Below are 57,671 nucleotides of genomic sequence, written 5' to 3'. Positions count from 1 at the left end.
GTCTGCGTAAATCAGCGAGATCTGCGGGAGATATATTGGGGTTTGTGTGTATAATATAGATTGAGTAAGTTTGGATGTGTATTCTCCCGCAGATCACGCAGATGACGCAGAGGAATGCAGCTTGCTGCATTAGTTAAATCCAAAACTATTTATCCAAATCCCCTGCTTCAAGATGAAGAGAACCTAAATAACGATCAAAGTCGTTCATTATTTCACGGTCTTGAATAACACGGAACTTGTCGTATTCGGTGAGAGCCTTTTCTACAGCTTCTTCGTGAGTCACGCGTCCTGCATCAGGCAGCATAGGACGGTTGTTCAAATCCATGTAGCGTTGTAAGAGACTTGACCAATCAGTCATTGACATAAGAATATGATCTTCTGCTCTTTGCTCAGCAATATCAATGAAAGCATTGCTCAGACGGTTCAATGAATTGACCTCTTTTTCACTCAGATAATTCTTTGCTACAGTAACATCAGACTTAACAACTCGACCATCAGGAGCATTTTTCCAAGAAGTCAATCCCATGTAAGGACGTTCAGCATCTGCACGATCGTAGATGATCTCTGCAGCAGTTTGCTGTGTGACCGCATAGTGCATCATGTTCTGTACGGTTTTGAAGAACAAGCGAGTCTCTTCAGAGTCCTTATCATAGTCAGAACTGCACTCGCTATATATATCAGTGATTTTTTGGTAATAACGACGCTCGCTGATTCGAATCTCACGTATGCGAGCAATCAAATCATCAAAATAGTCTGTACCGAATGCATTCTTACCCTTCAGACGTTCATCATCAAGCACAAATCCCTTGGTAAGATATTCTTTAAGTATCTGTGTTGCCCATATCCTGAACTGTGTCGCCTCATAACTATTAACGCGATATCCAACTGCGATAACGACATCAAGGTTGTACATCATCACTTCGCCAGACCATTTGTCCGAAGGTGACAAAACTTTTTTGTAACCATCGGACAAATGGATTTCTCCACTTTCCTCTATCTGTGAAAGATGATAGCTAATATTCTGTTGAGTCACTCCAAACAGTTCAGCCATTCTTTGCTGAGAAAGCCAGAATGTGTTTGTATCAAAGATAACTTGTACTTGCACGTTTCCATGTCCACCTCTATACATGAGTATGGATGCTTCCATGCTTCGTGCCGCAACATCGGGTGTAATAGTAGCACTAAAATACTGTTGTGCCACCTTTACCATTTCCTTCTTTTTGTCGGCATTCATTGCAACAGCCATACAAGCAGCACGTGAAAGTCGAATACTGGTTACTTTCCTCACAGCACCACTGCCAAGCTCTGCCATCTCTGTAATCTCCACGAAATGATCGCCAAGGTGGTAGCCTTTTTGTGAAGTCCATGCTTGCGCTTTAGCTATGACGCGTTCAAAGTTCCAATACTTTCCATAGCCCATCACACGCGCCAGCTTGCGTGAGTTCCACCATTCCTTGCCATCAGCATCCACTTCACGAAGCTGGTCAAATGGAGACTGAAGTTCTAGCGTATTTTCAGAATCTTGTATAATATCAGTCATAAACACTCATGATAAAATATTTCTGTTTCTGTGCAGAAATTATTGTGAATTAGTTATGAGTTACTTTCAACCTCGTTTTTCTTCTCTAGTCTCAGTAACTCGCTGATATTGACTTCGAGAAGCTCGGCTATCTTGACGAAAGTATCCATCGGTGGTTGACTGACATTGGTGCACCATTTGCTCACGGTAGTTGGTGAACAACCAAGTTGCTCGGCTAGCCACTTGTTGGTCCTCTTCTTATCTACAAGAACGACTTTGATTCGATTTTCCATTCTTATTTTGCTGAAGTTAATATGATGTGCCCGCAATATGTCAAGAGCATACATTATTAATAACATATGAGCAAAGATAGTCAATTTTTTCTATGATAACGAAGATTCGAGGGACTTTTCTTTAAGAATCCTGCATTTTAATAACTTATTATTCATTTTTATAATCTCTGATAGCCATTTTTATGCAGTAAAAGAGGATTCTTGGGTCGTTATCCCTTCTTTTTGTCAATTGTACCTATCAAGGGTTATCTCCGTTTTTGCGACATGTATGTAACATCCGATGCTAACGCATTGATAGTCAGTATATGTTATTTTCGAGAAAGAAAGGAACACGCATTTTTTGCGTGTTCCTTTTTCTGATAAGCTACTTCCTTACCATTCCCATGATGTGATTATATCCGTGGGGATACAATTATAATAAGTACTCTTAGCAAAATATAATCAATAGATAAAATTAAGATTACGCCTAAGTGTTATTAAACATTTAGACGTTATTTTTTAAGCTTATAGCAACTACTTATGAGTGATTTTTTAGATACAGAGAACAAATTAATCTTAGTTTCGTCTGCGGGAATCAGCGTAATCAGCGGGAGAATCGGCCGTTTAAAAGTGTGAGGAGAGCAACAAGTAATAACGCAAAACATAGGACAACATAACTTTGGCTAACATGCCAAACATGATTTCATTGCAAGCATGGAAATATTGCAGTACCTTTGCATAAAATTCAGCGGCGCTCGGCAAAACATTCAAGCAAGCTTGATGATTTTGCTCTCGTTTGCAGAATTTTTGCCCCTGTAATTTGAAAATCAGGTGACTGGGCTTAATGAAAGGAGGAACATTATAGGTGCACATATATGATGCTTTCAGCAAGTCTCAAACAGTAAAAAAACAATTTAAAACGAAAGGAAAAAGAAACATGCTGAATTACAAAATTTACATGAACAAAAACAAAAAGAATCTGAAAACCTATAACAAGTTCTATGCTCGTGCCGTCTATCTCGGAACAGCTCAACTTGCTGACATGGCAGAAAAGATTCAGTCAAACTGCTCGGTTAAAAAGAGTGATGTGCTTGCAGTACTAACAGAACTTGCTGAGGTAATGACATCAGAACTTCAGGAATCAAAGGTCGTAAAGATCGCAGGACTAGGCTCATTCAAGCTCACACTAAAGTGTGTTGGCGCAGATAGCGTTAAGGAGTTCTCACCAGCCAAGAACATTAAAAAGGTAAACATCCGCTTCTGTCCAGAAGCACATGTAGACGCAGGTTCAAAGACACGCACAAAGGCATTGGTAACTGGTACGAAGATGAAGGAGTACGCAGAGTACAACAAAATCAAAACTGCATCAGCTGCAGGTGATCCAAACGGCGGAGTAGTAAAGCCTTAAACATCGTTCCCCTCTGATGCGCACAGGGGGGACTTTGTTTTAACAACACACACAAAAAAAACAACGAATTAAAAGCAGAACAAAATGGATAAGAACAAAGTAAACATTTCATGGATAATCAAGATAGTAATCGCTATCGCTTCAAGTCTTCTAGGGTTGCTCGGGACGCAACAGAGTGAAACACAGGAATAGCCGAATGAGCTATCACGATTTCAACGACTTAATTAAAATCATAACCAACTTAATATGGTTAATTGCAGCGCTCACAGCGCTACTTAGCTGCACGGTATGGATTGCAGGATAACAGGAGAGGGATGCGCTAAAGTGCATCCCTCTTTCTTGTTTATATGGGTCTCGCAGATAATGTGTTGTTTATTTTCTTGGTGATAGATTGAGTACTCTTGCGTGTTTATTCTCTCGCAGATCACGCAGATTACGCAGACGAATGCAGCAAGCTGCATTATTTCGCAGAGAAAGACAGTTTGGTTATTATAGCTTTGTGGTTTGTCTGCGATCATCTGCGTGATCTGCGAGAGACACATAAGTTTCTTCTTTGCCGATTGATTGAGTACGCTTACGTGAATATTCTCTCGCAGATAGCGCAGATCACGCAGAGAAATGCAGCAAGGCTGCATTATTTCGCAGAGAAAGACAGATTGTGTGGTTAATGTGGTTTTGTGGTTTGTCTGCGTAAATCTGCGAAATCAGCGGGAGACACTGGGGTTTCATCTGTGCGGATTGATTGAGTACTCTTGCGTGTTATTCTCTCGCAGATAACGCAGATGACGCAGATGAATGCAGCACGCTGCATTATATCGCAGAGATTTTTTGTTTATGGTTATTGTAGTTTTTGGGGTTTCGTCTGCGTAAATCAGCGAGATCTGCGGGAGACAAAGAAGTTCTTTGCTATAAAATAAGCTCAATCTATTAGAAAAAATTGAGCTTTTTTTTCTTATCATTTGTCTAAGATATTCCACAAAAGTTCTGCTTGTTTCTTTAACTTCTTAGGATTACTATTCTTGAGTTATTCCACCATTCACAGCAAAGCATTATAATGATAAATCGACAATCACGAATGTCGAAATGTTTGAAATCCTGTATGAATAGCTGCAGTCAATCTTTTAATAAATTTCCCCGAAAGTAAAAGAACTTTCGGGGAAATATTATAGTAGCAACTATTTTTCCTTCTTGTTGTAATGATTAGAAAAATAATTATTGCAGGTTCTTACAGTATCGATGCCTGATATATTTTCTCAATAGCGTCTTTCAGCATCTTATTAAAGTCTGCATCAGACTGGCTGATACTTAAATCTTGTAGCAGGGCTCTCGAGAAGCTGGCGATCATTTTGTGATTATGTGTTAGCTTTTCGCAGGCTTCATCTTGTGAATATCCGCCAGACAACGCAACAACACGTACAACATGGGGATCTTTCATCAAGTCAGCATAGAAGTTGTCAATGCTCGGAATGGTTAACTTGAATATTACTTTCTGGTCCTTACCTAACGCTTTCAGCTCCTCTTTTATATATTTTTTAAGGAGTTCTTCACATTTTGTCTTTTCCGGAGCATGAATGTCTACTTCCGGTTCGATGATAGGAACAAGATCGTAGGCAATGATTCTTTTGGCAATTTCAAACTGCTGGTCAACAATTTTTTTAATACCATCTTCATTTGCCTCCTTGATTACAGAACGCATCTTTGTACCAAAGATATGTCTCTCTTGTGCCTGTTCCAGTAGGTCATCCAAATCAGGCATCGGTTTCATTACCTGTACACCGTTTTCCAAATCAGCTAGTCCCTTATCTATTTTCAGGATAGGAACTACCTTCTTTTCTTCCCAAAGGTAATCTGCGGTATATTTATCGTCAATCTTACGGTTCATCGTGTTCTCAAACAAAATGGATGCGATGATTCTATCACCTTTAAAGGCTGGTGCCTTGATGACCCTAGTACGCATCTGATGGACAAGCTGGAACATTTCTTCTTCAGTAGTCCACGCATCTTCATTAACGCCATATCCCTTCAAGGCTTTTGGCGTACTGCCACCACTCTGATCTAGTGCTGCAATGAATCCTTTTGCGGATGTCATTTGTTTTAATTGAATTGCATTCATAATTTTTTATTTTAAACTTGTTATTTTAAAACACAGAGCTTTTGTTATTTATCTATTTGCAGAACTGGCATCTCTGTATCTCTTTATTTCGCCAGTCCCTGTCTAGCAACAGCTTCCTGTTTGCGTTTGATTTCTTCCTGATTGCCCAAGTAGAAATCACGGACAAATTTTAGATTGTCATCAAACTCAAAGACATAAGGAACTGCTGTCGGAATATTCATGTCACTGATCGCTTCATCAGAAATACCTTTTAGATGCTTCACGATGCCACGCAGACTATTACCATGCGCAACGACCAGTATATTGTCAACCTTCATCAAATGAGGAAAAATTTCACACTCCCAGTAAGGCATAACTCTTTGTATTGTATCTTTCAGGGATTCCGTGTCTGGAATATATTCAGGAGGAACAGCGGCATAACGTGGGTCGTGCCGTGGATTATCAAAATCGTCTTCTGATAGAGGCTGAGGAGCGATTTCAAAACTTCTGCGCCATATATGAACCTGTTCGTCTCCATATTTTTCAGCAGTTTCGCTCTTGTTCATACCTTGAAGAAAACCGTAGTGCTTTTCGTTCAGTCTCCATGATTTAAAGACAGGAATCCAATCTTCATCCATTTTATCCAGGACACAGTTGAGTGTTTTTACAGCTCTCTTTAAATAAGAGGTGTAAGCAACATCGAAAGAATAACCTTCCTTTTTTAAAAGAGTTCCTGCATTTTCAGCCTCTTCAATACCTTGAAGAGATAAGTCTACATTTGTCCAACCTGTAAACCTGTTTTCTTTGTTCCACTGGCTTTGACCGTGTCTAATCAATACTATCTTTTTCATACCTTTTACGAATTAAATAGAATTATACTTAAACAGGCCGAAGAAATTTCTTCTGTTGTATTCTTGGTAGTAATAGCCAAAGTATGAAGTTATCTCTGACCTGTCGGTAAAGATAATAATAAATTAGATATGAAACTAATTTTTAAGGTAATTTTTTACTATTTGATGATAATTTAAAAAGTTACGTATAAAGGAAAGGGAATGTAAGCATCTCTGTTTTTATGACAGTACAAAACCTGTTAATATGTTCTCTCGCAGATTATACAGATTGCGTAGCTATTTTCCTCTGCATAATCTGCATTATTCCGTGAGGCAACCTCTTATTAAAAGTAACTAAGAAGCAACATTATAGAGCGGCTTCTACATTCTTCGCTTTTCTTCATTTCCTGCACCAGTTCCCTTATATCTAGTGTGATATTCATTGAAATTATAGGTTATTGTCATTCCTATAGAGTGATCGTGGAGGTTAAACTTATTTTGGGTAATAATTTGTTTTGAATATTGTTTGCGATTTGTTCGTTGGGTATTAAATATATCATTTGCAGAAATATTTATGCTAAGGGCTTTGTTGAAGAATGATTTGTGTATAGAAAAGTTTGTGTCCCAATATGGGCTACCACGAAAGAATCCGTCATCGCCATAGCTGTCAAATTCTGTAGAAAATATTGCGGAAAACGAATCAGATATCTTAAACATGTTTTTTAAGTTCAATATGATGTTTGGTCTGTCAAGATTTATACTAGCACCGTATTTCTTGGTATTGAAAAACTGCTGATTATACATCGCCTCAAATGTAGGTTGGTACCAGGCAAACTTCGGAGACATGATGATAGAGAAATTTACGTTTTGCTTATGTGGATAGTTCATGAAAATGGCATAGTTAATTTCCTTACCATTATATAAATAGCTAGTCCACATTATAGCATCCTTTATGTAGGAGTATCCGGCAGAAATATTCAACCACGAAAGTGTCATTGTCGTTTCAAAATTGTGTATTATACTTTTGTTCAGTGATGGATTTCCACATTCGTATTCGTATTGGTTATCATATTGCTTATCATTTTCTAATTCCCTATATGTAGGAAGCTGTGTCTTTACTTCATAATTGAATTGAATACCACATTGATCCTTATTCCATGAAACAGATATTGACGGAAACCAATTACCATAGCAGCGTGACAAATCATCCTGTTTGATTCCAAAAGAATAATAACGAGATGCTAAATATTCGTATCGCATACCGACATTGAAATTCCAATTATTTAGTTGTTTCTCAAATTCTGCAAATCCTGCAATATTGTTTTCTTTTATATTGTCTTGTGAATTATCTACATATCCTTCTTTAATCTCATATTCACCTAATGATTTAGTATGAGTGAGTTCTGTGCCCCAGCTAATCGTACCGATATTCTTTAACGAATAATTCATAACTAATTTTTCTGCTATCATACGGTTGTTATTATTCGAATGTGTGTTTGTCTTCCTATTTTCAGATTCTTGATTAATTTCTTCGGTGTGAGAATCAGAGCTTGCTTTACAACTATAGTATGAACTATTGAAATCAATGCCAATGTGACCTATCTTACCTACATAATATAGGTTGATTTCATTATTAGGTCCATTTTGTGAATTGGTATTATTAGTCATAACTATACTATTTTCAATTATGTTATTGCGTAGAATATCATAAGTTCCATTTTCCTTGTAATGCCCAAAAGTATTCTTATCTAGTGTATATGACAATCCTATTGAGTTATCCTTGTCTATATCATAGTTTATGCCTAGTTCAGAAGATATGTTTGCCCATCTGTTATTTCCTACAAAGTTTACGTTCTGTTGTAGCTGATAGTTGTCAAATAACATCTTTGTTTTTGAGTCGCAGTCTTGAATAAAATTTCTGTTACTAAAAAATATGTCGGTGAATAATTCCAGACCTTTCTTTTGATAGCTCAACGTTAAGTCGTTATATCCAGAAGTCTTGCTGTTATTCGAAATGTTTGAACTATTACTTATGCTTATTCCATTTATTTGTTTTTTGATGGTTTTAATGCGAATAACTGATTGAACTGTTGCATTGTATTCTGCTCCAGGACTTGTTATGATGTCTACGCTTTTTATTTCATCAGACTTCAGACGTGTTAAGTCTGCAGCACTATTCACTTTTTTATTATTGATATAAATATCAGCTTCACCTTTGGCAAATACACTAGCCTTTCCGCTTTGCTTATCAAAACTAACCCTTGGCAATAGTGCTAGTACTTCTGATGCAGTGCCTACGTCACTGAGTAATGAATTCTCAATGTTTATTGTCATGCCACCTTTCACCATTTTATATTGAGGTCTGTTTGCCTTTATTGTTACTCCCTTGATGATCATTTGAGCAGGGTGCAATTGTATAATTCCAATATCAGTATTAGTATATGTCTTTTTAAAAGTTTTATATCCAATATAAGAAACCTTTGCTATTACTTTTTTTGCATCACATGGAATGGCAAAATATCCGCTTTCATTACTTACGCCGTTGCCTATAATCGTAGAATCTGCCGCTGATAATAATGTAATGTTAGCAAACTCTGCCGGCTCATTTTTCTCGTCAATAATGCGACCTTTATATCTGTTGTTTGTCTTTTGTATACATTCTACTAGTATTGAGTTTGACATTTGGGTCATCTTTATAGGATAAAAACCTATTAATTGCTGAATGGCATCAGTAACAGATTTATTGTGTATGATGGCTGTTACTTTGAAGTCTTCAAGTTCATTATAAATGAAATTAATGGCATATTTATTTTGCATGCTGTTAATATCTTCCAAAGCAACTGATATGGGTGCATTCACATACTTCTTGCTTATTTTCTGTGCGTATATCGGACAAGTCAATACACAGATGATAATGATTAATAGTTTTCTCATGATTTTATTCTACTGTGATTGTATTGTCTGTGCAAGTTATGTTTATTCGACTAAATCCATTTAAAAGCTTGATATTGTGTTGTAAATCTTCTTTTTTATTCCAGTTGAAATATAAGCGTAGATGCTGTGAATTGTCATTATCATAGATAATGTATCTGGCAAGATGATACATCTTCTCATAATATCGCTTGAATATTCTTTCTATATCAGTTTTTATCTTCATATAATAACTATACAGTTCAGAAAGTTAAAAAACTAAGCACAACAATGTTTTTTTTCATTTAGTTCTAAAAAAAAGTTTAGTAAGTCTACGTCTTGCATAAACAGTTCCTTAATATTATGTGCAAAGATAAAGCTTTCTAATTAATATATAATATGATTATATTAATAAAGTTTTTTAATTATTTGCTTTCGTAGGAATACTCTTGTAAGATAGTTGTAATACTGAGAGAGAAAAATAAATTTTAATAACACAATGTCGTGAGAATGAACAGCTTTTATAAAATAACTTTTTGTATATTAAGGAGAAATACTAGTAAACAAAGCCTTTTAGTAATGTTGGATAAATTTAGCAATTACACCTAAATACATATTTGTCCACCTAATAGATTGATTTGTCCACCATGTATTTTTACTCTTTATCTATATTTGCGACATTAATTATCATAAAATCTATTAACATTAATAACTAAAAACAATTAAAATGAGAAAACATTTATTCTCAGTGATGCTTGTTCTGAATTTTATGGGAGGTCTTATAGTAAGTCCTTTACCCATGGTCGCTTCAGTAACACAGACAGAGATCATTCAGGTCAAAAGTCGTGTTGTAGACCAAGATGGACAACCTCTTATTGGTGCAACCGTCAAAGCTAAAGGTTCCAACGTAGGAACTGTGACGGATTTGGATGGTGCTTTCCAATTAAATGTTCCTGCCAATGCTATTTTGTCAGTGAGCTATGTTGGGTATAAAGATCGCGAGATTGCTGTTCGTGGTCGCGCTATCATTGATCAAATTCAACTTTCTTCTAATGACTTGACGCTTAATCAAGTTGTTGTTGTCGGTTACGGAACGCAAAAGAAAGCTGACTTAACAGGTTCTGTTTCTATTGTAAATGCAGAAGAGATGAAAAAGGTTTCTAACTCTAACATTTCTACAATGCTTGAAGGTAAGGTTCCTGGCGTTCAGATTACAACAGATGGTCAGCCTGGTGCTGATCCTACGGTAAGAGTACGTGGTATCGGTTCATTTGGAAGTACAGCACCTTTATATGTTATAGATGGTGTTCCTATGGGAACTTCTATCCGTGACTTCTCTCCTAATGACATTGCTTCAATCCAAGTGCTGAAGGATGCCTCTGCTGGTGCTATTTATGGTTCGCGTGCTGCTAACGGTGTGATTATCATTACTACAAAGAATGGTCAAAAAGACCAACCCTTGAAGGTTGGATACTCTGGTTATTTTGGTGTTGATAAAGTTTCTGGCGGTGTTTATGATGTGATGAATTCAGATCAGTATAGTAATTATCTTGGTAAGGCATGCGCTAACTCTAATACAACTCTACCTGGAGGCTACAGTCTTGATGCAAATACTGGTCAATATCATTTTATGGATAATACCAACACAGATTGGTTCAATGAAGTGTTTAAAACTGGTATCCGACAGAATCATAACGTAAACTTCAGTGGTGGTAGTGCTAGCAGTACTTATAATGTTGCTCTTGACTACTTCGAGCAGAAGGGTACGCTTGAAGGTGCTGGACCAAACTATAAGCGTTACAACGCACGTGCAAACAACACTTTTGAAACTAAGTTTATTAAGTTCCGTACAAGTATGGTTTACTCACATTCAAGCCAAGACAATATGGGACTTTCTAATTCTTCAGAATATGTTCAGGGATTGTATGGTGATGTTACCAACGTATTGCGTGGAACTTTGTTGATGCAACCAACTATTAAGGCTTATGACTCATCTACATGGGTGCTTGACGATAAAGTGGGTTCTGCCAGCAACTATAATTATGATGCATACGGCTATGGTGTATATTATGATAATATTCATGGTGATATATCTGCATCTAACCCTTTGTTAGTAAACAATATGCTTAAGCGTAATACAGTAGTTGATCGCTTTGTTGGTACGGCTTCTGCTGATGTAGACTTATTAAAGATGATAGGCTTGGGCAATAAGAACCAACATCTGAATTATAAGATTAATCTTTCATACAGTAATACCCATGCAAAGGATAATACTTGGATATCTGCATGGATTCAGAGTAACCGTGTTTATCTAGACAAGAGTAATGAGCGCCTTACAAAAGGTGAGCGTACATACAATGATGCGTTGATTGAGAATACTCTTACTTATGATGGTACGTTAGGACTACACAATATCAATCTTGTGTTAGGTCAGACATACGAAGAGGAAAACTCAAATACTCTTACTGGTTGGGGCGTAAACTTCTCTGAACCTTATTTCTTGCAGCTTCAGAATGCATCCAAAACATATTCTTCATCTTATGAATATAAGCATGCTTTAGCTTCTTATATTGCTCGTCTTAATTACAACTATGATGAGAAATACTTGATTTCTGCAATTATCCGTCGTGATGGTAGTTCACGTCTTTCTAAAGATATTCGTTGGGGAACATTCCCATCTGTATCTGTAGGTTGGCGTTTTGATAAGGAGAAATTCTTCCCAATCAGTCGCGATATCGTAAATATGTTTAAGGTTCGCGCCAGCTATGGTGTACTCGGTAATGAGAATATTGGTGAATACCAATACATGGCTACAATGAATCGTAACAACATGACTTACAGTTTCAACAATACCCCTGTTACAGGTTCTGCCATATCTACCTATGTAAATGATAACATTGCATGGGAGAAGAAGAAAACTACCAATATTGGTGTTGACCTTGCCATGTTTAATAATCGTGTTGAGTTTACAGCAGAGTGGTACAAAAACCGTTCAGAGGATTTACTTTATGGAGTTCCTGTTCCTGCACAAGCAGGTGTTTCAAACACAAGTGTTACAATGAATGCCGCTTCTATGGACAACAGTGGCTTTGAGTTCTCTGCCACATATCGTAACCACGATAACCAATTAAAGTATGATATCAGTGCTAACCTTAGTACATTGAAGAATAAGGTTACTTCTTTAGGTTTCGGAACTAATTCATATATTACAGGTTCTTATGCTACTTACGTAGGTCATGAAGTAGGTCAGTTCTATGGTTGGGTTTATGAAGGTATTGCACGTACACAATCAGATTTGGACAATCATGCTACACAGCAAGGTGCCAATGTTGGTGACTGTCTTTACAAGGATGTAAGTGGTCCAAATGGTAAACCTGATGGTAAAATCGATGCTTACGACCAAGTTACCCTTGGTAGTGGTCTGCCAAAGATAAACTACGGTTTGAGTGCACGTCTTGAATATAAGAACTTCGATTTGACAATTTCTACTTATGGAGCATTAAACTATCATGTATCAGATGATATTTATAATAGTCTTAATTCATGTTATGGATGGGGAAATAAAGATGTGTCAATCTTAAATGCGAATCAATATTCTGCTGATGGTAAGACATACATCTCAAGTGTTCCACGTACTTATGTAACAAACAACGCTTCTTTGGCATGGAATGATCTTTTCAGTTCTCGCAAAATTCAGAATGCTGCTTATTGGAAGATTGCCAATATTGAACTTGGTTACAACTTACCAGACAAATGGTTCAAAGGCATAATTTCTGGTGCGCGTGCATATATCTCGGCTCAGAATGTTTACACATTTACCGGCTATCACGGTTACAATGTTGACTATGCTGGCGGTACATTTACTCCGGGATATAACTTCTGTTCTTTCCCAACACCACAAACATATATGTGCGGTGTCCAATTCACATTCTAACCTAATATGTCTTTTCAATATGAAACTATATAAAATTTCACTGGCCCTTTTGCTGGGTCTAAGCACATTCACATCGTGCAATGATAAGCTGGAACTGATGAATCCAAACCAGCAAACAACAGGTACATTTGGCTTTAATGCTGATGACTTGCAGGAAAGCGTTATAGCTGCTTATAACCATATTCGTATGGAAGGTTCTTATGCTCGTGTAGGCTACACAATAGATGTATGCCGCGGTGATGAAGCATGGAATTCATCTCAGGTGTGGTATCTGCCTTTTGATGATCTTAATGAGCCAGTTACCGATGAAATAAGTTCATGGTCTTGGCGTGAATGGTATTACACAATCAATGTATGTAACTTTGTTCTTTCACGTTGCAACGGCGATGATGCCCAACTCTCTGAAGATATGCGTCGCATCAAGGGACAAGTGCTGTTCCTTCGTGGTTTATCATATTATAACCTAGTAGGATATTATCAGAATCCTCCACTGATAACAGACTATAAAGATTATTCTACTCTTGATGGTCTATATGGTGCTAATAGTACTTTTGATGCAGTACTTGATCAGGTAGAAAAAGATTTACAGGAGGCAATGACTTTACTTCCTTCTCGTGATACGGGTGGTGAATGGTCTGGAGGTCGTGCTACATGTGGTGCTGCTGCTGGATATTATGCACGTGCTCTGATGCAGCGTCATAAGTATAGTGATGCGCTTGCAGTACTCAAAGATATCATGGCCAAGAAATACGGAACATACAAGTTAATGGCAAACTATGGTGATAATTTCCGTGAAGGTTCTCAATATGAGAATAATGCTGAGAGTCTGTTTGAGGTGCAATTCCTTGATTATGGTTCGCAGGGCACAGACGATGAGTGGACTCCAGCAAACACAAGTGCTTATGCTACACAGGGTTCTGCTATTGAAAGTAACTATGGTCCTGGTGCTTATGGTGGTTGGGCTGATATATCTGCTTCACCATGGTTGTATCAACTTTTCAAGGGTGAGCGTACAACAGCTGGCAAACTTGATCCACGTTTATATTGGACTATCGGAACTTATGAGTCTGACTGGGAAGGATTTGAATATGGCAACTCATGTTATACGTCTAAACTTACTGCTGCAGACACGGTGGTAACAAACAATAATAATGGTGGTTTACCAATCGCTAAGTTTACGAATCTACGCACTGGTCTATATAATAAGGTGGTAACAGGTTTGCATGATGGTATAAACCTGCGTATGATGCGTTACTCTGATGTGTTACTTCGTGCAGCAGAATGTGAGAATGAAGTCAACGGTCCTACACAGCAGGCTATCGATTGGATTAATCAGGTTCGCGAACGTGCAAATCTTGCAGACTTGAAACTTGCTGATTTTCCAAATGCAAATATGCTTTTTGAGCAGATTGCCAATGTAGAGCGTCCAAAGGAATTTGGTTGTGAGTTTGGTCGTGGATTCGACCTCCTGCGTTGGGGCTTCTTTTACAGTGCCGACCGTTTGCAGCAGTTGAAGGAACACGGAACTTTCCGCCGTTCTATACACCATGTGAAGGATCCTGTTAGCTATTCTAACATAGCAACTGATCCAGAACTAAAGAGCTCTTATGATTCTTATGTTCAGGGACATGAGTTCCTGCCTATTTATCAAGGTTTGCTTAACAATAATCCTAACCTTAAGGGTAATTCTGCTAATGACGGAACTGATAACTCAACCTACTTTAGTCAGAAGGGTTGGACAATACATCCAGTGGTAAGTCTAAGCAAATAGAAATAACACATTACATTTATCTATAAAAGATTATGAAACATCTAAATAAAATAGCATCCATTTTTTGTGGTGCTGCATTTGGACTACTGGCTCTTGCCAGTTGCGAGGGCGGCGACGTGTATAATGTGAATGCTCCAGACTGGATTTCCCATAAAATAGACTCTATAGAGAATTCAAAGAAATCAAACGAAGAGGTTTTGGTTGGCATGCAGGAAGATGTGTACACGATTGGTAATAGTGACTATTCTTCAGGATGGTGGTCTAGTTTCTCGAAGTATTATGTTGTTCCAGACGGACAGAAGTGGAATGCCGTGTTAAACCTTAATCTCAACTCTGGCGATAATACTTATTATAAGAACTTCGCGATTGTCTTTACAAATGATGTCGATCGTGGTGGTACTGGATATCAGGAATATGGTTCATTCCGTTTTGATGCTACTGGCGATTCAGCCAAGTATAATTCACAGTGGGGAAATCATCTATATTTTAAGTATACCAACAGCACGCAGTTGCTCGCTCCAGATGCTAACAACAAAGACGCAAATGTGCAGAAGTTAGGTGGAAAAGTAACGATAACTGTAGATCGCACTAGTAGCAATGCTTTTAAAATAAAGATTACGAATGGTACAGTAACAAAGACCTATGATCAGCCATTTAAGCTGTCTAATCTCAATGCTGATCCTTCTGATACCAATATTCGTTGTTTCCTAGTGCCAGAGGGTTCTTATATTGATTTCCTTCAGACAAACATTGTTCCAATAGGTGGACTTACTTCTGCTCAGGACAAAGCCCCTGTATCTATGGTGCTCCAGAATGTTCCTGATGAGGTTACACGAGGCACTACACTTGACAAGGCAATGTCGAACATCTCTGCTGAGGTTACTTATGAGGAAGGTGTAAAGAAAGTAATTCCTGCTTCTGAACTTTATATTTCTGCTATTCCTGATATGGATGTACCGGGAGAGAAGAATCTTGTAGTGATATACAACAAGACTTTCAAGGGCAGTAATGCTACAAAACCGATTGTTGCGTATGCAAAGTTCAATGTTGTGAACAGCATTTCATCTATAAAGATTACAAAGGCGCCGAGCAGAAGTAATTACTATTTCTTCAATTCTGCAGCAACAAGTGGTATGACTGACCGCACTTTGGCTTTTGACCCTACAGGTATGGAAGTCACAGCAACGTATGCAGACGGAAGTTCTGCTGTAATTGATAATGCAAAACTTAAGTTCTCTTCAGTTCCAGCTTCTGCTGGCACATATAACGTTACTGTTAGTACGGCAAATGGAAAGACGGATAATGTATCGGTAACAGTTTCAGAATCATCATCTACATTTGTAACTCCAAATCCTACTGCTCTCGGAGCAGCAGATAATACAGGTGCATGGTGGTCTGTATTTACAGATAACATTAAAGTTCCTGCCGGTAAAACTTATGCTGTATCATTTACCAATTACAGTAGTATGGCTGGCAACTGGAATAATTTCGTGACGATACTCCGTAATTCTGCAAATTCTGAATATGCGGTAGTACGTTCTGATAATTATGGTTGGGGTAATGGATACGCTGCATCAAGAAACAGTGGTGGACAGGCAAATTGGCCTTCATGGCTAGCTGCTATGAACGGAGCTAATGTCAACCTTTATGTCACTAACTGTAACAATGGAACCGCAGATGTGCAAGCTGTTATGAAAGGTACTGATGGCAAGACTTACATTCAGTACTATCTTGGCGTGAATACCGTTGACGTAAATGATTTGTGCTTTGCATTTACCATAGACAGTTGTCATTTGGTATTCAAGTCAAGTCTTGCAGCAGGCAAGAGATCTTCTTATCGTAAATGATGATATAAAATGAAATATCTGAATATAATATTGTTGTCATTGAGCAGCCTATTTGCTATAGGCTGCTCAGGTGGCGACACTGTTGACGAAGTCAATAAGACAACACCTACAACTCCAGACAGTCCTGATGATCAGTTGGCAAGTTATGTAGCACCAACATATAATGATGATTATACGTCTATTGCAAGTTGGGATAACCGTAGTAAATGGAATCTCGCTAATGTTCACGATCCTACTGTGATGAAAGCTGATGATGGTTATTACTACATGTATCAGACCGATGCATCATATGGTAATGCGCATATCGGACATGGACATTTCTTTTGTCGTCGTTCCAAGAATCTTGTAGACTGGGAGTTTATGGGAGCCACAATGTCAAGCCTTCCTTCATGGGTTAAGACCAAATTGAATGAGATTCGTGCTAATATGGGGCTATCTGCCAGCACAGTTAATTTCAATGATGAAACACAGTTCGGTTTTTGGGCACCTTGTGTACGCCGTGTCAGCGCGAATCTGTATCGTATGTATTATGTTATCACAATTCCTGGTACAATCAATGGGGATAATACTTGGTCGGAACGTTCTTTCATAGGTATGATGGAAACTGCTACACCATCCAATGTAAGCAGTTGGGTAGATAAAGGATATGTGATTACAAACGCATCAGATAAAGGACTTAATTTTAATGTAAAGTCTAATGATTGGGCTAATTGCTATTTCAAGTATAATGCCATAGATCCTTCATATATCATCACACAAAGTGGTGAACATTGGTTGGTTTATGGTTCATGGCATTCTGGCTTCGCAGCAGTTCAACTTAACTCTTCTACTGGTTTACCGCTTAATGCACTGGGTAATCCATGGGGTACTGATATTTCTGCTTATGGAAAATTGATTAATACTCGTCAGATGGGTAACCGTTGGCAAGCTTCCGAGGCTCCAGAGGTTGTATACCATGATGGTTATTATTATATGTTTATGGCTTACGATGAATTGTCTGTGGCATATAATACACGTGTTGTACGTTCCAAGAATATAGATGGTCCTTACGTGGGTATAGATGGTACTGATGTTACCAACAATGGCGGTGACGCATACCCTATAGTTACGCATCCTTATAAATTCTCAAAAGGTTATGGATGGGTAGGTATATCGCATTGTGCTGTATTCGATGACGGGAATGGTAACTGGTTTTTCTTTTCACAAGGCAGATTCCCTGCTAATGTGGGTGGAAACGCATATAGCAATGCTATTATGATGGGACAGGTACGCAGCATACGCTGGTCAGAAGATGGTTGGCCTGTTGTGATGCCTGAACGTTACGGTGCAGTCCCGCAAGCTGCTATAACAGAGAGCGAACTTGTTGGCAATTGGGAACATATTGATCTAAGTTATAATTACGCTAAACAGGATGTTGCAACGGCAATGACTCTTGATGCTAATCATACAGTTACAGCAGGAACATGGACAGGTGCAACATGGAGTTATGATGCCACAAGTAAAGTGCTTACTGTCAATGGAGTTAAACTCTATCTACAGCGTGAAGTAGATTGGGAGGCTTCTCCTCGTAAAGCTACTATCGTCTATGCAGGTTATAATGGTAAAAAGACATATTGGGGTAAGAAAGTAAACTAAGATCAAGTCAGAAATACTTAATTTAGAATACAGAAGAATGAAACTAAAATTATTGATTACATGTACGGTTTTGCTTTCTTGTTTGATGACAGTGAAAGCAACCGACGGTATTACATCACCATTTGTGCACGATCCTGTGCTCGCTTATGATGGTAGCCGCTATTATATATATTGTACAGGTCAGGGAATACAGGTGTATTCTTCTGCTGATTTAAACAAATGGCGTGATGAGCCTTCTGTATTTGATTCTCCACCACAATGGGCAATGAAAATGGTTCCTGGATATAATGGACATACTTGGGCGCCAGATATCATCTTCTATCAAGGTAAATACCATTTGTTTTACAGTTGTTCTACATTTGGTAAAAATCGTTCAGCAATAGGTCATACAGAGAATGTAACTTTGAATCCTTCTGATCCACGTTATAAATGGGAAGACAAGGGATGCATCGTTAATTCTGTTCCCGGCAGAAACGAATGGAATGCCATAGACCCTAATGTTATCGTAGATGGGGATGGTACTCCATGGATGGCGTTTGGCTCATTTTGGAATGGCATCAAGCTAGTCAAACTTACAACAGAGATGGATGCTGTAGCGCAGCCTGAAGAATGGTATAGTTTGTGCAAAAGAATGAATAATGCGCTACCAGATAGTTTACCTGGGGATGATGCAGTCGAAGCTCCGTTTATTTATCATCGTGGTGGATATTATTATCTTTTTGTATCTTTTGATTATTGTTGCAGGGGATTAAAAAGTAACTATAAAATAGCAATAGGTCGTTCTAAGAATGTAAAGGGTCCTTATCTTGACAGAGATGGTAAGGATATGTTGCGAGGAGGAGGTAGTATTCTTTTGGAGGGTGATCACAAAACTTATGCTGCAGTCGGTCACTGTTCTGTTTATGATTTCTCCGGACACACATATCTTTTTGCTCATGGTTATGAAATACATGACAATGGAATGCCGCATCTTGTGAAGAAAGAATTAAAATGGAATGATGAAGGATGGCCTATTATAATTCCTTGAAGATGTTTGAATAGAAAGTTTTAGAAATATCGATTAATCGTATTTTTGACTTGAGTATAAGGGATGATGGGCTGTGAAGTCAACCATCCCTTTTTTCATCTTCATAATCCCTTAAAAGAACAATGTAATCGCATAAATATCATGTTATAAATCATACTTTATACCTTATTTTTTAAATTGCACAAAAAGCCTATTCTGTGCACAAAGGGGTTGATTTTGTGCATTTTATTTGGTGCGCTTATAAAAAATAAGTAATTTTGCGACCAGCTTTGAAGCAAAATACACAATTATATATAATAATTTATGAAATTGAAAATCGTTGTACTTGCTAAGCAAGTACCTGACACACGAAATGTGGGAAAGGATGCAATGACAGCAGAAGGCACCGTAAATCGTGCTGCTCTTCCTGCTATCTTTAATCCTGAAGATTTAAATGCCTTGGAGCAGGCTCTTCGTTTGAAGGACCAGAATCCAGGCTCAACAGTTGGAATTCTCACAATGGGCCCTCCACGTGCTGGCGAAATCATTCGTCAGGGACTATATCGTGGAACCGATACCGGTTGGTTGCTTACCGACCGCCTCTTTGCCGGTGCTGATACATTGGCAACTTCTTATGCTTTGGCAACAGGTATAAAGAAAATAGGTGACGTTGATATAGTAATAGGTGGTCGTCAGGCTATTGATGGCGATACTGCACAGGTTGGCCCACAGGTAGCACAGAAGCTGGGACTTAATCAGGTTACTTATGCAGAGGAAATAATAAAGGTAGAAGATGGTAAAGCTACAATCCGTCGTCATATTGACGGTGGCGTTGAGACAGTTGAGGCTCCTTTACCAGTTGTAGTTACCGTAAACGGAAGTGCAGCTCCTTGTCGTCCATGCAACGCAAAACTTGTAATGAAATACAAATATGCTACTTGCCCTATGGAACGTAAGGGTGACGAGCCTTGGACAGAGCTTTATGCTGAGCGTCCTTATCTAACCCTTAATCAGTGGTCTGTTGCTGATGTTGATGGTGATGCAAAACAGTGTGGTCTTAGCGGTTCACCAACAAAGGTGAAAGCTGTAAAGAATATTGTATTCCAGGCTAAAGAGAGCAAGACCCTTACAGGCTGTGATGCAGATGTAGAGGGACTTATCACGGAATTATTGGACGAAAAGATTATTGGTTAATAGTAGTAGACTTATGAATAACGTATTTGTATATTGCGAGATCGAAGGCACTACTGTTGCCGAGGTATCTCAGGAATTACTCACTAAGGGTCGCAAGCTAGCTAACGAACTTGGTGTAGAACTTGAAGCCGTTGTTGCCGGTACTGGCATCAAAGATAAGGTAGAAAGTCAGATCTTGCCTTATGGTGTTGATAAATTGTTTGTTTTTGATGAAGAGGGATTGTTCCCTTATACATCAGCTCCTCATACTGATATATTGGTAAACTTGTTTAAGGAAGAGAAACCACAGATATGCCTTATGGGCGCAACCGTTATCGGTCGTGACCTTGGTCCTCGTGTAAGTTCTTCACTTACTTCAGGTCTTACAGCCGATTGTACACAGCTTGAGATTGGTAGCTATGAAGATAAGAAGACTGGTAAGCTTTATGAAGGTCTGTTGTATCAGATTCGTCCTGCTTTCGGTGGTAATATAGTTGCTACAATCGTTAACCCTGATCATCGTCCACAGATGGCGACTGTACGTTCAGGCGTAATGCAGCAGGCTATTTATGATGGTAAGGCAAAAAATGAGGTCGTTTATGCTGACGTAGCAAAATATGTACCTACAACAGATTTCGTTGTAAAGGTTCTCGATCGTCACGTTGAGGCTGCAAAGCATAATCTTAAAGGTGCTCCTATCGTTGTAGCTGGTGGTTACGGTGTAGGAAGTAAAGAAGGTTTCAATCAGTTGTTCTTGCTTGCCAAGGAACTTCATGGAGAGGTTGGCGCAAGCCGTGCCGCCGTTGATGCTGGTTGGATAGACTCTGATCGTCAGATAGGACAGACTGGTCTTACAGTTCATCCTAAGGTATATATCGCTTGCGGTATCTCTGGTCAGATTCAGCATATCGCCGGTATGCAGGATTCTGGTATCATAATCTCTATCAACAATGATCCTGATGCTCCAATCAATAAGATTGCTGATTACATCATTAATGGTACTGTTGAAGCGGTTGTTCCAAAGCTAATAAAGTATTACAAACAGAATAGTAAATAATAAAATGGCAAACTATTATACAGATCATCCAGAGATTGGATTCCACTTGAATCATCCTCTGATGAAGCGCATCGTTGAACTCAAAGAGCGCAACTATGCAGACAAAGAGAATTTCGATGATGCCCCTGTCAACTATGAAGACGCTATAGAGAACTATAAGCGTATTCTTGATATTACAGGAGATGTAGCTGCAAATATCGTTGAGCCTAACTCTGAAAGTGTAGACCTTGAAGGTCCACATCTTGAGAATGGCAGAATGATTTATGCCAGCAAGACATTCGAGAACCTTGACGCTACCCGTAAGGCTGGTCTTTGGGGAATCTCTATGCCAAGACGTTATGGCGGTCTTAACTTGCCTAACATCACATTCTCTATGCTCAGTGAAGTTATATCTGCAGCTGATGCTGGTTTCCAGAATGTATGGTCACTCCAGTCTTGTATCGATACTCTTTATGAGTTTGGTTCAGAGGAGCAGCGCCAGAAGTATATTCCACGTATAGCAGCAGGTGAAACAATGTCTATGGACCTTACAGAGCCTGATGCAGGTTCTGACCTTCAGCGCGTAATGCTTAAGGCTACACAGGACGCAGACGGTACATGGCGTTTGAACGGTGTTAAGCGTTTCATCACTAATGGTGACTCTGATATTCACTTGGTTCTTGCTCGTTCTGAGGAAGGTACTAAGGATGGACGTGGCTTGTCTATGTTTATCTATGATAAGCGTGATGGCGGTGTTGACGTTCGTCACATCGAGCACAAGCTTGGTATTCACGGTTCACCAACATGTGAGCTTGTTTACAAGAATGCTAAGGCTGAAATTTGTGGTAACACTCGTCTAGGACTTATCAAGTATGTCATGGCACTTATGAATGGTGCTCGTCTTGGTATTGCAGCACAGTCTGTTGGTGTTGAGCAGGAGGCTTACAATGAGGGTCTTGCTTATGCTCAGGAGCGTGCACAGTTCGGACAGAAGATTGTTGAATTCCCAGCAGTTTATGATATGTTGTCTCGTATGAAGGCTAAACTTGACGCTGGTCGTTCACTTCTTTATCAGACAGCTCGCTACGTAGATATCTACAAGGCTTTGGAAGATATTTCACGTGAGCGCAAGCTAACTCCAGAGGAGCGCGCTGAGATGAAGACATATACTCGTCTTGCTGATGCTTTCACACCTATCGCTAAGGGTATGAACTCTGAATATGCAACTCAAAACTCTTATGATGCTATTAGCATTCATGGTGGTTCTGGTTTCATTATGGAGTATAAGAGTCAGCGTTTGTACCGTGATGCTCGTATCTTCTCTATCTATGAGGGTACAACACAGCTTCAGGTTGTTGCAGCTGTTCGCTACATCACTAACGGCACATATCTTTCTATCATTAAGGATATGCTTCAGACTGAGGTTTGCGACTGCGTTAAGCCATTGCAGACACGTGTAGCAAAACTTGTTGATCTATACGAAGATGCTCTTAACTATGTTAAGGAAGCAAACAATCAGGATATGCACGATTTCCTTGCTCGTCGTCTTTATGATATGACAGCAGAGATAATCATGTCACTGCTTATCATTGAGGATGCTACACGTGCTCCAGAACTCTTCAAGAAGAGTGCAAACGTTTATGTTCGCATGACTGAGGAAGATATTATTGGTAAGGTTGCTTACATTAAGTCATTCACTGTTGAGGACCTCAAGAGCTTTACGGTTCAGGAAGAGGCTCCTGTAGCTGAATAATTTATTATAAAATACAAATAAAAGGCGCATCTTATTAGATGCGCCTTTATTGTTTCTTCTTATTATCACACTTTTTCGAGGATACTTCAAAGCATTTTACACATTTTTTCGAGGATAGAAATTGCAATTTACAACACTTTTTCGAGGATACTTTGATGTGAATTCCACACTTTTTCGAGGATAGCCTGTGTTTCTTACTGCATTTTTTCGAAGATCATAGTAACACGTATTACATTGTAATGCTATATTAACACGGTCTTAATTGAGTTGTAATATACGTTAAGTACATTTACAGCGTAAAATAAACGATTAATATTTATTATTATGAACAATGTATTGAAAATATGGAATGCAATGTTGGCAGTATCTGCAGTAGTAACGTTTATACTAATCACGATATTGTTTATGCTAATAAGATAAACAATATCGTTATGTATTCGTGAACTGAATGGGGTAGAGGTTGGATTATTTCACAACCAACTTCTTCCCTTGATGTATGTAAATTCCTTTTTGTGTAGGTTTGGCTGTAAGGCGCATACCTTCAAGGTTATACCATGCATTATTTGTAGATACACTGTTGTTGTTTGTTGTGATATTGTCTATTCCTGTAACAACAGAAGTGATGTCATTTGCTGAATATTTGCCGTTTACCAAGCTTGAAATCTCGTAATAGGTATCTTCACTTATTGGACCTAGATCAACAGTCTGTAATTTACCACTGCCTTGATCAAATATTATATTGAAGGTGTATCCAGCCGAATTTACGTCAAACGTCTTATAATAATATGTATTACCGTCAATAACCTTACTGTCGGTAACAGTGTTTCCAGGCCAAGCTCCATTGAGATTCCCCGTGCTATCCCAAGCATAGAAGTAAAGAGCTGACCATGAAGGGTCTTTAAGATATACTGTAGCCTTGTGAGCGGTGAAAGGCTTTACTATATAGTCACGTGTGATAATGCTTGATACAGCACCATCTTTCAGCAATCCCACTTTCAACGTCTCGCTTGATGAAATATTTATTTTACTGCCGCTAGCTAGTTGTTCACTGCTTGTTGTTGGATTTGTTCCGTCAAGGGTATAAACAAGTTTGGCATTTGCATTCTCTGACGCAGCTGTTACAGTTACATCAAATGCAGCAGAATATGTTCCCGAAGCTTTATCTGCGAAAGCAAGTTCGGCTTTGTTCTCCATAAAGTATTTATAGTGATAACCAGAAAGAATGTTTGTATATCCTGTTGGCACATACGTATTTACGTCGAACCCTACAACAACAATCATATTGTGGTCGCCTTCCACTCTGTTTGCGTAGTGGAGTTGGCTGTTTGCCATATTTGTATATGTACTTGTGTTCTTAATTCCGGCAGCCTTTCGTGCGTCAATCATAGACTTTATCTCCTGCTTATATGCTTTCCAGTGAGGCAGAAAAACGCAAGGAGTTCCAGGCATAGCCAGCAGATAGGCATTTGTAGCCAATGTATCTTTTTTTATAGGGTCAAGTGTTTCTGTAGCACTGCGATATTGCGTATCGTGGTTCTCCACGAAAGTCACAGCATATTGACTGTAGTTTACATCGTGAACCAAATTGTTTGTACTGTTCAGTTTTGACCAGTCGTTGTTGTTCACTGCATCTCTGACATTATATCTGAATTGGAAGTCAAATGCTGCACTCTTCTTGTTCGTATTATTGATCCATGCCTCTATAGTAGAGTTTGAATCCCAACATTCACCTACCGAATAACTAACTCCTGCTGCATCGTTATAGTCAGCTACATGACTGGCATTGAATCCCTTTACCATGTCATATCTGAAGCCAGTATATCCAAGGTCATTGATAAGGAAATTCTCATACGCCTTAATAATAGTCTGCACGTTTGCACTCTTGTGATCAAGGTCACGGCATCCACTCCAGTCTTCGCCTTCATCATTATTACTGCTTAGGCTTATTCCTTTTGAGTCAGCCCACGTCTTAGTTGCTCCTCCGTCGTCATTGGCAACAATGTCTGTAGGCAGCATCTGATAGGTAACGCCGTTGTATGTTTCAGAAGGATAATCAACCCATGAACCGTTTACTCCAAGATTGTTTCTGTGGTTCACCACCACATCTGCAATCGTTCCAAGCCCCTTATCTTTAAAAGTCTTTATCATTGACTTTAGTTCGGTTTGCGTTCCGAAACTGCTGTTTTGATCAAAGTAATATACAGGCAAATATCCCATTACATTACCTGTTGTATTGCAGTTACCACTTTGTGGAACCCAAATCAGATTAAAGTATTGTGACAGCTCATCAGCCTGACTTTCGAGATTAGTCCATTTTGTGTCAGTGTAAGAGTCCCAGTAAAAGCCTTGTAGCATCACCCCTCCGTAGTTGGCTGGCCAACCTTGCGCAAATGCACAAATACTTAGGATACAATTAAATATGATTACATATATTCGCTTCATAATATTATAATTATAGTTTATGTTGCGAATATACAACTTATTTCAGTGCAATCGTTTCCACAATGCTAATCAATTAATTAAAATTGTATGCAAACGATTGCACTGCGCCGTGCAAAGACCTTAGTATTCTATCTTATCGTCTTTTTTCGCCCAGTCTTCGAAAGTCTTTATAGCCTCTTCTCTGAGCATTTGTTCAGATGGTTTCTTTCTCTTGTTAGGGGAAAGCGCAATTTCGTCATAGATGAATGAGTCGTCAAAGTCAATGTTCTTTGCGTCTTCTTTTGTGTTGGCATAATATATCTTGTCAAGATGTGCCCAGTATATTGCACCAAGACACATAGGACAAGGCTCGCACGATGTGTATATAGAGCATCCTTCCAAAGAGAATGTACCCAGTTTCTTTCCTGCCAATCTTATTGCGCTTACCTCTGCATGAGCTGTTGGGTCGTGATTAGCTGTAACACGGTTTACTCCGGTAGAAATAATATTACCGTTTTTATCTGCAATTACGGCACCGAAAGGTCCACCGCCATTTCTTACATTTTCGTTTGCCAAGCTTATTGCTTCGCGCATCAATTCTTTTGTCGTCATAATATTTTAATAATAGGGTCGTCTAAGGTACTGCAAATTGGGGAAAATACAAAATAAAACACAAACTTTTTTGTTTTATACCCCTTGTGAGTCTTTTAGTTACTAGTGGTGATGTCAATTTGCTTTTTATATAAACCCTCATAGAAATATCTATATATCAAGTAGAATTAGCAATAATCGTTATCTGTGTTTGAAGCATAATAATCATGTGAGGAAACAAAAAATGCTTAATCATCATTTGTGATATGATATTGTGATACGCTGTTCGTTGAACAAAAGTGCCAGTTTGCTGAATTAATTTCCTGTGTATTGTAGAAACAACTACCTTTGCTGTATAATAAAACGAACAATAATTTTTTTTATGAGATAGGATTTACATTATTAGGATTAGTTATTAGTTTTTTTTGAGAAAAAGTCTTTGTCCCCAAGCTTCACAGTGATGTGCAACTTGGGGACAGTATTTTATTTACGAGTCAACAAAAACGTAACTCTATTACATTCCAAATATCTTCAGATCGTCTTCTACGGTTGTTATTCCGGCAATACCGAATTGTTCAACAAGCACGTTAGCAACGTTTGCAGAAAGGAATGCAGGTAGAGATGGACCTAGATGTATATTCTTCACGCCCAGACTGAGCAGTGCCAACAAAACAATTACAGCCTTCTGCTCATACCATGCGATGTTGTATGCTATTGGCAACTTGTTGATGTCGTCAAGTCCAAACACCTCTTGCAGTTTCATTGCTATTACGGCAAGTGAGTAACTATCGTTGCATTGTCCTGCGTCGAGCACTCTTGGAATACCGTTGATGTCGCCGAGTTCAAGTTTGTTGTATTTGTATTTTGCGCATCCAGCAGTAAGTATCACTGCGTCTTTTGGCAAAGCCTTAGCGAAGTCTGTGTAATAGTTTCTGCTCTTCATTCGTCCGTCACAGCCAGCCATAACGACAAACTTCTTGATGTCTCCGTTCTTCACAGCCTCTACAATTTTGTCGGCTAGTGCAAGCACCTGATTGTGAGCAAATCCTCCCAATATCTCTCCGTGTTCTATTTCTGTAGGTGCGTTGCATTGGCGAGCAGCCTCGATAACTTCTGTGAAGTCTTTGTGTCCGTCGCTTCCTGCCTCTATGTGTTTACATCCTGGGAAACCAGTACTGTTCATTGTAAACATGCGCTCCTTGTAGTTTGCGTTTGCAAGAGGAGGAACGATACAGTTTGTTGTAAATACAACAGGACCATTGAAACTAGAGAATTCCTCTCTTTGTTTCCACCATGCGTTTCCGTAGTTACCTACAAGATGCTTATATTTCTTCAGTTGTGGGTAATAATGAGCAGGTAGCATTTCACCGTGAGTGTACACGTCAATGCCCGTACCATCAGTCTGTTTTAGCAAGTCTTCAATATCGTGCAAGTCGTGACCGCTAATCAGTATACCAGGGTTTTTACCAACTCCGATGTTCACCTTTGTTATTTCAGGATTACCATAGCTCTTAGTATTTGCTTCATCAAGCATAGCCATAGCTTTCACTCCAGCTTTACCTGTTTCCAATACAAGGTTGAATAGTTCTTCCTGTCCAGCATTAGGATTTGTTATTGTTGCAAGTGCGTCACATGTAAAGTTAATCAGTTCCTTATCAGTGAATCCCAGTCTTGCTGCATGTTCATAATAAGCTGCAAGTCCTTTAAGTCCATAAACAGTAAGTTCTTTCAATGAACGGATGTCTTCGTTTTCAGTTCTCAGCACGCCAACCTTTTTATATGCTTCATCATACGAACTCTTGTCGCCGTTCCATTTCAGTTCTTCATAATCAGGCAATGTAATGCCATCAGCCTTAGCTATCAGTTTGTTTCTTATCTCAATACCTTTCTCTATGCGGGCAGCAATACTGTCATCGTCAAAGTTAGCATTAGTGATGGTGCAGAATAAAGCGTCAATCACAAAGTCGTTCACGCAGTCACAAGTGGTCTTACCTGTTTTGCGAAGTTCGCTATCTACAACTGCCACACCTCTTACTACAGCGAGCAGCAAGTCCATATACTCTGAAGTCTGTGGTTGTTTTCCGCAAACGCCTTTCAACACGCATCCAGTTCCATTAGCTGTTTCCTGGCATTGGTAACAAAACATTTTATCGTCCATAATCTATTTATTATATTAATAATGTTATATCTAATCAGTAAATCTACTTTTTGTGTATATTTCTGATTTCGGATGCAAATGTATTTGTTATAAAATAGATGCTAGGTCACATATGTTACTTGACGATGATAAAAAAAGTTAAATAGGCTGTTGCCGATTTTGAATGATGTTCATGTGTTACGTATGTTTGTTCTCAGAATTCCCTTTCTAGCCAGCGTGACATGAATACATCATACACAGAATAATATGTACCATCTTTAGTTACTACATCCGACAGTAGTTCTTTCTCACACAACGAATTCACCAAACGTTTAGATGTAGATGGAGTGCCGATATCATATTTGGCAAGAAAAGCCTTTGCTGTTATCTGCGTTACCTGTCCTTCCTTAGCTACGGCTATAAGATAATTCCATTGAGTGTTAGTTAGCATTTGTCTGTATTGCAGATACAACATTTCGTTTTGCTGTAATATTTCCAGACATGCCATTTTCACGTTATCAATTTTCACCTCCTTTGCTCCGTCGGCAAATATCGTGTGACAGAGACTTTGTGTGTAATATGTATGTTGTCTGGTCCAGTCTAGTATATAGTCAACAGTTTCATCGGTGATAGTTCTGTCGTTGTCATCAAACATCTTTTTGATGAATAATCTATAATTTTCTTTCGCAATCTTATTTATAGATAAAAAAGCCGTACTAGAATAAAATGGTTTCTTAGCATTGGCAAATATATCCGTCATAAGATGTTTTTTACTTCCGCAGAAAATGAAATGCACGTTTTTAAGTGTCTGCATATATGTGCGTAGTAGTGCTTCAATGTTTTGTTCTGGGTATTCGCGTATTTGCTGGAACTCATCATATGCAAGAAGAATATGGATGTTCTGTTGATCTAAAAACTCAAACAGCTCTTTTAATGTGTGTTCCTTTTCTGCAACACCTTGATAGCCAATCTGCAATTGAACCTCACCAGTAAGTGCATCAAATGAGAATTGTGGACGCAGTGATTTAATGAACTTCATGAATTTTTTTCCAAGTTTGCTTTCCTGAGGGAATGCTCTTAGTACAGCTTCTGCTGTCAGTTTAATAAAATCAGCTATTGTGCGAGAGGCGTAAATATCCACGTACACTGGCAAAATGTCAAGTGACTGAATCTTAATTTCATCAAACAAACGATATATAAGTCCTGTCTTACCCATTCTACGAAGTGATACGATAGTCGTATCTGTGTCGTTCTCAAAGTTACGGATAAGTATTTCCAGCTCTTTCTCACGATCACAGAACAGCTCTTTTGACTTGTATGATTTTATAACAAAGGGATTTTCCATATTATTTATGTTTTAATACGATTGCAAATATAATGATTTATTTTGATTACGCAAAATGTGTTACGCAAAATGTGTAACGCATTCTGCGTAATGCCTTTTATCGATGTTTCCAACTGAATATAATCAGCAATAATCATTGTCAAGATTTCTTTTTGTGTCACTAAGTAAAATATCGTTCAGCTTTCTTAAAACAACTTTAATATAATCTAAATGAATTCTAAATCTTATTGTAATTTTAAGTATATATTTTTGCATTGTACTAAATAAAGAAAAATGGAAATAATCAAAAAAATTTGGACATGTATTTTGTCGTTTTTATTAGTTGCCCCGTCATCGGTGGCTCAAGTGCAGATGGCTGTCGTTTCAGATGTGCACGTAATGTCTCCATCTCTTTTGAAGGAAGACGGAAAGGCTTTTTCCGATTATATAAGCCAAGATAGGAAAATGCTTCGTGAGTCTGCATCATTATTAAATGCATTTACGGATAGCATTCTGCATTCATCAGTTAAGTATCTCCTAATACCGGGTGATTTAACTAAGGATGGCGAGTTGGTGTCTCATCGTTATTTGATTGATAATTGTTTGAGCAGACTAAGAAATGCTGGCATTACCATACTTGTTATTCCTGGTAATCACGATGTGAATAATCCTCATGCGGTGGAATATGATGGCAATACTAAAACAAGGGTAGCAACAATATCGCGTTCTGAATTTGCGCAAATCTATAAAGATTATGGGTATGGTCAGGCAATAGCTCGTGATACAGCTTCTCTCTCTTATGTGTATCAGCTTACTCCAAGATTGCGCATTCTTGCTTTAGACGCTACTGAATCAGATCAAAATGATTTTAATAAAGATATTTGTGTCACTCCAGGAAGGCTAAGACCTGCCACATTATTATTTATTAAAGAACAGTTGGCTAATGCTAAGAAGCAAGGCATTACCGTTATCGGAATGATGCATCATGGCTTGCTTGAACATTGGCAATACCAGAATAAGATGATACCGGGCTATGTAATAGACAACAATCTGCCAATAGCTTCGATGATGCATAAAGAAGGTTTGAAAGTTATGCTTACAGGGCATTCCCACGCACAGGATATCACGCAATATAAAGGCATATATGATGTTGAAACGGGTTCCTTGGTTAGTTATCCCTCGCCATATAGATTAATCACGATACAAGGTGATAAAATGAAAATCACGACACACCATATTAATACAATAGATAGCTATTCAGGTAAGATTAGTTTTAAGGATTATTCTAAAAGCTATGAAACTAGAGGGTTTAACAATTTCTTGCAGAAAGTTATTCCTATGCAGATGCCCGATTCCGTAAGGACCAAAGCAATCGACTTTCTCTCAGAAATGATGATTAAAAATTATTATGGCGATGAGAAAATAACCGATGCAGAAGAAGCACAAAGAGTTCAGATTGCAAATATGATTAGGAAGGATTACTCATTTAAATGGAGTCTCATATTCAGACGAGTTGCAAAGGCTATTGGCAACGACACTCTACCAGCTGATAATGATTTCAGTATTGATATAAAATAGAATGAAATGAAAAAGTTTAAAAGATTGTTTTTAAGTTTGTCACTTGTCGCCTTCTCCACACTTTCTTTTGGTGCGGTTGATAACGTGAATAGGGGAGTTGTTGTTGATGATGACGGACAGCCTTTGCCTGGCGTAGTTATATCGTTGATGGGTTCAAATCTCTCTGTCGTTACAAATGCCTCAGGAGCCTTTTCTCTACCTTCAACAGTTAATAAGGGTGAACTACAGTTTTCTTATATAGGATATAAGCGCCAACGATTAAATATCACGGATAATATGAAAGTCGTGATGAGCCAAGATCATAAATTACTTGACGAAGTTTTGGTCACCACTCAGAAACGAAATCAGTCTGCAGTAGATGTTCCTGTTGCTGTGAGTGCATTGTCTGGTCAAAGTTTGCAGATGTTGAATGTTAAGCAGATGGACGAAATGGCACAATATATTCCTGGATTGCAAGTACAACTCCAAAGTCCTAATAATCCAGGATATGTCATACGTGGTGTAACTTCTGATGATGGTGAATCTTATTCACAACCACGAATATCTGTATTTCAGGATGGTGTGCCTATGTCACGCTCACGGGCATCTGTTGTAGAACTTTTCGATATGGAACGTGTTGAGGTCGTGAAAGGACCTCAGGGAACATTGTTTGGTCGTGGAGCTGAGATAGGTGCAATGCATTTTATAAATCACAAACCAGTTAACTATGTTACTGGTGAAGTTGCACTTAATTATGGCACTCATAACCAACGTGGTGTTTCTGGTTTCATCAATACTCCTTTAATTAAAGATAAATTATCCAATCGTTTTGCATTCTCATACGATGCCCATGACGGATTCATTAAGAATTTATCAGGAGGTAGCTTGAATGGTAAGAGTGCTTTGGCACTACGAAATTCAACACGCTTGTTTACAGATGATAACACCTATTTCGACTTGATATTAAATTATCAATATGATGATTATCCAGGCACATCCTTTAAAAGCAATAGTCTGGCTCCTCAAGGTGGTGATGTAAGTCCATTCACTGCTGCAAGTCTTGAAGAAGGTAAACGTCTGGGTATTAAACGACATGTTGGTGGAGCTACACTTCTGTCTAATCATGACTACAATAACAATCTGCATCTTTCCACAATAACAGGCTTCAGAGCCTTTAAGTCAAACGAAAACTTTGATGCAGACGGAACATATCTTCCGCTTCTTGATTGCGAAGAGAACGAAAAAGGTGTGCAGTTTAGTCATGAAATGCGACTGAATTATAATAAGGGAAACTTCAATGGCTTTGTAGGAGCCAGTTACTTTTATGAAAATTCCAGTCAACAGGCAGTTGTGCGCAGTAATCTTCAGTCATTATATCCAGCATACGCTTATAAGGCTTTCGCTGCTAAAGTTCAACCACAGATTACCAAACTAGCCGCTATATTGCCAACGATGTTGCCTGCTGCCTATCAGTCTGCTGTTTCTCAGATGATGACAGGATTGCTAAATAAATGGTTCCCTTCGTCTTATGATCTTACTAAAACCAGCAAGTTAACAACAACTCCTGATTTTTATGGTGATGTAAAAACAGCTTTGGCAGCTTATAATATATCACTTGATGATATGTTGGCTTCACTTGGCACACAGGGACAAACTATTTTGACTACTATAAAATCAGCTTCTGCCTTACCTTTAAATCCTTCTCATTATGAAGAGGGAACTAACTATGGTATCAATCAGGCTGCTGAGGTGTTTGCTGATGGAACGCTTACTGTTGCTAAAGGATTGTCGTTGACAGCCGGACTTAGAGGAACTTATGAACATCAGCGTACTGGTTATAAATCTTCAACTCAGCCTGATGCGCTGTTCGGCAGTATCTTATACCAACCAACAGACAAAACTGTTTATGCCAGTGATAATTATTATTCATGGGTAGGACGTCTTGTTGCTAATTATTTGTTTTCAGGAAACAATGCTTATGTAAGTATATCTAGGGGTAGACGCCCTGGAGTTATAGCCTTTAATAATTCAGCCGATAATATAAGCCACCTCAAGCCAGAGATTATTATTAGCTATGAAATAGGATTAAAGGGTGCATTACTCAATAAAACGCTTAGCTATGATTTAAGCGCATACTATTATGACTGGTCACACTTTCAGACAATGACGCTTACAAATTCAACAGGTTCTATCGCAAAAGTGTATACAGCGAATGATGCAGGTAAAGCCCATTGTTTAGGCTTTGAAGCTGGAATACGTTATGCCATAGATTCTCATGTTTCATTTTTTGTAAATTATGCTTATATTGACGGTAAGTTTAATGATAATGATGAAAATGGAAATCCTCAGGAATATGCTGGTCATCGTTTCAGACTTACACCTAAAACTACCTGTTCTGTAGGAGTTGATGCTGGTTATGACATTGACAAACACACACGTATCTATTTCCGTCCATCTTATGTCTACAAGTCAAAAGTATATTTCGAAGACGATAATGATCCACAGTTAACTCAGGATGGATATGGCTTGGTAAATGTAAATTTAGGAATGAGTAGAAAGATAAAGCATGTCATCTATGACCTTTCTTTATATGGAAAGAATGCTTTCAATAAGAAATATCTTATTGATGCTGGCAATAGTGGTAATCAAATTGGATTCCCTACATTCATTGCAGGTAGCCCAAGTGTATTTGGAGCCCAATTAAGATTATCGTTTTAATTAGATTTGTTATAATATTATCTGCTTGAATTCAGTAGATAGTGTTTTATAATGAATGTGATAGTCCCGATACTTTTTTGCTGTTAGTATCGGGACAAATCATTATAATGCTGTTGTTGAATCTTTAAAGCGAACGCACAGCAAATTTGGTACAGTTCCCTTAGTCTTGTATAGTTCTATAATGTCTTTATAAACAGAATAGGTTGATATAATAAGTTGGTCAGTTCTATTCTTTATCATCAGTTTGTTTATCTGACTGTACCTTTGCATGATGATCTTATCAGTAAGGCTAGGTCCTTTTTTTAGAATCTTGTTTATCTGATTATTATAATTTTCATTATCCACCTTGCCTGATGCATATATCTTTATAGATGCCAGCGATTCAGACATGTTATCAATGAAATTAAATAATTTATAATCACTATCGCTATCAATGATTATTGATAAGTGTTTTATTCTCTCCAGTTTGTTTTGACATACCAATATGAATACAGTGCATTCAGTTCTTTTAATTATCTCTTTGGTCTTATCACTTAACAGTCTTGTTATAGAGTTGCCTTGTATCTTGTCAAGCAATGAGTCCCAATAGTTGCTTTTTATCTTTTTGTTTATGTTGTTATTGTTAATACTATATTTTGAGCCGATCATCAAATAATCTATTTTCTCATTTCTCGTCATTCTGGCTATTTCATCAACAATGTTTTTAGTTACTTTATAAACCTTATTCAGTTTAAGGTTTAGCTGTCCTGCTTCATCATCGATAGGCACAAAACGATCTTTCTCATAATGTTCGGCAGTAATCATGTTCACATCCATACCTTGAGTGAAGTGAGCCGCTATTAGTTGCTTTTGATTTATTGGCTCACCAAATATCAATCTGCTCACACGTAAGAGATTTATTCCGCTGCTAGGCAAACCGAAACTTAGCATTATCTTTTGACGTTTTACGTTTACTGTTTTCTTTTGTTTTTCAAATATCTTTGATATCACGTGTAGGGCAGGTGTTGTCATAAACGTTGTTACCAAAGCCATTATAATCAGCACTGCATATATCGGCTTTGGCAGAACTCCCATCTCGTATCCAATGTTCAGAGCTACAAGTTCCATCAGTCCTCTAGTGTTCATCAGCATACCTATCGTCAGACTGTCGTGCCATGTTTCACCCACAGCTTTTGCTGCTATCGTGCAACCGCCGAATTTACCAGCTATAGCTATTACAATAAGCAATGCGCATATACCAACCATCGACCAACTGTTTATCAATAGCAGATTGGTATTTAAGCCCGTATACGCAAAGAATAATGGCAGGAAGAATGTCAATGTCACGTCTTCCACCTTATTCATCATAATATGACGGAATCCAAGATTGGATGGCATTACTACTCCTGCAATGAATCCTCCAAACAAAGCATGTATTCCTATCAACTCTGTTATAGATGCTGATATTATGAGTGTAAGGAATATAATTCCTATCAGACTTTTGTTCAGGATTTCGTTATTAGCACGTATCTGACTTATTTTTCTGAAAAACGGTCTTACGCACAAAAACATAAATAGGATATAAACGATTGTTAGTCCTACTGTAAATAAGGCACTCGTTGATGACCCTGATTTTGTTAGAGCTATCACAATAGCAAGCAGGCACCAAGCTGTAACGTCATCGTTAGCTGCCGAAGCTATTGACAGCACTCCTAAAGGAGTATTTGAAAGATTCCTTTCCTGCACAATTCTTGCTAATACAGGGAATGCCGTTATACTCATTGATATACCGATGAATAAAGCAAAGGCTAAGAATGATGTTTGCTGTGCTGCGTATTTCTCATATATGTAAAATGACGAAATTATACCAAGGAAGAATGGTACTAGTATTCCTGCATGACTGATAACCAGAGTCTCGTTAAACTTGTTTTTAAGTACTTTAAAATCAACTTCTAGTCCAATCACAAACATAAATAGAATCAGTCCTATCTGACTTATTAAATATATGTTTTCTAATGAGTCTTTCGTGAATATAAAGTTAAATGCATCTGGAAAGTAATGACCAAGTAATGACGGACCAAGAATAATACCTGCTATGATTTCACCAAGTACACCCGGTTGTCCAATATAATTAAATATAGAAGAGAATATTTTGCATGTTATTAATATAATAATTATTTGCATCAATAGAGTCATAAGTGGCTCTGCAAGATTGTTTTTTACCATGCTTGACAACATGCCACCGACTCCACTGTTGTCGCTTACAGATGTTACTGAACCAAGCTTATGAAGTCCTACCCCTGTTTTTAATGAGAGATAAATTAACAAGCTGAATACAGTTATCATTATGATATAGATGTAATTGTTTTTTGTGGATTTCTTCATAATCATTAGTATTAATAGAACAAAATTACGCTTTTTCTCTGTTTTATTATTTGTATTGATTTGATTATTTTTATGTTTTTATTTATTTTTAATAAATTCGTATAGTGATGAGTTGGTATTTGTTAGTTGTATTATAGACAGATTCTGTAATGATGTTAATTATATCCGTTATTAGGGTATAGAGCTCAGACTTCTTTTGTAGTAATTTTGCCATCAAAAATAAAGAATACATAAAGTTATGGCAAATAAAGAAGTAGTAGTCCTTTTCGGTGCAGGAAGCATTGGTCAGGCAATTGTTCGCAGAGTAGCAGCAGGTAAGCATTTGGTATTGGCAGATTATAGTCTCGACAATGCGAATGTTGCAGCAAAGACACTCGAAAATGCAGGTTTTGAATGTAGTACGATAAAGGCAGACCTCGGCAGCAAGGAGGATATTCTCGCTGTTGTTGCTGAAGCTGTAAAATGGGGAGAAGTAAAGTTCCTGATTAATGCAGCAGGCGTTTCGCCTTCACAGGCTCCTGTAAGCGAGATTCTCCGTGTGGATATGTATGGTACAAGCGTATTACTTGAGGAGTTCGGTAATGTAATTGCCGAAGGTGGTAGTGCAATCATTATCTCTTCGCAAAGTGGTCATCGTTTGCCTGCTCTTCCTCAAGAACAGAATGATGCTTTGGCTATGTCAAGACCTGAAGATTTATTAAAACTTGACTTCGTACAGGAGATTGATGATACTTTAAAAGCTTATCAATATAGTAAGCGATGCAATGTTCTGAAAGTAGCCTACGAGGCTACTCGTTGGGGGAAGAGAGGAGCAACTGTTAACTCAATTTCTCCAGGTATTATAATCACTCCATTGGCTAATGATGAACTTCATGGACCACGCAAAGATGGTTATCTCAAGATGATTCAAACTTCTCCTGCTGGTCGTGCAGGTACTCCTGATGAGGTTGGCGATTTGGCTGAGTTCTTAATGTCGAGTCGTGGTAGATTCATTAGCGGTACTGATATTCTTATCGATGGCGGTACTACCGCAAGCTATTGGTATGGTGATTTACAGTATCTCAAGGCAACTCACTAAAATGCATAGCTATGAAATATATTAAGAGTCTTGCTATCATGATCGTCTGTCTTCTGATGTCGGTATCATGTTGTGGTCAGAAAATAAAGTTAGAAACTTCACAAAACAAAAAGCAAAGTGTTATGAACAAAGGTAAAGTATTGATAGTCTTTTTCTCACATGCTGGTGAGAACTATAGTGTTGGCAACATCAAAGTTGGCAATACCAAACTGGTAGCTGATGAAATACAGAAGTTTACTGGTGGGGACGAGTTTGAAATCGTTGCAGAAAAGAGTTACGACATGCCTTATAATGAGCTAATAAAATTAGCAAAAGAAGAAACTCAAAGAGACGAGAAACCAGCCTTTAAGGGTGAGGTAAAAGACATTGCTCAGTATGATACAGTCTTCATAGGTGGTCCTGTTTGGTGGGGAACCTATCCGCAGGTAATGTTCACCTTCTTTGATAAATATGATCTCAACGATAAAACAATAATTCCGTTCACTACCCATGAGGGAAGCGGATTAGCCAGTTGTGTGGAAGATCTCAAGACGGCATATCCTAAAGCAAAAGTATTAAATGGTTTTGCTGTATATGGACATGAGGTTCGCAGAAACATGAACAAGGTAGATAATTGGTTGAAAGGTCTTGGATATTAATATGAAAAGCTTAATAGAACAACTGCATCAGGGGGCGCATATTGACATTCGTGATACCGAATATCAGCAAGAAGTGCATTCGGAGATTGACCGTTGTCGTCATCTTTGTTTCATAATCAATCAGACTGATCCAAGTGAAAAGGAGAAAGTCTTATCTTTGGAGCATAAACTAATAGATGATATGGCTGAGAATGCCTTTCTCACACCTCCCTTCCAGATTGACTTAGCGAATTGTTTACATCTGGGTAATAATGTTTTTGCCAATCATGGATTGACAGTGATGTCGTTAGGTGGAATAACCATTGAGGACGGTGCAATGCTGGGACCAGAAGTTGGGCTCTTTACGGTGAATCATAATCCGGAGGATGTGAGAATTGTTTATACCAAGCCTATTATTATTAAGAAAGGTGCATGGATTGGTGCTCGTGTCAACATCATGCCCGGAGTAACTATTGGCGAAGGAGCGATTGTTGCTAGTGGTGCTGTTGTCACCCATGATGTAGAATCTCATACACTTGTGGCAGGAGTACCCGCAAAGAAGATAAAAAAGCTGTAATCAGTCTATTTTAGATGATTCAGTAATGATATTAAAAACACTAATATAAATAAGGAATACAATTATGGCAACATTAGAAGATAAGTTCGCAATTCGTGAACTTCAGGAGCGTTACGCAACAGAGAGTGATAAGAATAATCAGGATTACTATCGTAAACTGTTTGTAAAGAACGTAAAGCTGAGAGTATATTTCTATGGAGAACTTGGAATTCAAGCCGACACTGTAGACAGTATGATTACCCAATATAAGGCATTTGGAGCTGCTAAGGCAAGTTTTCACCAAAATGGTCAGCACGTCATCGATTTTCAGGATGATACTAATGCCACAGGCATCTGCTATGCTCTGGCAACTCTTGTAAATGAGAAAGAAGGTAAGAACGAGTTGATGCTTCACACTGTTCGCTATTACGATAAATACGAGAAAATAGATGGTCGCTGGTGGATTACCGAGCGCAGTCAATATTTCGTATACACGACATCTGCATGTGTGCTCAATACTGAAGACTCCACCAAATAATTGATATTTATTTTTTTAAATCGCAAAAACATGATGAAATCAATCAAACTTAATAACGGAGTAGAAATGCCATTGCTCGGCTATGGTGTTTTTCAAGTTAAACCAAACGAGGCTGAACGTTGTGTATTAGATGCTATCAAGACAGGCTATCGACTGATAGATACAGCTCAGGCATATTTTAATGAGGAAGGTGTTGGTGAAGCCATTGCAAAGTGTGGCGTAGACCGTAGTGAACTATTCATTACCACAAAGGTCTGGGTTTCAAATTCTGGCGAGAAAAAAGCCTATGATTCTATACTCGAGAGCCTTCGTAAGTTGAAGACCGATTACATCGACCTATTGCTCATCCATCAGCCTTTTGGAGATTACTATGGCACATATCGTGCAATGGAACAAGCTCTAAAAGAGGGTAGGGTCAGAGCTATAGGAGTAAGTAATTTTCGTCCTGACAGATGGATTGATCTCGTAAAACATGTAGACGTGAAACCTTCTGTCATACAGTTGCAAACCAATGTATTCTCACAGCAGCAGGAGATGCGCAAGCTTATAGAAGATACTGATACAAAGCTCATGGCATGGGCTCCTATGGCTGAAGGTCAGAACAACTTCTTTGTTCATCCGTTAATGACAGCAATTGGTAAGAAATATGGCAAATCGGCTGCCCAAGTAGGACTTCGCTTCCTCACTCAGCAGGATATTATAGCTATTCCAAAGTCTACTCATGTTGAGCGCATGCAGCAGAATTTAGAGAGTATGGATTTCAATCTTTCCTCAGTCGATATTGATGAGATCAAAAAACTTAATCAGACTGATGGCGGTAACATTAATTTTACTGATCCTCAGTTTGTTAACTACATTCTCACTGCTTTCGGATAACAGCAATATGTACCAAGGTGGCAAACTTACATGGTCTTTATAGTTCAAAATTACAATGGTCAGAATTCAAAATAAGTGGGAAACAGCCATAATGGTTGCTTCCACTTATTAATAATGTTTAATTCATTGTCATTCAATAGATTATTATTAACTTTGCAAATAACAAACCGACATGGATATGATTAATTTTAATACGATACAGGAATTCGACGATACTTTAGGTGTTGAGACACTGCATCCACTTGTGAGTATAGTTGATTTGAGCAAGTCAAAGATGATGAGTCACATGCGTCATACCATGAGCTTTTATGCCATATTCCTGAAGGATGAGAAAAACTGCGAGATGATCTATGGCAACACCAAGTATGACTATAAAAAAGGTAGTGTGGTGTGTCTTTCTCCTGGTCAGGTGATAGGTATTGAGGGCGATGGCTCTATCTTCCAACCACAAGGTTGGGGACTTTTCTTTGATGCTGACCTTATCCATGGCACAGACCTCGGTCGTAGAATCAAGGATTATCATTTCTTTTCTTACGAAGTCAACGAGGCTCTGCATCTATCAGAACAGGAGCGTGAAACCTTTGTAGGCTGTTTGAATATGATTCAAACAGAGATATTGCACAGTATTGACAAGATGTCTAAAAAACTCATAGCAAGCTATTTAGGCATACTCCTCGACTATTGCCAGCGATTTTATGATCGTCAGTTCATTACGCGCGAAAACATCAATAGTGATATTCTCGTACGCTTTGAGAAGCTACTTAATGACTACTTCAAGGGCGATAATGCCTATAATAATGGTTTGCCCACAGTAGCATGGGCTGCTTCAGAACTCTGTTTGAGTGCCAACTATTTTGGGGATTTGCTAAAGAAAGAAGTTGGAAAGACACCTCAGGATATCATTCATCTTCATATCCTTGATGCTGCCAAGGAAGCCCTTGCCAACGATGAGCATACTATCACTGAAATAAGTGATAGCTTGGGGTTCCAGTATCCACAGCATTTCTGTCGGTTTATAAAGAAAGAAATTGGTATGACGCCAGCGCAGTATAGAAAAAAGCAAACTATATAGAAATAGATTACTCAAAAAAAAGCAGGGGGACCATTGGTCTCCCTGTTTTTGTAAATATCAATTTGTCAATTTTCCGTATTCCTCGTCGCTCACAGCTTCTAACCACTCATTTGGTTCAGAACCAGGCTTCGTATTCTCTACAGCTATATGTGTAGCCAAATGCTGAAACCAACTGTCTGCCTGTGCGCCATGCCAATGCTTTATGCCTTCTGGGATATCTATCACATCACCAGGATTGAGGGCAATAGCTGGTTTGTCCCATTCTTGATACCATCCACGACCAGCAACGCAGATAAGCATCTGATGAGCTCCATGATGTATGTGCCAATTATTACGACATCCAGGCTCGAAAGTAACATTGGCGAGCGGAAGAACAGTGCTGTCGTCTTTGCCAATGTTTTTTGGAGTGATACTAGCCAGATGACTTTCACCAATAAAATACTTGGCGTATGCCGTATTTGGGTTGCCCTTTAACCATGCACCAGCATTCGCATCAGCAGCATTGTCATGTTGTGAAAGCCCATTGTCGCTGAGATACAGCATCAGTTCATTTATTTGTTCCTTGCTATTTCCCATATTCACAGCTCCTGCTTGGTGTGCGGCCAACTGAGGAGCTACTCCTTTGAGTGAAGCCAATGCTGAAACTGTTACGATTTCGCGATCAGCTGCCGAGAGTTGATTACCGGCAAATATATCGCCAAAGAGATGAGACTTCAAGTAATAGTCATCCTGAGGACAGAAATCAAAGTCAAAGGGCCTACCACTTAGCTTCGTCTGATTCTGTATACCCAATTCGTGAGCAGCTTTTGCATCATCCCATTCTGCAGGACGCTCCCAAGTCTTGCCTTCATCGTCTTTCTTGCCTTCTGCCTTACGACTTTCTAGTACCTTCTTCAATACTCCCAACGCATTTAGCGAGCGAGGAAAACCAGTATAGGCATAAAGATGTGAAAAGGCTTCCTTAATTTCATTGATAGTGACTTTCTCATCAAGCGCTTCTGTAATAGCTAATTCCAGACGTTTAAGATCTCCTAAAGCTTCAAGACTTGCCAGTTTTGCAAGATGCAGTTGACGTGTTGTAAGATTTGCATTCATTATTTCCATATATTTCTAGCTTTTATTTGATTGCAAAGTTACAAATTAACAATGTGCTCTCTGTTACCTCAATTCCTTAAATAATTACCATTTTTACGGAATGAAACCTTATAATTCTTGATAAGTATAGACTTATGGTTAAGTAATAAGGCAAACATTGTTTGCAAGCATTTCTTTGATTTGGAATGATATAATTTCAAAAAAAATCAGTAAGATATTCTTTCATAAAGATATCTTACTGATTATTTTTATCTGTTTAATATAGTATCTAGCTTCAATATTTATTTTGCAGTGAGCATGATGGATTGTCCTTTCTTTATTCCATCTGTACTAACTGTGACTTTAATCTTTCCTGGCTTACCTGTTGTTTTCACGATTACCATTGCTTTTCCTTTCCATGCTTTACGCTCTTTTGAGCGGTAGCATGTGCTGTCTTTCAGCAACGCATTATCAGTAGCTATAATCTCGCCTTCACCTTCCACGTCAAAGTGGAGCTTATTTTCAGCATTTGCAGAAAGAATATTCTTATCATCTTGCAGTTCTACAGTTATAAATGCCAAGTCTTGTCCATCTGCTTTTAAGCATTTCCTGTCTGCTTTTAATGCTAACTTTGTAGGCTTACCAGCTGTGTATAGAGTCTTACTTTCTACCTCTTTTCCATTAGAGTCTACACCAACCACTTTTAGTTCACCCGCTTCATAAGGCAATGTCACGATTGCTTTAAACTCATCTTTTCGTTCGGTAGTTTGTTCCTTAATAAGTTTATTATTCAGATAAAGGCGCACTTTCGGATAACGTGAGAATATTTCTGCTTCAATGGGCTTGCCTTCATGTCCGGGCCAAGTCCAACTTTCCCAAGTTGGCCATACCGACCACATCGTTTCTTTTATCTCACCATAGTATCCATTTGGTTCTTTCACCGCTAGATATAGTTTTTCATCTGTAGTTTCATACAGCATCGCCCTATAATGTGAAATTGGTTTTCTCCAACCAAGCAAATCTATATCACCGCAATATGCGCCATGCCAAGGATATTGTTTACGCTCAAAGTGTTGTCCTTCTGTATCTCCTTTATAGTAATAGCGTCCTATACCAGATTCGCCCAAATAGTCAATCGCTGTCCACACAAAGTCGCCCAAGATATACGAGTTGTCGTTTACCAAAGCCCAGTTTGCAAAAGCTTCTCTAGGATATGATTCTGTTTGAATAATCACGCGAGAAGGTATACGCTTATGATCGTCGGCAGCTCTGTGCAACTGATAGTTATATCCACAAATATCGTGTTCTGCCATCAATGGGTCAAAGATGCTCCAGTCTGAATCCCATGTTGTCATTGCTGATGTTACAGGGCGTGTTGGGTCTATTCTGTGGCAAACGGCAGCCAATCTATGTGCTATTTCTACCGCTTCAGGGCTCTTTCGCTCTATCACTTCATTTCCGATACTCCAGCAGAATACAGACGGATGATTTCTGTCTCGTTCCACAAAAGAAGCCAGATCTTTCTCAGCACATTCATCAAAGATCGTAGAGTAATCATAAGTGTTTTTAGCTGCTTTCCAACCATCAAAGGCTTCGTCTATCACGAGCATACCTATTCTGTCGCAGGCGTTGAGAAATGCTTCTGAAGGAGGATTGTGCGACGTTCTAATCGCATTAAAGCCTGCTGCTTTGAGCAACTCAATTCTTCGTTCTTCTGCACGATCGTAAGCAGCTGCACCTAGCGAACCATTGTCGTGATGCACACATCCGCCATTTAGTTTTAATGGGTTCCCATTTAAAAGGAGTCCGTTTGTTGAATATTCAATTGTTCTTATACCAAAAGATTGAACCTGTTTGTCAATCACTTTTCCGTCTTTCTCCAGAGTTGTTTCAAGTGCATAGCATACAGGAGTTTTCAAATCCCATAATTTGGGTGAAGGCACTGTGCATTTTTGTATAACGTTCTTTTTCTCCCCAGCCTTTATCGAAAGTGGATAAGATTGCGTTAGAACCTTTTTGCCATTAGGGTCTTTAATAACAAATTTAAGCAATACATCTTCTTTTGTATTTTGCTCGTTCTCTACGTTTGCTTCCACTCTAACAACCGCTTCTTCATTACTCTTCGCTGATAGGGTAGTGATGCCCAACCCCCATTGTGCAAAGTGAAGTTGATTGGTGATTTGCCACCATACATGACGATAGATGCCCGAACCGCTGTACCATCGGCAGTTCTTCTGCTTACTGTTGTCAACTCTTACGGCAACAATGTTTCGTCCTTCTTTCACAAATGGAGTCGCGTCTATCGTAAAAGAAGTAAAACCATAAGCATGTTTTCCAGCCAGTTGTCCATTGATATATACTTCAGCGTTGCAATACACACCTTCAAAGTAAAGGTTCATCTTTTTCCCGATTAACGATGAAGGGATAAGGACTGCTTTTCTATACCAACCAATACCTGCTGGTAGATATCCACCGTCGTTTCCCATTGGTTCCTGAATATTGAATTCGCCTTCAATACTCCAGTCGTGTGGAAGCGATAGCGTTCTCCAATCAGCATCATTATATGTTGTTTGTTGAGCGTCTTTTGGGTCAGCAAGTTTAAACCGCCAACTATTGTCAAAGCATTGCTTGCGTTGATTTACTATTTGTTGTGCGTTTTTAGCAGCATTCATATTGTTTATTCCGATAGCGAGTGTCTTTGTCGACGCAAATGCTGGAACAATGCCTATGCAACATTGCAATAAAAAGAAAAGGCTACAGCCTAGAACCATTGTTCTACGACCCGTGTTTTGATTATACATGTTATTAAAATACTTTTGTTTTTCTAAAGTTGTCCACCCATAAATAGATGTTTAAGTATAACAGTTTCTCAATAAAAGTTCATGCTTTGGTAAAAGAATATCACTCAATCAAAGAGTCACTATTATGCAAACAAAAGTAGATATTTTTTCCGAGATGCCAAATGTTTAATGTGTTAAAAACTCATTGAAGGTAGAATTGGTGTTACTTTTTGGTTCTTTGTTAATTTAGAGAGTGAGTATTCTCAATAAGACTATTCTGGCTAAAGACAATGCTATTCTTTTATTCTTTAGTACAAAAAAAAAGAGGTAAACGATAATAATCGTCAACCTCTTTGCTCATTTATCTAATCCTATATCTCAGTTAAAAACTGAATTTCGTTCCCACATAATAACTCCGAGGCAATGACGGACCATAAATATAGTTTGAATCTCGATTATATCCTTGGTCAAAGTCCTTTTGATACGCATTCGTGATATTCTGAATACCAGCATAAATCTGCAAAACAGACTGTTGATAAACATGGATGTCATACGCTACCTTGAAATTAGCACTAAAATAATCAGGCGTTTTCACTGCTATGTCAACGGGCGTTCCTGATCCAGTGACATGCTCGACAAGCATACTTCCTGTATATGTGCCAGTCAGTGATGCCGATAAATCTTTCACAGGAGTATATGTTGCCGTAAAATAGCCGTATGTATTTGGTGAACGAAACATCTTCTTTTCTTCCTTAGCTGTTTTGCTCCAAGCTGTAGGCTTGTCATATTTGCTTTGCTGAAGAGTTACGCCTCCCTGAAACTGGAATAGTTTTGAAAATGCAGCTTTGCCTTCAATGTTTACACCCATCACTTTTGCACCCGATCCATTATAGCGTTCCAGAATAGTGTTTCCTTCATTATCAATTTGGTTTGTGTATCTCTCACTAAACACGTTGTTCAGCTTTGTATAAAATCCTTCTACCAATAAGTTTGTCTGCACATTGCCGAAGTTGTGATATAAATCTGCTGAAAGGCTTAAACTGTTAGATTTCTCTTCTTTCAAGCCATCTGCTAGATGCACCTTCACTCTGTTTCCACCAACTACGCCTACATGAAGGTCTTCGTCAAATGTTTGTGGAGCTCTAAAACCTGTGGCATAGCTTAATCTGAAATTGATGTTCTGATTTAAATTATACCTCACATTAACTCTTGGGCTGAAAATCACATGATCTATTAGATTATGCTTGTCAAATCTTCCACCGACAAGGAAACTCCATCTGTCGTTTTTCCATTCATTCTGAAGAAATCCACTATATATTCTCACTGTTTGCTTTGTTGTCATGTCATATCCTAGCGCAATATCTTTCAAAGCATCATAGTTATATTCGCCACCAATCACAAGCGTAGAAGGCATGAAAAGCATTTCCTTAAAATTAGCCTTGTATTGTGCACCACTGAGCATTGTCAAGTCATGAGTTTTGCCATAAGCTTTTAGAGCCGTAGCCACACTACTTGGCGATCCGTCACCAATTCCTCCATAGTAGCTCTTTCTGTCTGTATTCTGAAATGAATAATAAACGTTGAGATGATTGTCTGTATGCGGAGAGTATAAATCATAATTCATGCTACCTCCATTTATGTCATGATCTATTTGCTCTGTAATGTTTGCTTCGTGAGCAGGTAAGTCAAGATTGTTTCCTCCGCGTCTGAACTCTGATATATTGTCATATTGCACGGTTAGTTTTGAATACGGACTCAATTTAAAGAAAGATTTCAATCCCATTGTTTGACCTTTAACGGTAGGCATTTCTGTATATCCGTCACCATTATAATCAAAACCGTTTTTATGATGTGATTCTCCATATACATATAAACCTGCGCTTCTGTCGTCAGTAACAAGTGAGCCGTTCATTGTTGTCACATTCTGAAAACTATTTGAACCATTTACAGACATGATGGAATGGCCAATCTCTCCAAAGTTTCTCTCTGGCTCTTTCGTAATCACGTTGATTGTTCCACCTATGGCCGATGCTCCGAATAAGGCTGATCCTCCACCTCTTACTACTTCAACATGGTCAATCATGTTAGCCGGTATCTGTTCCAGACCGTAAATACCGTTAAGAGCCGAAAATATAGGACGAGAATCTATCAGTATCTGTGAGTAATGACCATCAAGACCATTAATTCTTACCTGCGTGAATCCGCAATTCTGACAATCATCCTCAGTTCTTACTCCTGGCTGAAAGTTTAGTCCCTGTGCCAAACATGTTGACTGTGTTGCTGTGAATGTTTTTGAACCTACAATGTTTACAAGGCAAGATGCTAGTCGTTTTTTTGTTTCGTTTCTATCTGCCGACACCACAACCTCATCCAACTGTACATCGTCGTCGCTGACCTTAAAGTTAATAACATTGCTGTTACTAGTAAGGTTTACTGACTTTTCGTCCGAATGATATCCTGTTCCTTTTACGCCCAGAACAACTTTCCCTATTGGAATATTCTTCAGTTCATAATACCCTTTAACATCAGATATTGTACTGAATGTTGTTCCCTTAATATAAACTACAGCATAGCTTACGCTGTCTCCGCTATTTTTCTCTGTAATATATCCAGAGATATTCGTTTTAGGTCCTGAAGATACCTCGCCCTCCTTAGAATATCCAAGCAGGGACATCCATGAAAGGAATAAAATTAGAACTACCTTATTCATATTTTGTTTATTATATTTTTAAATATTAATCTAAGTATTTAAAAAAAAGCAATGATTTACTCAACACAATAATATTTTTATGTGAATTTTCTTTTCCTTTACAGAGCATATAAATCATTTTATACACTCTTGCAATGGAGTACTAATATGTTTATGTTATCCCTTCATATGTATAATAAAATTTATATAATAAAATATTTATTTTTTTATCCTAAATGCGAAGCAAAGGTAATATGCGGCTTTAAATCTTGCAATACCTAAAAGTTATGATTTGCATAGTAAGATAGGTGTCTGTTTTTTCCTTATCTTTTCCCCTTTAATGGTGATGTTCGTAAGCAACTTTCTTTGAGTGTAATCCTTCTTATTTCATAACGATAGAATCTTGCTGTTTCGCAAGCTAAGTGTAAAAAACATGTAGTTAGTAATTGTCTGAATTTATTAACGAGAGACATTGGGGTTTCTTCTGTGTATATTGATTGAGTACTCTTATGTGTTATTCTCTCGCAGATAACGCAGATGACGCAGAGGAAAGACAGCTTGCTGCATTTATGTCGCAGAGATTATAGCTTGAGCTAATGCAATTGTTTTAGCTTGTCTGCGTAAATCTGCGAGAGAGTTAATCTGATATATAATGATCATTTTTCTATGATATGATTTATTATATGCTTTAGCTGTTATCTGATAGCATAATCGTATTTAATCATTATTTTAAGTGCTACTTATGAATTTATGTTAAAACCACAGTTAAAAAATATTGAATTTTAGTTGAAAAAGAGCGTTTAGATGTCCAACCCTTGTCCAACCCCTATTTTTCCATTGAATTTCTTTCTTACTTTTAAAAAAATATTTTGTGCATAATGTCATAATGCGCCTATATAGGGGGATTGTAACATGCAAAATTCTGTTTTATAACGCATCCTTTTATTTAAGATAATGTTTCCTATGTTTTGGCAATGCTAGCTTAAAAGTGATTTATATGCATACATTTTCATGAAATAGCTAAAATAACACCTAAAATATGCCCTAACCATGCCATACTTTGTCCCTAACTATATTTTGGCTTCCGTAAGTTTGCCCTTATGATGTATATATATTTAGGCATTATAATAATGCAACAAAAACATAAAGCATGCACTAAGCTACTTTATATTTTGACCAGATGCCTAATGTCATATGAGGCTATCCCGATGAAAGAAGCTCTTCTCGAATTGTTCGTACACATTATTCACGAACTAGCATGAGTGACTTTTAAATACCTTTGCATGATTCTATATCATGTGAAGGTATTTTTTTTGTATATGAAACTTTACAATGAATAGCTTTGAGTTATATAAGCTTCAAATAGTTTTCAACTTGATTCTCCCGCAGATGGCATATAGAAGAGGCATTAGCAAGAAACAGGTACATCATAGCGCTGCCAGAATTTGTAGGGAGATGCTTACATGATTAAATAGTATGTCTTGTTGCAACTACGTATCTATTTGTCTCTTTTTATGTAATTTCGGAAATAAAGTTATATATTTGCTTAAATTTAAAGTCAGAGAAAGGACTGACGTTAAGCAATTAATATCGTGATAAGTAAAAATGAATTAGAAAAGTATCGTGGAAGCAAAGTTGGTGAAGCCTTAGTTAACCTATCTGTTGCTGAAGGGTTTAAATGTGAGAATGATTACATACTAGTGTCGATTTCAGATAAGACCTTTACCGAAGTCTCTTATATAATTAAGTTACTTGACTTCATTAAATCCAATCTTAATTTAAAAAAAGATGTATCGTGTCTAGAAATAGGAAATAACTTGGCAGAAGCAACAGGACCTTCTGGACCAAAATCATCGATAAGTCACATTGACATTGAGTATTGGGGCACGCTAAGTAGCATTATTCTGTAATTCCATTAATAATTTGCTGAAGAAGTTTATGGCGTCAGTCCATAAGATATTAATACTAGAACACCCTATATATTTCATGCTCAAAAAAGAACTCATTTTTTGAGCATGTTTTTGTAACAATGGTAATAAATTCCTATTTATATTTGGAAGTTATAAAATAAAGGTGTATTTTTGTAAACAACATAGGTTTATTTGACATTAAAAAACGACGATACTTAAATACAATTTAGTATTGTTTGTAAATGATGAAACACATTATAAGTATATTTCTTATTAGTATTTATATCTAATCTACAACTAAGATACTTACTGTATTATTGTTATATTATAAAATAATTATTCACATGAAGAAAGCACTATCTTTATTTCTGATATTATTATTGTATTCATGTTCAAATCATGATTGCAGAGATCAAGCTTTTTCTTATCTTGACAAACACATAAGAGAAGTACTTCAAAAGGATGAAAAAGCACATATTGCTGATAAGAATGTGGTTTACGCCACAGATTCAGTTTGTATTATTTATTATACGTTCCGCGATTATGAAAACGAAGAAAAAATGGAGTTTGGGTATGTAATTTTCCCAAATGGTTTAAAAGGAGAATATAATAATATACAAGGGAATATATTAATTAGATGTGATAATATATTAAATATGATTCCAAATAAAACGGAAAAAGATAAAGAACATATATTAGGATACTTAATTGGAAATAATGGATTTGAAATAAAATAAATGAAGTAAGTCTGTATAAATTAATTCAAACTAAAATAATAAACATATGAAAAATACTTTTATTTCAATCATAGGATTGATAGTATCCGTAATTGCTATTGGTTTTTCATTATTACGTATTGTTCCTTTCGTAATAACAAGTGAAACATATCTTGGTATTATCGCTACATTTATAGGTATTGCGGTAACTATGCTAATTGGATATCAAATTGTTAATACATTAGAAATTAAAAGAGAAATTCTCGAACAACGTAAATTAACGAATAAATTACAATATATGAATGATGTCTTAAATAAAATAATTAAGACACAAAAAAATGAAATGCAAGAGGGCTTTGATATTATTTCAACTTTAGTTTACTACCAAGAGAATGGGTGGACTTATAGCATACAAGCATTTACTTCACTTCATAAGGCATTAATCGCTTCTCTAGAAACTGAAAGAACCGAATATGATTGGATTTTCAAATTGCTTAGGAAATACATTATGGATATAAACTACCAGAATTTCACAAAATTTATTACAAGTCTTCCAGATGGCCGGTATATGTGTAATGTAGAAGGTAATCCAACTAATGATAAAGAACTCAAAGATATTATTAAAGAATATACCGATGTCGTATACGATCATGACAGACAAATTAGAGATAATTGTAATTTTTGTCGCATCAAGATGGAATATAATAGAGTGATGGCGTTGTTTAACAACCGAATAAAAGCAATTCTAGCTAATCCAAACAATCCTATATCTGAAGGTGAAAAATCAGACATACTTTATAAATAACAAATAAATCATTATGCCTGTAACATTATACCAAGGAGAAGAAGAGCGTAACTCCATAATCGAAACTTTGTCTTCTGAAATAGATTTTCTTTACTCTCAAATAAAAGAGATGAGTCAAGTAGATAAAGTATTTAGAGATGGAATAAAATTGTTGAATAGGTTTAATAAACCATTTATAGATCCCTCACAACGGTATAGACGAACATTTGCTTTTATAGCCGTTCTTGCAATGGAAAATAATATTGTTCTTAAAAATTTACTTCTATCAAAATCAATAAAAGAGGAACTACCTTTGATTAAAAATGGAATTATAACGATGCAAGAAGGATGTAAAAGATTAATCGGTTTCAACAGCAAGAAAGGCGATGATAAGATGATTAAAAGTTCATTACTATATCAAATATATAATAAGTTTGAAATTGATTCTCCTAAAATATATGATTTATTTGTTAAACACATAAAGATATTTAGAGATGAGTTGGAAAACAATAATACAAAACAATTGAGAGATACTTTAGTACATTTTCAAGAAAGAGAAGGAGATTTTAATCCTTTTTCTTTTATTGAAGATATATATGAGATCAATGTTGATGATGTGTTTTCTATTCTATTTAGCTATGCTATATTTTTAAGAGCAACAGCAGGATCATTAGGAATTTTAATGAAGATAGATAGTAAATAAAAATAAATTTAGTAAAAAGTAGTTTCCTCTCTCTTTACTGAGCAAACACACCTTCTGGAGCATCAGCAACTGAATCGGGATTAAACTTGATGATTGTCGTGTCGTGCTTAGTTGCCGTCTGTTTCTTTTGATGCGTTGTAACGGTCTTCTTTGCTGCTTTCTTAGCTCGTGGCTTGCCTGCTAATGCAACCAGTGAACAGGCTGCTAGTATTATTATTGGGAATAACTTTCTCATGAGCTTACTTTCTTTATGTATTGTCTTTTTATAAAGGGATCGATTTGGACCCCTTTTAGTTTCTGGATAATTTAATCGTTTACTTAAATATAGATATTCTACGATGTGTTTTATAAATTGACATTTCTTTGTCGTGTAAAAAAAACTTGCAGAAATTGTCTGATATACAAAATATTTCATTAACTTTGTCCTTTGTGAACATTGTTGATCTTGTTATATTTTTTACTACGAAGATACGACATTTTCACAGATTACCAAACTAATAATGATGAAATTCGTCAAATACACTTAATATACTAAATACTAAGTACTAAAATAATAATTTGTATGAGCAAAAATATTAATGGATATAAAGTTGAATTAATAGGCCAAGGCGGAAATGCCAGTGTATTCAAGACAAAAAATGATAAAGGAGAGAATTGTGCATTAAAGAGATTAGATAATAAAAGTGGCAATGAAGAAAAAAAAGCAAGATTCATACGTGAGGCTGAATTTGGGAAATCATATCCAGATTTAGTTACCAATAAAATAATCTTACCTGTCTTTGAATTTAATAATACAGATGAGTGTATCTATTATACTATGCCACTTTGCAAACCTATACAGAATTTTGAATTTAAAACTCTTAGAGAAAAGTGTGTTGCCATTGAGTGTTTATTGTATAAGTTGTCGCAATTACATAAAAGAGGTCTTGCGCATAGAGATATTAAACCAGAAAACATATTAGTTTATAATAATAATTATTATTTTTCGGATTTTGGATTACTATTTATAGAGAAAGAAGAAAGAATAACAAAACCTCAGAGTAATGAGCGAATTGGAGCTAAGAGAACGATAGCGCCAGAAATGGAACGCGATCAGTCTTATAATGCAAATAAGTTTAAGGCTGATATCTATTCAATGGCTAAAACGATATGGATGATTTTGACGGATAACTATCAATGCTTTGAGGGGCAATACTCTGCTGATTCAACAATAGCATTGTCTAAATTTAAATTAGGTAGTTTTGATGGAAATTGTTCATTTGAAGAACCATACTGTAAGCTTTTAGATGAAATGCTTCATGCGTGTACAGATCATAATCCTGATAAGCGATTAGACGCAGAAGAACTTCTTAATGCTTTCAAAGGTTGGGTAGACGTAAATGATGATTTTTTTAATAGAAATGGGATACAATGGGATGAAACGCTTCATAAAATATTTCCCGAAGGAATACCTAGAAAAGCTGAATGGGATAATATTGATGATATAATAAAAATAATCAATATATTATCTATATATAGTGGATTTGTTTATACATTTCTTCCTCGTGGAGGTATGAATCTCATGGGAGCAAAAAGAGCAAATGTGGATGGATTTCTAGAACTTGATCTAGGAATGCCAATTTTGTATCCAGTTAAATCTTTAACCTTTTATTCAATAGGAATTGTAGATAGATGGAATTACTTTAGATTAGATCCTGTTAATACTATAACCCCTATATTTGCAAAACCAAATAGTAAAGATGTTACTGAAACTGAAGAATTTCTTACTGAACTATCTCCTGGTAATTATGCTCCCCACGAAATTTATGATGACAATGAAGATTATGAAGAATTTGGCTTTACAAAAAATATGAGAACCGTTGATAGATACTATAGAGGCTCTATGTTATTCTTTAATATAAGATCTGAGTATAACCTTGAATCTTCAACTCATGGTAGGCATAGCGAATTTACAAAAGAAGAATTTGAATTTTATATTCAAGGATGTTATGAAAAAAAATATCAACTAAGATATAGCGAATATGAAATTAATAAAGCAAAAGAAGACTATTATAAAAGCAAACAAGACATTGTAAAGTAAAAGAATCTGCGTAATCATTAAGAGAATACCACACGCTATAATCTCTGCGAAATAATGCAGCTTTGCTGCATTCCTCTGCGCAATCTGCGCTATCTGCGGGAGAATAACACGCAAGAGTACTCAATCAATCCACACAGATGAAGCCCCAATGTGTCTCTCGCAGATCTCGCTGATAATCGCAGACGAAACCCAAAACAACAAACCCCAAATAACAGCAAAAGAACAATTACCTCACCTATCTGTCTTTCTCTGCGAAATAATGCAGCTTGCTGCATTCGTCTGCGTGATCTGCGCTATCTGCGGGAGAATAACACGTAAGAGTACTCAATCAATCCGCACAGAAGAAATCCCAAAGTCTCTCGCTGATAATCGCAGACGAAACCCAAAACAACAAACCCCAAATAACCGCATAAGAACAATTACCTCACCAATCTGTCTTTCTCTGCGTAATAATGCAGCCCGCTGCATTCGTCTGCGTGATCTGCGCTATCTGCGAGAGAATAATACGCAAGAGTACTCAATCAATCCGCACAACGAAACCCCAATGTCTCTCGCAGATCTCGCTGATAATCGCAGACGAACCCCAAAACAACAAGCCATAAATAACCCCAATCAAAATTAACTCCAACCTGTCTTTCTCTGCGAAATAATGCAGCTTGCTGCATTCCTCTGCGCAATCTGCGTTATCTGCGGGAGAATAACACGTAAGAGTACTCAAACAATCTGCACAGAAGAAACCACAATGTCTCTCGCTGATCACGCAGATAATCGCAGACGAAACAATAAGTCACATTTAAAATACACAATCTAGAAATCCAAACATTTGTTGGCTTTTTCCACTCAATTATGTGCATGGAGCTTCAATATCGCCGTGATTTTACGCAAAAAAGTAAATAATGTTGCTGATGATGAATGCGTAAATCTTTGTTTATTTTAGTTAAAATCACTATATATGGATTATAAATATTGCATAGATAATCAATAAGTTAGATGATATATTTTGTGTATTGTATATAATATTTATCTTTTTATATATTGTAAACATATATATAAATTCACTCATTTGTTTGCTTAAATCACTCAAATGTTGCTATAAGCCCAACAAATGTTTGTTTTCTCGTTTCGCGAGTAATCTTTTATGTAAGCACAATATGAAATTTTATTGTTTATTATTTTGCTGTTAAAATATATATTTATACCTTTGTGATACAGATAAAAAAAATCTGAATGAGAAACATACTACTTGCCTCATGTTTGAACGACTCAATAAGTTTGATGTGGCAATGTTTGCAATCTCATACCAAAAATAAATGCCGTGTCAGAACACTATGTGATTAGACGGGGTGAGTCCATGAATTGCCAATAATTCATGTCCCTTTACATGAACACAAGCCCGATACACGTTTTGCTTTGGTTCAGAATCTAAATTATAAACTTAAAACAACAAAAAATGATAGATAATCCAAATAATCAATTTGATAATCATGAGCCTGACCCTAAAATTATTATTAAAAGCAAATATGAGGAATGCGAATATATTTTCAATTATATCTGGGGCATGCTGAGAAACTCAAAAGATATGATTAAAGTCAAAGAGGAAGTCGAACTGCTTGTTAATTCTGATTCCTTATTATTAATGTATGACGGCATAAAATATAGAATAAACATCCGTACCAGATTTATTAAAGGCTTCCTGATGTTTTATAAAGAAAACACGAGTGCTCTGAAGATAAAGCAACTCCATACTGACATTAACGAACGTCGTAAACTAGCTATGACACTGATGGACGACTTTCGCTATAATGGACATCAGTTTAATCTTAAAACGCTGTTGAAAATGATTAAAGAGATCTTCTAAATCTTTAGATGCTCCTATTAATATAGTTCTCACGATAAATCCTTTTTATCGTGAGATCTTTTATTTATAATGAAATGTGATTATTTATAAAAGAGTTCATACTTACACCACTTTGTAAACTATTGTTTTTCCCTAAATTTATAACGAAAATCAACGATTCATCTTCTAAATGCTGAATTTTGTAATCGCTTATAATCGCTTATAATCGCCACAAGTGTTAAATATTTTTGGCTTTCAATGTACAATACATTGGCTAACAGTATATTGCAATTTAACATTGTAAGCCATTTTTCAATTAATAACGGCGAACATTGTATGAAATTACGTATATTATTATCTTTGCATGTGTAATTTTTACATAAACAAAGGTAATAATATTTTCATACTTATGAATGTAATGCAATGTATTATCAACCAGCTCGCAATTATCTCTGATGCTGGATTTATATGGAAGATGTGTTTAACGTTGCCCCTGTCCTTTAAGGATGGGGGCATTATTAAGCCCTCGTATATATTGTAAACTTTATTACCTTATAAAAACACAATGATGGATCTTGATCTGAAAGAAAGAATTTCGCAACATTTCTTAGTTGCTGAAGTAGTGAAAACGTGTAGCGAGGACGTTGATAATACGGTTATCAACAATGCCCGAAGACTTGCTGAGACGTGTCTTGAACCCGTGAGATGCCGCATTAACCGACCGCTTATCGTTAACTCGTGGTATCGCAGCGTTAAATATAATGCAAGTGTAGGGGGAAAGAGAAGCAGTCAGCATATCAGAGGCGAAGCCGTTGACATCCATTTGGATGCTGATTGCTGGAAAATACAACTTGGCGAACTCGTTCCGTTGTTCAAGCATTATGCCGACTACGATCAGTTGATTGTAGAGTCTTCGCCAACAGCCCATTGGCTGCACGTGAGCCATACAGAAAGACACGAGAACAGACATCAATATCTAAGAATTAAAACACACTAAATCATGCAATTTTATATGTTATCATCTGATTTCCTTAATTGTGAGGAAATGCAGAAACTAGACCTCGAACATCGTCTTGAAGGACGTGGAGCAATAACGTTTATCTTTGAATACCTCGTTGACCGCGTAAATGGACTCGGAAGTTTTATAAGCATTCCAAGTCTTGCAAGATCTATTGGAAAAAATAAAAAGTTTCTGCTTGACATCATCAACAACTACGGATTGTTTTGCAGTCCTGAAGACAGCGACATCTTCTACAGTCCCTATCTGCGAACTACGATTGGATTGCCTGAACACCCCACTGCAGCAGAGCTTAGAGCCTATGCCAAAGGGTGGAAAACGTTGAAGAAAAAGGCTCATAAAACGACAAAGAAGGCGACTAAAAGTTCGAAGAAAAATCAAAAAAGTTCCAACAAAGTTGCAACATTTTCAAAAAAAGTTGCAAAAATAACGCCGCAACTCGCTGATAATCAGCAACCCCACTATATAGTAGATAAAGATATAGATAAAGATAATAGATATAACGACAGTGAAACTACTGCTACCGCTGTAGTAAAGGCAGCAGCACCATCAGTCTTTCTGACGAAGATGAATTCTATTTTCGATGATGAAAACTGGTTGAAAACATTGGAAGGGCAGACGGGCATTAAACTGTTTTCTGACATGACCATTCGCAAGCAACTCATTAGCTGGTTTGATAAACGCCTTATCATGAGCGCATGCAACGAAGAACAGGGCTACAAGCCTCGTGACGCCAAGAAATATCTTCGTAATCTGTTGCTACCGGGACGCAAGACACAGAATGAATTCAACGATCTTGTGAGGCGTGGCATTGAGCGGGCGAAACGAAAACTGTTGATGAATACGCAAGAAGAACAGACTTCAGGACCAAGTGAGTATGAGACGGTTGTAAACGGTGTGCGCTATGCTCGACGCAAAGAATCCGTTCCAATGTCTGCACCGCCACAGGTGTATGTATGCCGTCGTTGGAGCTGTATCCGCAATGCATGGGTGGCTCCTGATTCATGGGACTTTGAAGAGGAAATGATTGCACGCAGACGTCTTG

At 37.5% G+C, this 57,671-nt stretch carries 41 protein-coding genes; 26 read left to right on the top strand and 15 right to left on the bottom strand.

Annotated elements, in window-relative coordinates; all coding sequences use genetic code 11:
- Nucleotides 1-145: 145 nt before the first annotated feature.
- Both rhuM and B045_RS14395 read right to left on the bottom strand, forming a co-directional pair.
- Nucleotides 146-1,540 carry a RhuM family protein gene (gene rhuM, locus B045_RS0106875; protein WP_018463538.1) on the bottom strand — a complete coding sequence of 465 codons (1,395 nt, stop codon included), beginning with the start codon at nt 1,538-1,540 and terminating at the stop codon, nt 146-148.
- Between the two features lie 53 nt (nt 1,541-1,593).
- Nucleotides 1,594-1,812: a helix-turn-helix transcriptional regulator gene (locus B045_RS14395; RefSeq protein ID WP_025884466.1), complete on the bottom strand. Its 219-nt coding sequence runs from the start codon at nt 1,810-1,812 to the stop codon at nt 1,594-1,596.
- A gap of 916 nt (nt 1,813-2,728) precedes the next feature.
- Here B045_RS14395 and B045_RS0106865 point away from each other — a divergent pair.
- Nucleotides 2,729-3,199 carry an HU family DNA-binding protein gene (locus tag B045_RS0106865; RefSeq protein WP_018463536.1) on the top strand — a complete coding sequence of 157 codons (471 nt, stop codon included), beginning with the start codon at nt 2,729-2,731 and terminating at the stop codon, nt 3,197-3,199.
- Between the two features lie 84 nt (nt 3,200-3,283).
- Nucleotides 3,284-3,391, top strand: a complete 108-nt coding sequence (locus tag B045_RS15645) for a DUF6486 family protein (protein ID WP_238312045.1) — start codon at nt 3,284-3,286, stop codon at nt 3,389-3,391.
- Nucleotides 3,392-4,424: 1,033 nt separating this feature from the next.
- On the opposite strand, the gene B045_RS0106860 is transcribed toward B045_RS15645, so the two are convergent.
- The 4 genes from B045_RS0106860 to B045_RS15520 form a co-directional block, all read right to left on the bottom strand.
- Complete coding sequence (locus B045_RS0106860; protein WP_018463535.1) at nt 4,425-5,312, bottom strand: fructose bisphosphate aldolase; 888 nt, start codon at nt 5,310-5,312, stop codon at nt 4,425-4,427.
- A gap of 83 nt (nt 5,313-5,395) precedes the next feature.
- On the bottom strand, nt 5,396-6,142 hold the full coding sequence (gene gpmA / locus B045_RS0106855) for a 2,3-diphosphoglycerate-dependent phosphoglycerate mutase (RefSeq protein ID WP_018463534.1): 747 nt from the start codon (nt 6,140-6,142) through the stop codon (nt 5,396-5,398).
- A gap of 360 nt (nt 6,143-6,502) precedes the next feature.
- Nucleotides 6,503-9,055, bottom strand: coding sequence for an outer membrane beta-barrel family protein (locus B045_RS0106850; protein ID WP_018463533.1), 2,553 nt, complete (start codon nt 9,053-9,055; stop codon nt 6,503-6,505).
- A 4-nt stretch (nt 9,056-9,059) separates the two neighbouring features.
- Nucleotides 9,060-9,278: a hypothetical protein gene (locus B045_RS15520; protein WP_018463532.1), complete on the bottom strand. Its 219-nt coding sequence runs from the start codon at nt 9,276-9,278 to the stop codon at nt 9,060-9,062.
- Between the two features lie 480 nt (nt 9,279-9,758).
- Between B045_RS15520 and B045_RS0106840 the strand changes: the two genes are divergently transcribed.
- From B045_RS0106840 to B045_RS0106805, 8 genes are all read left to right on the top strand, one after another.
- Nucleotides 9,759-12,965: a SusC/RagA family TonB-linked outer membrane protein gene (locus tag B045_RS0106840; protein WP_018463531.1), complete on the top strand. Its 3,207-nt coding sequence runs from the start codon at nt 9,759-9,761 to the stop codon at nt 12,963-12,965.
- A 19-nt stretch (nt 12,966-12,984) separates the two neighbouring features.
- The gene (locus B045_RS0106835) at nt 12,985-14,736 is read left to right on the top strand and encodes a RagB/SusD family nutrient uptake outer membrane protein (RefSeq protein ID WP_018463530.1); all 1,752 of its coding nucleotides are present in this window, start codon (nt 12,985-12,987) and stop codon (nt 14,734-14,736) included.
- 32 nt (nt 14,737-14,768) lie between these two features.
- The gene (locus B045_RS0106830) at nt 14,769-16,583 is read left to right on the top strand and encodes a bacterial Ig-like domain-containing protein (RefSeq protein ID WP_018463529.1); all 1,815 of its coding nucleotides are present in this window, start codon (nt 14,769-14,771) and stop codon (nt 16,581-16,583) included.
- A gap of 9 nt (nt 16,584-16,592) precedes the next feature.
- Nucleotides 16,593-18,218 carry an arabinan endo-1,5-alpha-L-arabinosidase gene (locus B045_RS0106825; protein WP_018463528.1) on the top strand — a complete coding sequence of 542 codons (1,626 nt, stop codon included), beginning with the start codon at nt 16,593-16,595 and terminating at the stop codon, nt 18,216-18,218.
- A gap of 37 nt (nt 18,219-18,255) precedes the next feature.
- Entirely contained in the window at nt 18,256-19,245 is a 990-nt protein-coding gene (locus tag B045_RS0106820; protein ID WP_025884068.1) for an arabinan endo-1,5-alpha-L-arabinosidase, read from the top strand.
- A gap of 303 nt (nt 19,246-19,548) precedes the next feature.
- Nucleotides 19,549-20,418: an electron transfer flavoprotein subunit beta/FixA family protein gene (locus B045_RS0106815; RefSeq protein ID WP_018463526.1), complete on the top strand. Its 870-nt coding sequence runs from the start codon at nt 19,549-19,551 to the stop codon at nt 20,416-20,418.
- A 13-nt stretch (nt 20,419-20,431) separates the two neighbouring features.
- Entirely contained in the window at nt 20,432-21,454 is a 1,023-nt protein-coding gene (locus B045_RS0106810) for an electron transfer flavoprotein subunit alpha/FixB family protein (RefSeq protein ID WP_018463525.1), read from the top strand.
- 4 nt (nt 21,455-21,458) lie between these two features.
- Nucleotides 21,459-23,186, top strand: a complete 1,728-nt coding sequence (locus tag B045_RS0106805) for an acyl-CoA dehydrogenase family protein (protein ID WP_018463524.1) — start codon at nt 21,459-21,461, stop codon at nt 23,184-23,186.
- 465 nt (nt 23,187-23,651) lie between these two features.
- Here the strand turns inward: B045_RS0106805 and B045_RS0106800 are convergent, their stop codons facing one another.
- The 4 genes from B045_RS0106800 to B045_RS0106785 all read right to left on the bottom strand — a co-directional run bounded on the left by B045_RS0106800 (nt 23,652) and on the right by B045_RS0106785 (nt 29,680).
- A complete protein-coding gene (locus B045_RS0106800) occupies nt 23,652-25,628 on the bottom strand; it encodes an alpha-amylase family glycosyl hydrolase (RefSeq protein WP_025884070.1) in 1,977 nt (658 codons plus the stop codon).
- Nucleotides 25,629-25,748: 120 nt separating this feature from the next.
- Complete coding sequence (locus tag B045_RS0106795) at nt 25,749-26,219, bottom strand: nucleoside deaminase (RefSeq protein WP_018463522.1); 471 nt, start codon at nt 26,217-26,219, stop codon at nt 25,749-25,751.
- Nucleotides 26,220-26,712: 493 nt separating this feature from the next.
- Nucleotides 26,713-28,356: a hydroxylamine reductase gene (gene hcp, locus B045_RS0106790; protein WP_018463521.1), complete on the bottom strand. Its 1,644-nt coding sequence runs from the start codon at nt 28,354-28,356 to the stop codon at nt 26,713-26,715.
- 193 nt (nt 28,357-28,549) lie between these two features.
- The gene (locus B045_RS0106785) at nt 28,550-29,680 is read right to left on the bottom strand and encodes an AAA family ATPase (protein WP_018463520.1); all 1,131 of its coding nucleotides are present in this window, start codon (nt 29,678-29,680) and stop codon (nt 28,550-28,552) included.
- 273 nt (nt 29,681-29,953) lie between these two features.
- On the opposite strand from B045_RS0106785, the gene B045_RS0106780 reads away from it, so the two are divergent.
- On the top strand, nt 29,954-31,237 hold the full coding sequence (locus B045_RS0106780) for a metallophosphoesterase family protein (RefSeq protein ID WP_018463519.1): 1,284 nt from the start codon (nt 29,954-29,956) through the stop codon (nt 31,235-31,237).
- A gap of 6 nt (nt 31,238-31,243) precedes the next feature.
- Nucleotides 31,244-33,934 carry a TonB-dependent receptor gene (locus B045_RS0106775; protein WP_018463518.1) on the top strand — a complete coding sequence of 897 codons (2,691 nt, stop codon included), beginning with the start codon at nt 31,244-31,246 and terminating at the stop codon, nt 33,932-33,934.
- Nucleotides 33,935-34,036: 102 nt separating this feature from the next.
- Here the strand turns inward: B045_RS0106775 and B045_RS0106770 are convergent, their stop codons facing one another.
- Nucleotides 34,037-36,298: a cation:proton antiporter gene (locus B045_RS0106770; protein WP_018463517.1), complete on the bottom strand. Its 2,262-nt coding sequence runs from the start codon at nt 36,296-36,298 to the stop codon at nt 34,037-34,039.
- 238 nt (nt 36,299-36,536) lie between these two features.
- Here B045_RS0106770 and B045_RS0106765 point away from each other — a divergent pair, with 238 nt between their 5' ends.
- The 6 genes from B045_RS0106765 (at nt 36,537) to B045_RS0106740 (ending at nt 41,035) form a co-directional block, all read left to right on the top strand.
- Nucleotides 36,537-37,376, top strand: coding sequence for an SDR family oxidoreductase (locus B045_RS0106765; RefSeq protein ID WP_018463516.1), 840 nt, complete (start codon nt 36,537-36,539; stop codon nt 37,374-37,376).
- A gap of 11 nt (nt 37,377-37,387) precedes the next feature.
- Nucleotides 37,388-38,014 carry a flavodoxin gene (locus B045_RS0106760; protein WP_018463515.1) on the top strand — a complete coding sequence of 209 codons (627 nt, stop codon included), beginning with the start codon at nt 37,388-37,390 and terminating at the stop codon, nt 38,012-38,014.
- 1 nt (nt 38,015) lies between these two features.
- Nucleotides 38,016-38,570, top strand: a complete 555-nt coding sequence (locus B045_RS0106755; protein ID WP_018463514.1) for a DapH/DapD/GlmU-related protein — start codon at nt 38,016-38,018, stop codon at nt 38,568-38,570.
- 64 nt (nt 38,571-38,634) lie between these two features.
- Nucleotides 38,635-39,087 (top strand): nuclear transport factor 2 family protein, encoded by a 453-nt coding sequence (locus B045_RS0106750; RefSeq protein WP_018463513.1) that lies wholly within the window; start codon nt 38,635-38,637, stop codon nt 39,085-39,087.
- 33 nt (nt 39,088-39,120) lie between these two features.
- On the top strand, nt 39,121-39,963 hold the full coding sequence (locus tag B045_RS0106745; RefSeq protein ID WP_025884078.1) for an aldo/keto reductase: 843 nt from the start codon (nt 39,121-39,123) through the stop codon (nt 39,961-39,963).
- Nucleotides 39,964-40,135: 172 nt separating this feature from the next.
- Nucleotides 40,136-41,035 carry a helix-turn-helix domain-containing protein gene (locus tag B045_RS0106740; protein WP_018463511.1) on the top strand — a complete coding sequence of 300 codons (900 nt, stop codon included), beginning with the start codon at nt 40,136-40,138 and terminating at the stop codon, nt 41,033-41,035.
- A 57-nt stretch (nt 41,036-41,092) separates the two neighbouring features.
- Here B045_RS0106740 and B045_RS0106735 read toward each other — a convergent pair whose 3' ends face one another.
- The 3 genes from B045_RS0106735 to B045_RS0106725 all read right to left on the bottom strand — a co-directional run bounded on the left by B045_RS0106735 (nt 41,093) and on the right by B045_RS0106725 (nt 47,599).
- Complete coding sequence (locus tag B045_RS0106735; protein WP_018463510.1) at nt 41,093-42,139, bottom strand: carboxymuconolactone decarboxylase family protein; 1,047 nt, start codon at nt 42,137-42,139, stop codon at nt 41,093-41,095.
- A gap of 272 nt (nt 42,140-42,411) precedes the next feature.
- A complete protein-coding gene (locus tag B045_RS0106730; protein ID WP_240470550.1) occupies nt 42,412-44,910 on the bottom strand; it encodes a sugar-binding domain-containing protein in 2,499 nt (832 codons plus the stop codon).
- 361 nt (nt 44,911-45,271) lie between these two features.
- The gene (locus B045_RS0106725) at nt 45,272-47,599 is read right to left on the bottom strand and encodes a TonB-dependent receptor (RefSeq protein ID WP_018463508.1); all 2,328 of its coding nucleotides are present in this window, start codon (nt 47,597-47,599) and stop codon (nt 45,272-45,274) included.
- 1,571 nt (nt 47,600-49,170) lie between these two features.
- On the opposite strand from B045_RS0106725, the gene B045_RS0106710 reads away from it, so the two are divergent.
- The 4 genes from B045_RS0106710 to B045_RS0106695 all read left to right on the top strand — a co-directional run bounded on the left by B045_RS0106710 (nt 49,171) and on the right by B045_RS0106695 (nt 51,691).
- Entirely contained in the window at nt 49,171-49,488 is a 318-nt protein-coding gene (locus B045_RS0106710; RefSeq protein ID WP_018463505.1) for a hypothetical protein, read from the top strand.
- Between the two features lie 344 nt (nt 49,489-49,832).
- Nucleotides 49,833-50,225 carry a hypothetical protein gene (locus B045_RS0106705; protein WP_018463504.1) on the top strand — a complete coding sequence of 131 codons (393 nt, stop codon included), beginning with the start codon at nt 49,833-49,835 and terminating at the stop codon, nt 50,223-50,225.
- 46 nt (nt 50,226-50,271) lie between these two features.
- Nucleotides 50,272-51,009, top strand: coding sequence for a hypothetical protein (locus B045_RS0106700; protein WP_018463503.1), 738 nt, complete (start codon nt 50,272-50,274; stop codon nt 51,007-51,009).
- Nucleotides 51,010-51,022: 13 nt separating this feature from the next.
- Nucleotides 51,023-51,691: a hypothetical protein gene (locus B045_RS0106695; RefSeq protein WP_018463502.1), complete on the top strand. Its 669-nt coding sequence runs from the start codon at nt 51,023-51,025 to the stop codon at nt 51,689-51,691.
- Between the two features lie 34 nt (nt 51,692-51,725).
- On the opposite strand, the gene B045_RS15310 is transcribed toward B045_RS0106695, so the two are convergent.
- Entirely contained in the window at nt 51,726-51,926 is a 201-nt protein-coding gene (locus tag B045_RS15310) for a hypothetical protein (RefSeq protein ID WP_154650120.1), read from the bottom strand.
- A gap of 327 nt (nt 51,927-52,253) precedes the next feature.
- Here B045_RS15310 and B045_RS0106685 point away from each other — a divergent pair, with 327 nt between their 5' ends.
- The 4 genes from B045_RS0106685 to B045_RS14390 all read left to right on the top strand — a co-directional run.
- On the top strand, nt 52,254-53,771 hold the full coding sequence (locus B045_RS0106685) for a protein kinase domain-containing protein (RefSeq protein WP_018463500.1): 1,518 nt from the start codon (nt 52,254-52,256) through the stop codon (nt 53,769-53,771).
- 1,450 nt (nt 53,772-55,221) lie between these two features.
- Entirely contained in the window at nt 55,222-55,629 is a 408-nt protein-coding gene (locus tag B045_RS0106680) for a hypothetical protein (RefSeq protein ID WP_018463499.1), read from the top strand.
- 544 nt (nt 55,630-56,173) lie between these two features.
- Complete coding sequence (locus B045_RS0106675) at nt 56,174-56,605, top strand: D-Ala-D-Ala carboxypeptidase family metallohydrolase (RefSeq protein ID WP_018463498.1); 432 nt, start codon at nt 56,174-56,176, stop codon at nt 56,603-56,605.
- A gap of 15 nt (nt 56,606-56,620) precedes the next feature.
- A partial coding sequence (locus tag B045_RS14390; RefSeq protein WP_081618609.1) for a DUF7833 domain-containing protein occupies nt 56,621-57,671 on the top strand: 1,051 nt, incomplete at its 3' end.

The organism is Segatella paludivivens DSM 17968 = JCM 13650 (assembly GCF_000373185.1).
In the GTDB taxonomy this organism is placed as follows: Bacteria; Bacteroidota; Bacteroidia; order Bacteroidales; family Bacteroidaceae; genus Prevotella; species Prevotella paludivivens.
This window is presented reverse-complemented; position numbering and strand designations above follow the sequence as displayed.

Excerpts from the sequence above, each read along its gene's own strand:
- rhuM (WP_018463538.1), bottom strand. The coding sequence starts at position 1,540 with ATGACTGATATTATACAAGATTCTGAAAATACGCTAGAACTTCAGTCT.
- B045_RS14395 (WP_025884466.1), bottom strand. The coding sequence starts at position 1,812 with ATGGAAAATCGAATCAAAGTCGTTCTTGTAGATAAGAAGAGGACCAAC.
- B045_RS0106865 (WP_018463536.1), top strand. The coding sequence starts at position 2,729 with ATGCTGAATTACAAAATTTACATGAACAAAAACAAAAAGAATCTGAAA.
- B045_RS15645 (WP_238312045.1), top strand. The coding sequence starts at position 3,284 with ATGGATAAGAACAAAGTAAACATTTCATGGATAATCAAGATAGTAATC.
- B045_RS0106860 (WP_018463535.1), bottom strand. The coding sequence starts at position 5,312 with ATGAATGCAATTCAATTAAAACAAATGACATCCGCAAAAGGATTCATT.
- gpmA (WP_018463534.1), bottom strand. The coding sequence starts at position 6,142 with ATGAAAAAGATAGTATTGATTAGACACGGTCAAAGCCAGTGGAACAAA.
- B045_RS0106850 (WP_018463533.1), bottom strand. The coding sequence starts at position 9,055 with ATGAGAAAACTATTAATCATTATCATCTGTGTATTGACTTGTCCGATA.
- B045_RS15520 (WP_018463532.1), bottom strand. The coding sequence starts at position 9,278 with ATGAAGATAAAAACTGATATAGAAAGAATATTCAAGCGATATTATGAG.
- B045_RS0106840 (WP_018463531.1), top strand. The coding sequence starts at position 9,759 with ATGAGAAAACATTTATTCTCAGTGATGCTTGTTCTGAATTTTATGGGA.
- B045_RS0106835 (WP_018463530.1), top strand. The coding sequence starts at position 12,985 with ATGAAACTATATAAAATTTCACTGGCCCTTTTGCTGGGTCTAAGCACA.
- B045_RS0106830 (WP_018463529.1), top strand. The coding sequence starts at position 14,769 with ATGAAACATCTAAATAAAATAGCATCCATTTTTTGTGGTGCTGCATTT.
- B045_RS0106825 (WP_018463528.1), top strand. The coding sequence starts at position 16,593 with ATGAAATATCTGAATATAATATTGTTGTCATTGAGCAGCCTATTTGCT.
- B045_RS0106820 (WP_025884068.1), top strand. The coding sequence starts at position 18,256 with ATGAAACTAAAATTATTGATTACATGTACGGTTTTGCTTTCTTGTTTG.
- B045_RS0106815 (WP_018463526.1), top strand. The coding sequence starts at position 19,549 with ATGAAATTGAAAATCGTTGTACTTGCTAAGCAAGTACCTGACACACGA.
- B045_RS0106810 (WP_018463525.1), top strand. The coding sequence starts at position 20,432 with ATGAATAACGTATTTGTATATTGCGAGATCGAAGGCACTACTGTTGCC.
- B045_RS0106805 (WP_018463524.1), top strand. The coding sequence starts at position 21,459 with ATGGCAAACTATTATACAGATCATCCAGAGATTGGATTCCACTTGAAT.
- B045_RS0106800 (WP_025884070.1), bottom strand. The coding sequence starts at position 25,628 with ATGAAGCGAATATATGTAATCATATTTAATTGTATCCTAAGTATTTGT.
- B045_RS0106795 (WP_018463522.1), bottom strand. The coding sequence starts at position 26,219 with ATGACGACAAAAGAATTGATGCGCGAAGCAATAAGCTTGGCAAACGAA.
- hcp (WP_018463521.1), bottom strand. The coding sequence starts at position 28,356 with ATGGACGATAAAATGTTTTGTTACCAATGCCAGGAAACAGCTAATGGA.
- B045_RS0106785 (WP_018463520.1), bottom strand. The coding sequence starts at position 29,680 with ATGGAAAATCCCTTTGTTATAAAATCATACAAGTCAAAAGAGCTGTTC.
- B045_RS0106780 (WP_018463519.1), top strand. The coding sequence starts at position 29,954 with ATGGAAATAATCAAAAAAATTTGGACATGTATTTTGTCGTTTTTATTA.
- B045_RS0106775 (WP_018463518.1), top strand. The coding sequence starts at position 31,244 with ATGAAAAAGTTTAAAAGATTGTTTTTAAGTTTGTCACTTGTCGCCTTC.
- B045_RS0106770 (WP_018463517.1), bottom strand. The coding sequence starts at position 36,298 with ATGAAGAAATCCACAAAAAACAATTACATCTATATCATAATGATAACT.
- B045_RS0106765 (WP_018463516.1), top strand. The coding sequence starts at position 36,537 with ATGGCAAATAAAGAAGTAGTAGTCCTTTTCGGTGCAGGAAGCATTGGT.
- B045_RS0106760 (WP_018463515.1), top strand. The coding sequence starts at position 37,388 with ATGAAATATATTAAGAGTCTTGCTATCATGATCGTCTGTCTTCTGATG.
- B045_RS0106755 (WP_018463514.1), top strand. The coding sequence starts at position 38,016 with ATGAAAAGCTTAATAGAACAACTGCATCAGGGGGCGCATATTGACATT.
- B045_RS0106750 (WP_018463513.1), top strand. The coding sequence starts at position 38,635 with ATGGCAACATTAGAAGATAAGTTCGCAATTCGTGAACTTCAGGAGCGT.
- B045_RS0106745 (WP_025884078.1), top strand. The coding sequence starts at position 39,121 with ATGAAATCAATCAAACTTAATAACGGAGTAGAAATGCCATTGCTCGGC.
- B045_RS0106740 (WP_018463511.1), top strand. The coding sequence starts at position 40,136 with ATGGATATGATTAATTTTAATACGATACAGGAATTCGACGATACTTTA.
- B045_RS0106735 (WP_018463510.1), bottom strand. The coding sequence starts at position 42,139 with ATGGAAATAATGAATGCAAATCTTACAACACGTCAACTGCATCTTGCA.
- B045_RS0106730 (WP_240470550.1), bottom strand. The coding sequence starts at position 44,910 with ATGTATAATCAAAACACGGGTCGTAGAACAATGGTTCTAGGCTGTAGC.
- B045_RS0106725 (WP_018463508.1), bottom strand. The coding sequence starts at position 47,599 with ATGAATAAGGTAGTTCTAATTTTATTCCTTTCATGGATGTCCCTGCTT.
- B045_RS0106705 (WP_018463504.1), top strand. The coding sequence starts at position 49,833 with ATGAAGAAAGCACTATCTTTATTTCTGATATTATTATTGTATTCATGT.
- B045_RS0106700 (WP_018463503.1), top strand. The coding sequence starts at position 50,272 with ATGAAAAATACTTTTATTTCAATCATAGGATTGATAGTATCCGTAATT.
- B045_RS0106695 (WP_018463502.1), top strand. The coding sequence starts at position 51,023 with ATGCCTGTAACATTATACCAAGGAGAAGAAGAGCGTAACTCCATAATC.
- B045_RS15310 (WP_154650120.1), bottom strand. The coding sequence starts at position 51,926 with ATGAGAAAGTTATTCCCAATAATAATACTAGCAGCCTGTTCACTGGTT.
- B045_RS0106685 (WP_018463500.1), top strand. The coding sequence starts at position 52,254 with ATGAGCAAAAATATTAATGGATATAAAGTTGAATTAATAGGCCAAGGC.
- B045_RS0106680 (WP_018463499.1), top strand. The coding sequence starts at position 55,222 with ATGATAGATAATCCAAATAATCAATTTGATAATCATGAGCCTGACCCT.
- B045_RS0106675 (WP_018463498.1), top strand. The coding sequence starts at position 56,174 with ATGATGGATCTTGATCTGAAAGAAAGAATTTCGCAACATTTCTTAGTT.